The organism is Mycobacterium sp. NGS56, from assembly GCF_059812425.1.
Genome location: NZ_JCALCQ010000016.1, coordinates 55,152 through 96,197 on the forward strand (window position 1 = coordinate 55,152; position 41,046 = coordinate 96,197).

48 protein-coding genes and 2 pseudogenes (1 of these 50 cut by a window edge) are annotated in these 41,046 nt (G+C 65.1%); 35 read left to right on the top strand and 15 right to left on the bottom strand.

The window, feature by feature from the left end; translation table 11 throughout:
• The 7 genes from bioB to AC5Y4F_RS24740 all read left to right on the top strand — a co-directional run.
• On the top strand, positions 1 to 411 hold the final stretch of the coding sequence (gene bioB, locus AC5Y4F_RS24710) for a biotin synthase BioB (protein WP_244904178.1). 684 nt of this gene lie to the left of the window's left edge; only the last 411 of its 1,095 coding nucleotides appear in the window; its start codon lies off the left edge, out of view; the stop codon is at positions 409 to 411.
• Between the two features lie 37 nt (positions 412 to 448).
• Positions 449 to 2,110, top strand: coding sequence for an FAD-dependent monooxygenase (locus tag AC5Y4F_RS24715; RefSeq protein ID WP_158085874.1), 1,662 nt, complete (start codon positions 449 to 451; stop codon positions 2,108 to 2,110).
• A gap of 39 nt (positions 2,111 to 2,149) precedes the next feature.
• Entirely contained in the window at positions 2,150 to 3,613 is a 1,464-nt protein-coding gene (locus tag AC5Y4F_RS24720) for an FAD-dependent monooxygenase (protein ID WP_036473399.1), read from the top strand.
• 220 nt (positions 3,614 to 3,833) lie between these two features.
• The gene (locus AC5Y4F_RS24725; RefSeq protein WP_051641670.1) at positions 3,834 to 5,030 is read left to right on the top strand and encodes a C2 family cysteine protease; all 1,197 of its coding nucleotides are present in this window, start codon (positions 3,834 to 3,836) and stop codon (positions 5,028 to 5,030) included.
• Entirely contained in the window at positions 5,027 to 5,557 is a 531-nt protein-coding gene (locus AC5Y4F_RS24730) for a hypothetical protein (protein ID WP_084954312.1), read from the top strand. Before AC5Y4F_RS24725 ends, AC5Y4F_RS24730 begins: the two co-directional genes overlap by 4 nt.
• On the top strand, positions 5,554 to 7,083 hold the full coding sequence (locus tag AC5Y4F_RS24735; protein ID WP_036473396.1) for a hypothetical protein: 1,530 nt from the start codon (positions 5,554 to 5,556) through the stop codon (positions 7,081 to 7,083). The genes AC5Y4F_RS24730 and AC5Y4F_RS24735 overlap by 4 nt, the downstream gene beginning before the upstream one ends.
• Positions 7,083 to 8,039 carry a DUF1444 domain-containing protein gene (locus tag AC5Y4F_RS24740; RefSeq protein WP_036473395.1) on the top strand — a complete coding sequence of 319 codons (957 nt, stop codon included), beginning with the start codon at positions 7,083 to 7,085 and terminating at the stop codon, positions 8,037 to 8,039. Before AC5Y4F_RS24735 ends, AC5Y4F_RS24740 begins: the two co-directional genes overlap by 1 nt.
• 110 nt (positions 8,040 to 8,149) lie before the next feature.
• On the opposite strand, the gene AC5Y4F_RS24745 is transcribed toward AC5Y4F_RS24740, so the two are convergent.
• Positions 8,150 to 8,461, bottom strand: a complete 312-nt coding sequence (locus AC5Y4F_RS24745) for a hypothetical protein (protein WP_139813872.1) — start codon at positions 8,459 to 8,461, stop codon at positions 8,150 to 8,152.
• Between the two features lie 554 nt (positions 8,462 to 9,015).
• On the opposite strand from AC5Y4F_RS24745, the gene AC5Y4F_RS24750 reads away from it, so the two are divergent.
• The 3 genes from AC5Y4F_RS24750 to AC5Y4F_RS24760 are packed head-to-tail and all read left to right on the top strand — an operon-like array spanning position 9,016 to position 9,822.
• Positions 9,016 to 9,213: a hypothetical protein gene (locus AC5Y4F_RS24750; RefSeq protein ID WP_036473391.1), complete on the top strand. Its 198-nt coding sequence runs from the start codon at positions 9,016 to 9,018 to the stop codon at positions 9,211 to 9,213.
• Between the two features lie 46 nt (positions 9,214 to 9,259).
• On the top strand, positions 9,260 to 9,502 hold the full coding sequence (locus AC5Y4F_RS24755) for a hypothetical protein (RefSeq protein ID WP_036473390.1): 243 nt from the start codon (positions 9,260 to 9,262) through the stop codon (positions 9,500 to 9,502).
• Positions 9,499 to 9,822 (top strand): type II toxin-antitoxin system PemK/MazF family toxin, encoded by a 324-nt coding sequence (locus AC5Y4F_RS24760; RefSeq protein ID WP_036473389.1) that lies wholly within the window; start codon positions 9,499 to 9,501, stop codon positions 9,820 to 9,822. Before AC5Y4F_RS24755 ends, AC5Y4F_RS24760 begins: the two co-directional genes overlap by 4 nt.
• Position 9,823: 1 nt before the next feature.
• On the opposite strand, the gene AC5Y4F_RS24765 is transcribed toward AC5Y4F_RS24760, so the two are convergent.
• On the bottom strand, positions 9,824 to 10,138 hold the full coding sequence (locus AC5Y4F_RS24765; protein ID WP_036473388.1) for a hypothetical protein: 315 nt from the start codon (positions 10,136 to 10,138) through the stop codon (positions 9,824 to 9,826).
• On the opposite strand from AC5Y4F_RS24765, the pseudogene AC5Y4F_RS24770 reads away from it, so the two are divergent.
• Positions 10,137 to 10,453, top strand: a pseudogene (locus AC5Y4F_RS24770) (type II toxin-antitoxin system PemK/MazF family toxin). The gene AC5Y4F_RS24765 and the pseudogene AC5Y4F_RS24770 sit on opposite strands and share 2 nt — an antisense overlap.
• A 100-nt stretch (positions 10,454 to 10,553) precedes the next feature.
• A complete protein-coding gene (locus tag AC5Y4F_RS24775; protein ID WP_051641669.1) occupies positions 10,554 to 11,372 on the top strand; it encodes a type VII secretion target in 819 nt (272 codons plus the stop codon).
• Positions 11,373 to 11,414: 42 nt separating this feature from the next.
• Here the strand turns inward: AC5Y4F_RS24775 and AC5Y4F_RS24780 are convergent, their stop codons facing one another.
• Positions 11,415 to 11,882, bottom strand: coding sequence for a hypothetical protein (locus AC5Y4F_RS24780; protein WP_051641668.1), 468 nt, complete (start codon positions 11,880 to 11,882; stop codon positions 11,415 to 11,417).
• 297 nt (positions 11,883 to 12,179) lie between these two features.
• Between AC5Y4F_RS24780 and AC5Y4F_RS24785 the strand changes: the two genes are divergently transcribed.
• Positions 12,180 to 12,971, top strand: coding sequence for a hypothetical protein (locus tag AC5Y4F_RS24785; protein WP_139813871.1), 792 nt, complete (start codon positions 12,180 to 12,182; stop codon positions 12,969 to 12,971).
• Positions 12,968 to 13,525 (top strand): hypothetical protein, encoded by a 558-nt coding sequence (locus tag AC5Y4F_RS24790; RefSeq protein WP_036473380.1) that lies wholly within the window; start codon positions 12,968 to 12,970, stop codon positions 13,523 to 13,525. The genes AC5Y4F_RS24785 and AC5Y4F_RS24790 overlap by 4 nt, the downstream gene beginning before the upstream one ends.
• A gap of 146 nt (positions 13,526 to 13,671) precedes the next feature.
• Here AC5Y4F_RS24790 and AC5Y4F_RS24795 read toward each other — a convergent pair whose 3' ends face one another.
• From AC5Y4F_RS24795 to AC5Y4F_RS24815, 5 genes are all read right to left on the bottom strand, one after another.
• Entirely contained in the window at positions 13,672 to 14,439 is a 768-nt protein-coding gene (locus AC5Y4F_RS24795; protein WP_051641667.1) for an HIRAN domain-containing protein, read from the bottom strand.
• Entirely contained in the window at positions 14,429 to 15,379 is a 951-nt protein-coding gene (locus AC5Y4F_RS24800) for a HipA domain-containing protein (protein ID WP_036473378.1), read from the bottom strand. The genes AC5Y4F_RS24795 and AC5Y4F_RS24800 overlap by 11 nt, the downstream gene beginning before the upstream one ends.
• 107 nt (positions 15,380 to 15,486) lie before the next feature.
• Entirely contained in the window at positions 15,487 to 15,948 is a 462-nt protein-coding gene (locus AC5Y4F_RS24805; RefSeq protein WP_036473376.1) for a MerR family transcriptional regulator, read from the bottom strand.
• A gap of 3 nt (positions 15,949 to 15,951) precedes the next feature.
• Positions 15,952 to 17,007, bottom strand: a complete 1,056-nt coding sequence (locus AC5Y4F_RS24810) for a hypothetical protein (protein WP_036473372.1) — start codon at positions 17,005 to 17,007, stop codon at positions 15,952 to 15,954.
• 161 nt (positions 17,008 to 17,168) lie between these two features.
• Positions 17,169 to 17,858 (bottom strand): HNH endonuclease family protein, encoded by a 690-nt coding sequence (locus AC5Y4F_RS24815; RefSeq protein WP_051641665.1) that lies wholly within the window; start codon positions 17,856 to 17,858, stop codon positions 17,169 to 17,171.
• Positions 17,859 to 18,200: 342 nt separating this feature from the next.
• Here AC5Y4F_RS24815 and AC5Y4F_RS24820 point away from each other — a divergent pair, with 342 nt between their 5' ends.
• Together AC5Y4F_RS24820 and AC5Y4F_RS24825 are read left to right on the top strand one after the other, a co-directional pair.
• The gene (locus tag AC5Y4F_RS24820; RefSeq protein WP_084954308.1) at positions 18,201 to 18,722 is read left to right on the top strand and encodes a hypothetical protein; all 522 of its coding nucleotides are present in this window, start codon (positions 18,201 to 18,203) and stop codon (positions 18,720 to 18,722) included.
• A gap of 137 nt (positions 18,723 to 18,859) precedes the next feature.
• Positions 18,860 to 19,045: a hypothetical protein gene (locus AC5Y4F_RS24825; RefSeq protein WP_036473362.1), complete on the top strand. Its 186-nt coding sequence runs from the start codon at positions 18,860 to 18,862 to the stop codon at positions 19,043 to 19,045.
• 26 nt (positions 19,046 to 19,071) lie between these two features.
• Here AC5Y4F_RS24825 and AC5Y4F_RS24830 read toward each other — a convergent pair whose 3' ends face one another.
• Genes AC5Y4F_RS24830 through AC5Y4F_RS24840 form a run of 3 tightly spaced genes read right to left on the bottom strand, consistent with a single transcriptional unit; the run spans position 19,072 to position 22,375 of the window.
• The gene (locus tag AC5Y4F_RS24830) at positions 19,072 to 20,952 is read right to left on the bottom strand and encodes an ATP-binding protein (RefSeq protein WP_051641664.1); all 1,881 of its coding nucleotides are present in this window, start codon (positions 20,950 to 20,952) and stop codon (positions 19,072 to 19,074) included.
• 49 nt (positions 20,953 to 21,001) lie between these two features.
• Positions 21,002 to 21,652 (bottom strand): phosphoribosylanthranilate isomerase, encoded by a 651-nt coding sequence (locus tag AC5Y4F_RS24835; protein ID WP_051641663.1) that lies wholly within the window; start codon positions 21,650 to 21,652, stop codon positions 21,002 to 21,004.
• A gap of 24 nt (positions 21,653 to 21,676) precedes the next feature.
• Complete coding sequence (locus AC5Y4F_RS24840; protein ID WP_176234870.1) at positions 21,677 to 22,375, bottom strand: class I SAM-dependent methyltransferase; 699 nt, start codon at positions 22,373 to 22,375, stop codon at positions 21,677 to 21,679.
• A gap of 137 nt (positions 22,376 to 22,512) precedes the next feature.
• Here AC5Y4F_RS24840 and AC5Y4F_RS24845 point away from each other — a divergent pair, with 137 nt between their 5' ends.
• A complete protein-coding gene (locus tag AC5Y4F_RS24845; RefSeq protein ID WP_036473359.1) occupies positions 22,513 to 23,298 on the top strand; it encodes a hypothetical protein in 786 nt (261 codons plus the stop codon).
• 800 nt (positions 23,299 to 24,098) lie between these two features.
• Here AC5Y4F_RS24845 and AC5Y4F_RS24850 read toward each other — a convergent pair.
• A complete protein-coding gene (locus tag AC5Y4F_RS24850) occupies positions 24,099 to 24,545 on the bottom strand; it encodes a helix-turn-helix domain-containing protein (protein WP_064939214.1) in 447 nt (148 codons plus the stop codon).
• A 137-nt stretch (positions 24,546 to 24,682) separates the two neighbouring features.
• Between AC5Y4F_RS24850 and AC5Y4F_RS24855 the strand changes: the two genes are divergently transcribed.
• The 18 genes from AC5Y4F_RS24855 (at position 24,683) to AC5Y4F_RS24940 (ending at position 39,155) form a co-directional block, all read left to right on the top strand.
• Positions 24,683 to 25,414, top strand: coding sequence for a hypothetical protein (locus AC5Y4F_RS24855; RefSeq protein ID WP_036473353.1), 732 nt, complete (start codon positions 24,683 to 24,685; stop codon positions 25,412 to 25,414).
• Positions 25,415 to 25,621: 207 nt separating this feature from the next.
• Positions 25,622 to 25,972, top strand: a complete 351-nt coding sequence (locus tag AC5Y4F_RS24860) for a hypothetical protein (protein WP_036473351.1) — start codon at positions 25,622 to 25,624, stop codon at positions 25,970 to 25,972.
• Complete coding sequence (locus AC5Y4F_RS24865) at positions 25,969 to 26,529, top strand: hypothetical protein (protein ID WP_225337332.1); 561 nt, start codon at positions 25,969 to 25,971, stop codon at positions 26,527 to 26,529. Before AC5Y4F_RS24860 ends, AC5Y4F_RS24865 begins: the two co-directional genes overlap by 4 nt.
• Positions 26,526 to 26,855, top strand: coding sequence for a WhiB family transcriptional regulator (locus AC5Y4F_RS24870; RefSeq protein WP_051641662.1), 330 nt, complete (start codon positions 26,526 to 26,528; stop codon positions 26,853 to 26,855). The genes AC5Y4F_RS24865 and AC5Y4F_RS24870 overlap by 4 nt, the downstream gene beginning before the upstream one ends.
• 62 nt (positions 26,856 to 26,917) lie before the next feature.
• Positions 26,918 to 27,481 (top strand): hypothetical protein, encoded by a 564-nt coding sequence (locus AC5Y4F_RS24875; RefSeq protein ID WP_225337333.1) that lies wholly within the window; start codon positions 26,918 to 26,920, stop codon positions 27,479 to 27,481.
• Positions 27,478 to 27,936, top strand: coding sequence for a WhiB family transcriptional regulator (locus AC5Y4F_RS24880; RefSeq protein WP_225337334.1), 459 nt, complete (start codon positions 27,478 to 27,480; stop codon positions 27,934 to 27,936). Before AC5Y4F_RS24875 ends, AC5Y4F_RS24880 begins: the two co-directional genes overlap by 4 nt.
• A gap of 214 nt (positions 27,937 to 28,150) precedes the next feature.
• Positions 28,151 to 29,026: a DUF6551 family protein gene (locus AC5Y4F_RS24885; RefSeq protein ID WP_036473344.1), complete on the top strand. Its 876-nt coding sequence runs from the start codon at positions 28,151 to 28,153 to the stop codon at positions 29,024 to 29,026.
• Positions 29,027 to 29,068: 42 nt separating this feature from the next.
• Positions 29,069 to 29,701, top strand: coding sequence for a DUF1643 domain-containing protein (locus AC5Y4F_RS24890; protein WP_225337344.1), 633 nt, complete (start codon positions 29,069 to 29,071; stop codon positions 29,699 to 29,701).
• A complete protein-coding gene (locus AC5Y4F_RS24895; RefSeq protein ID WP_051641661.1) occupies positions 29,698 to 30,111 on the top strand; it encodes a hypothetical protein in 414 nt (137 codons plus the stop codon). Before AC5Y4F_RS24890 ends, AC5Y4F_RS24895 begins: the two co-directional genes overlap by 4 nt.
• Complete coding sequence (locus tag AC5Y4F_RS24900; protein WP_051641660.1) at positions 30,108 to 31,847, top strand: SNF2-related protein; 1,740 nt, start codon at positions 30,108 to 30,110, stop codon at positions 31,845 to 31,847. The genes AC5Y4F_RS24895 and AC5Y4F_RS24900 overlap by 4 nt, the downstream gene beginning before the upstream one ends.
• Complete coding sequence (locus AC5Y4F_RS24905; protein WP_176234869.1) at positions 31,844 to 32,020, top strand: hypothetical protein; 177 nt, start codon at positions 31,844 to 31,846, stop codon at positions 32,018 to 32,020. The genes AC5Y4F_RS24900 and AC5Y4F_RS24905 overlap by 4 nt, the downstream gene beginning before the upstream one ends.
• A complete protein-coding gene (locus AC5Y4F_RS24910) occupies positions 32,017 to 32,754 on the top strand; it encodes a hypothetical protein (RefSeq protein ID WP_051641659.1) in 738 nt (245 codons plus the stop codon). The genes AC5Y4F_RS24905 and AC5Y4F_RS24910 overlap by 4 nt, the downstream gene beginning before the upstream one ends.
• Positions 32,755 to 32,802: 48 nt before the next feature.
• On the top strand, positions 32,803 to 33,063 hold the full coding sequence (locus tag AC5Y4F_RS24915; protein WP_084954305.1) for a hypothetical protein: 261 nt from the start codon (positions 32,803 to 32,805) through the stop codon (positions 33,061 to 33,063).
• Positions 33,064 to 33,821: 758 nt separating this feature from the next.
• Complete coding sequence (locus AC5Y4F_RS24920; RefSeq protein ID WP_036473337.1) at positions 33,822 to 35,063, top strand: oxygenase MpaB family protein; 1,242 nt, start codon at positions 33,822 to 33,824, stop codon at positions 35,061 to 35,063.
• A gap of 11 nt (positions 35,064 to 35,074) precedes the next feature.
• Positions 35,075 to 36,454: a replicative DNA helicase gene (dnaB, locus tag AC5Y4F_RS24925; protein WP_051641719.1), complete on the top strand. Its 1,380-nt coding sequence runs from the start codon at positions 35,075 to 35,077 to the stop codon at positions 36,452 to 36,454.
• A 299-nt stretch (positions 36,455 to 36,753) separates the two neighbouring features.
• Positions 36,754 to 37,683: a DUF2637 domain-containing protein gene (locus tag AC5Y4F_RS24930; protein ID WP_036473331.1), complete on the top strand. Its 930-nt coding sequence runs from the start codon at positions 36,754 to 36,756 to the stop codon at positions 37,681 to 37,683.
• 178 nt (positions 37,684 to 37,861) lie between these two features.
• Positions 37,862 to 38,839 carry a type VII secretion target gene (locus AC5Y4F_RS24935; protein WP_081284056.1) on the top strand — a complete coding sequence of 326 codons (978 nt, stop codon included), beginning with the start codon at positions 37,862 to 37,864 and terminating at the stop codon, positions 38,837 to 38,839.
• A gap of 10 nt (positions 38,840 to 38,849) precedes the next feature.
• A complete protein-coding gene (locus tag AC5Y4F_RS24940) occupies positions 38,850 to 39,155 on the top strand; it encodes a hypothetical protein (protein WP_036474318.1) in 306 nt (101 codons plus the stop codon).
• Between the two features lie 457 nt (positions 39,156 to 39,612).
• On the opposite strand, the gene AC5Y4F_RS24945 is transcribed toward AC5Y4F_RS24940, so the two are convergent.
• The 3 genes and pseudogenes from AC5Y4F_RS24945 to AC5Y4F_RS24955 form a co-directional block, all read right to left on the bottom strand.
• A complete protein-coding gene (locus tag AC5Y4F_RS24945; RefSeq protein ID WP_499999225.1) occupies positions 39,613 to 40,023 on the bottom strand; it encodes a hypothetical protein in 411 nt (136 codons plus the stop codon).
• Positions 40,024 to 40,122: 99 nt separating this feature from the next.
• On the bottom strand, positions 40,123 to 40,722 hold the full coding sequence (locus tag AC5Y4F_RS24950) for a hypothetical protein (RefSeq protein ID WP_225337337.1): 600 nt from the start codon (positions 40,720 to 40,722) through the stop codon (positions 40,123 to 40,125).
• Positions 40,719 to 41,046: pseudogene (locus AC5Y4F_RS24955) on the bottom strand (hypothetical protein); the annotation flags it as partial. The pseudogene AC5Y4F_RS24955 and the gene AC5Y4F_RS24950, both read right to left, overlap by 4 nt.

The following is a 41,046-nucleotide window of genomic DNA, read 5'->3' on the forward strand; positions in this document are numbered from 1 at the left end:
GACGTCGCGCTGGCATTGCGCGAGCTCCAGCCGGATTCGGTGCCGGTGAACTTTCTGATCCCGTTTGAGGGCACCCCGCTGGGTGGGCATTGGGAATTGACCCCGCAACGCTGTCTGCGCATCCTGGCGATGTTCCGGTTCGCCTTCCCTGACGTCGAAGTGCGCATCGCCGGTGGACGCGAAATACATTTGCGCACACTGCAACCGCTGGCCTTGCACCTGGCCAATTCGATGTTCCTCGGCGATTACCTCACCAGCCAAGGACAGCCAGGCCAGGACGATCGGGCGATGATTGCCGAAGCCGGTTTCGTGATCGAAGGCCTCGAGGAACCCGCGCTGCCAGTCGAGCGCCACGACCTGGTCATCACCCGCCAGCGCGGTGCCGGCACCACCACTCCGGCCAACACCTAAGCCGTTGATGACTTCGCACAACGAGGTGAACTCAATCGTGTCGCACAAACCGGTGATCATCGTCGGTGGCGGCCCCGTCGGATTGGCCGCCGCCCTGGAACTCGCCAGGTTCTCGGTTCCCAGCGTTGTTGTCGAGCGCCATGATTCGACGTCGTGGCATCCCAAGGCGCGCAATCTGAATGCGCGGACGATGGAGATCGCCCGAGGGTGGGGAAGTGTGGTGTATCAACGGCTGCGCGGCATCGATACCCCGCCGGGCTGGAAGAGCCCGATGAGGTATATGGACACGATTGTCGGCCAGCAGGTGGGTCAGATCGAGACGGGAGGTTTCGAAGGGCCCGGGCCGGCGATCAGCCCGGTGCTGCCGATCATGTCGTCGCAGGATCTGACCGAAGCCATCCTGCGCGACGCGGCACGGGCCACGGGCATCGTCGACCTTCGGTTCGGTCACCAGGTCACCGACATTCTGTCCGGGTCACGCGAGCACGACGTCGAGGCGGCCGTGGCGGTGCGCGTCACCGCCACGGGAGACACCTACACCCTGGCCGGGGATGCGCTGGTGGCCGCCGACGGTGCCGACAGCACGGTACGTCGCCAGCTGGGCATCGCCTTGAACGGCGAGCAGGGCATCCATCATTTCGTCAACTGCTACTTCCGCGCCGATATCGAACACCACGTCGGAGACCGCCGGGGAGTCGTGTTTTTCGTCGCCAACCCCGACGCCGCCGGTCTGCTGCAACCACTGGACGCGCGCGGGCGCTGGCTGTGTCAGATCGGTGTGTCGCCTGACCAGTGGGTGCTCGAGCTCTGGGACGCCGAGCGGGTGAGGAGCTGGGTCCGCGGCGCGGTCGGGGTTCCAGATCTCGAGGTTGAGGTGAAAGGCGTTGGGCTGTGGCAGATGAACGCCGCGGTCGCCGATCGTTGGGTCCAAGGGCGCGTGGTGTTGTGTGGCGATGCCGCTCACCAGTTTCCGCCCACCGGGGGACTGGGCGTCAATACCGGCCTGCAGGGCATGCACAACGCCATGTGGAAGTTGGCCCTGTGCGTGCGTGGGCTGGCTGGGTGGTCGTTGCTCGAGACCTATGAGCACGAGCGGCGAGAACCCGCGATCACCACCATCGAACAGTGTTTGCAGAATCACGGCAATCTCGCGCGGCTTGCCGCGGCTTACTACTATCCGGCCAGCAGTGACCTAAGTGCCCAGGAGGCCGAGCGGGCCAGTCGACGCTTCGGTAATCATTTCGGCGTCGAGTTCGGCACCGCGTATCGCTCGACCGCCGTCATCTCCGATGGCACACCGGCTCCCGACGTCGACGACGACTACAGCGACTACGCGCCCTGCGCGACACCGGGCTGCCGGGCCCCACATGTCTGGCTCGGCGCCGAGTCTGAACCGGTCTCCACACTCGATCTCTTTGGCGCCGGGTTCACGGTGCTTACCGGTCCAGGCGGGACGATCTGGCGAAAAGCAGCCGCGGTTGCAGCTCGAGAGCTCGGCGTGCCTATCGCCAGCTACGCGATCGGCGATCCGGGATTGGCCGACCACACCAACACGTTCTTCGACCTTTATGGAATCGGCTGCGACGGGGCGGTCCTCGTGCGTCCCGACGGGTATGTCGCCTGGCGCAGCTCGGCCGGCTGCTGCGACGGCGCGCCGCTCATTCAAGCCGTCGAACAGATCCTGGATCGCCGCACGTAACTGGACTTTCCGGGGACCAGCGAACACGAAAGGTTGCATGTGGCAGACCATGCGGTAGTTGTTGCCGGCGCGGGCCCGACCGGGCTGATGCTGGCCGGTGAGTTGGCGCTGGCAGGAATCGACGTTGCGATCGTCGAGCGCCGCGGCAACAGCGATGAGTTGATCGGCTCGCGCGCGGGCGGGATGACGTCGCGCACGATTGAGGTTCTCGATCAGCGCGGGATTGCTGATCGATTCCTGTCGCAAGGATGGACGGGCCAGATCGGGCACTACTCAGGGATTTCGATCGACATCAGCGACTTGCCCACCCGGCATAACTATGGGTTGGGGCTGCCGCAGTACCGCATCGAGGGCATCCTGGCCGACTGGGTGAGCGAGTTGGGGGTGCCGATCTATCGCGGCCGCGAGGTGAAAAGTTTCACCCAAGACGACGCTCGTGTCGACGTCGAGATCTGCGACGGCCCGCCGCTACGGGCCGCATATCTTGTCGGGTGCGACGGAGGACGCAGCGTCATCCGCAAAGTCGCCGGCATCGAATTCCCGGGGTGGGATCCATCGATGAGTTGCCTGCTCGCTGATGTCGAGATGGACGATCACCCGCCGTGGGGCATGCACCGACACGGCGGATTTCATTCATTCTTCAAACTCGAGGATGGCGGGCCGGTTCGGGTCATGGTCGCCGAACCGCATCTCGAGCAAACCGGTGAGCCTACCTTGCGTGAACTCAGGGATGCGCTTATCGCCGTTCGCGGAACCGATTACGGAATACGCAGTGCCATCTGGGTTTCCCGGTTCACCGATGTGACGCGACAAGCGGCGTACTACCGGGACAGGCGCGTGCTTTTAGCCGGCGACGCCGCGCACGTGCACTTCCCGGTCGGCGGGCAAGGCCTCAACACCGGTATCCAGGACGCGGCGAACCTGGGCTGGAAGCTGGCCCAGGTCATCAACACGACCTCGCCGGAACGCCTGCTGGACACCTACCAAGACGAGCGGCACCCGGTCGCCGCTGGTGTGCTACGCAACACCATGGCCCAAACCGCGCTCATCGCCCCCGGCGAACGTCTCGACGCGTTGCGCGACACCGTATCTGAGCTGCTGAACATGGACGAGCCGCGCAAGCGAATCGCCGCGATGATGACTGGTCTCGACATTCAGTACGACCTCGGCAACGGACACCCACTACTCGGGCACCGGATGCCTGATCTCGACCTCCTCACCCCCACTGGTCCACTGCGACTATTCACACTTCTCCACGACGCCCGTGCGGTGCTGCTCAACCTCGGCACGCCTTGGGATTTCGACATCTCTTCGTGGGCACATCGGGTGAAAGCCATCGACGCCGAGTACGCCGGGCCGTGGGAAATTCCCGTTCTGGGCGAAGTAACAGCCCCCGAAGCCGTATTGGTTCGACCCGATGGATACATCGCCTGGGTGGGAGATGGCACCGATACGGGCCTGCACGCGGCCCTGACTACGCGGCTCGGGCTCAAGGAAAATTGAGAGTCAATCGATGGTGGGCGGCATAACTGCTTCGCCGGCCCCCGGGTCATAACCGGGGAAGACTTCATTTCTGCGAGAACTCGGGGGAGTCGCGCGGCGATCTGTAGTGGCGGGGTCTCCGCCAGCGCCGAGCCGGACCGGCGCAGCCGTTCAGCGCGCGATGTCGCTGTCGTCGGCGACAATCAACGGCAGTCGAAACAACAGGTAGGAGGACGGGGTCGTGGGTGCACTCGATGCCAACCCAGCTGACCTGTTGCGGTTCGCCGACGCCTATTCCGAGCTGGCCACGCGTGCGGCACAGATTTCCCCGCAGGCAGCCCAGGAGGTGCAGCGCATCGCCGACACCCACGGCCTGATGGGTTATCCCACCGCGGTCGGGATCGCTGCGGGACTCGCGAAGGCGGAAGGTCCGCTGCAGGCGAAGGTCGACGACTTCGACGCGTATGCGCAGCGGTTGACTGAACACGCCGCCACCTACACCACCGCCGACGGCAGCGGGACCGCGAAACTCGACGGTCTTGACTTCGATCCCAGCAACCCTCCACCCAACGGACACACCGGCGATGTCCATGAAGCGGGCTTCGGAGAGCGCGGGCCCGGCATCGACGGAGGACCGGTTCCCCTGGACACCGGTGGTGGCATCGAGTTTCACCGGCGCTGGACCGATAAAGATCTGTTCCCTCACCCGCCCTCGGCGGCCGACATCAAGCAGGACAGCGTTGGTGACTGCTACTTTGACGCCACGATCGGGGCGATCGCGGAGGCCAACCCTCAGTGGATCAAAGACCGGGTCCATTTCGACGAGGACAACAACTCCTTTGATGTGACGTTGTGGAACGGCCATGCGTGGCAACACATTACGGTCACCCAAGACGACATCCAGACCGATATCGACCATCACGGAGCCAGTTGGTTGGATAACGGGCAGCCCAATGCGCCGTTGTGGCCCAGCGTGATGGAGTCGGCGTACGCGAAAATGCAATGCCCTGGCGATGACCTCGGACATGCACTCGATTACGGGATCGGGCGCGGCGGCTCAGCCCCAGATGCGTTGCAGGCGTTGACCGGTAACCGCGGGGTGAGTATCGACCCGCGGGAGGTGTGGTGGACCAATCAGCACATCGATCAGTCGATTTCAGGGGCGCTGGCAAGTCATCAACCGGTGACGATCTCGACCACCCCCACCGGTGGCCCACTGCTGAACACTCACGTCTACATCGTCGAAGGCATCAGCGGCAGCGGCAGCGACGCCCAGCTGACGCTGCGTAACCCCTGGGGAAACAACCCCAACGATCCGGGGAACCCTCTGATTCAGGTTCGGCTTGGCGATGTCATCGGCTCCGGACCGACCGGCAAGTTCGGCGGGCTAGGAACCCATCCAACGTTCAATGTCAACATTGGAGAACTGGGGAAATGAACCGTTCAACAAAGCTATGGGCTTTGGCGGCAACCACATTGGTCATCATCGCGGCCGCAGCATATATCGGGGCGCAGTATGTGTTCGCGCACAAGCCGTCCTCGCTGGCCAGCCTGCCCGAGTATCCGTTCGTCGGCTCCGCCTACCCACTCGATGCCGTGCCCGGGCCCGAGCGTGCCCGTGCCGAAGCGGCGTTGCGTCAATTCGCCGCCGGTGTTGAGCCCGGCTACCGGCCGACCGCGGAACGGTTTCTGGCGAGCAAGGGCGACTTCATCTGGGACGCAGTGCGTAACAGCGTTGGCGGCTACCTGTCCGCAACGAGCTTGCGGGTTCACAACGCGGGGCAAACCAGGCCCAATGGTGAGGACCTTGCATTCGTGGTGTGGTCGCGCACCAACCGGTTACAGCGGTGGTTTAACCCCACCCAGATCCTGGCCGTCGGCTCTCAAGACGCCCTGCAGCCCGCAGCGCCCGGCGACCAAGTCCACGTCTACGCCTACTTCGACCTCACACCGGAGCGCGCATGAGCATCGACCAAGATCGGATTGACCAGGACGACGCCTACTGGCTTCGCATGATGGGCACCCGGTGGTCACAGCCGGAGCTGTCTGCCGGCGACGTCGCCGAGCTACTCGATATCGGTGACCCCGCAGACTTGCCGCGGCGCGCACCCCGGCTGCCCAGCCCGCAGCGTGAGCCTGGCGGTGCTCAACGGTGGTCGCACGCAACGATTTACAACTACATTCTGCTGCACCAACCAGAACTGCGGGACCGGGTCCCTCGGCTGTATCCGTTCACCGCGGCACTGGCCCCGGCCGCGTTCCTGTTCGGTCAGGTTGTCGACGGGATGGCCGTGCACGCGTGGCAGCCCGGCGATGGACGGGGCCCGATCGCGGTGGCCTATGCCGGACACGAGCAGCACGAAAACGAGCTCTATCCGCTCGCCGCACCGTTGTTGGCGCGCCTGCCGTGGGCCACGGCGGTCTACCTACCGGAAATGTCGACCCACAGGGCCAACGACGGCGGTTCAGCGCCCTACGTCGCCGTGGCAGACCGCCATCATCGCGTGGCCACCTGCGGCTGGTTCGAGGTGGCCGGGCTCCTACGGGTCGACCTCCCGTGGTGGCCGCCGGCGTTGCGGAACGTCGACGCGATCGCGGCCTGGCAGCCGGGTGCCCCGGTACAGCGCATCCGAGCCCGGGTGGGAGATGGCCCGGATCCGCGACGGCTGGCAGCTCTTGTCACCACCGACACGACGGAATACGTGAGCTCTCTGGTGGGCCGTGCGATCGAGTACCTCAACCGGGACGCGGCATCGGGATGCATCGGTGATCAGGATCGCCAGCAGATACCCGCCCGGCCCGGTCTGCTGCATGCCGCGGTAGCCGATGTCGACCTCAGCCGCCCGGCAGTGCAGATCACCAAGGCGGAGGTGGCGGTGCTGCTGCACCAAGTCTGCGACGATCCCGCGATCGCCGAGGACATGCTCAAGCTGCTTGTGGGTCATAGCCCGATCTCCGACGTTCTTGCGATCCCCATCGCTTCCAATCCGTTGGCACAGGAATGGATCACCCGCCTCGAGCCTGCTGATGGCCGCGAGCTCGGGTTCTGGCGGGCGCGGGCCAACCGCGCCGCCGCGGCGGACATGATGACCTACCGGGACCCGTTCAATCCCCACTGCTGGGTCATGGCGAGCCGGGACACCATCTACTCGACGGTGGGGCGATCGGTCCCGGCGACTGGCCAACTGACCGAATTGTTCTACGAGCGCGACGGCGGTATGTTCCGCGACTCACGGGGCGCGGTGTGGCCTTTGCCCGCAACAGGTTTCGGAGTGACAGACACCGGGCCTAGCGGCGGCAGAGCAGGCAAGCAGACGTTGGTGCAGATCCTGACGAACTTGATTCTGGACGCCAGCGGCGACATCACACGCTACGAGGTGCCCTACAGTCCCACCTCGCCGTTGGCGCAGCTGGTCGCTGGCACGAAGCCGCCGTTGGTGATCAGACCGGGCGACCCGGTCCTGGCGATCGAGAATTGGGGACGACACTGATGCTGCCTGAGCCACCGCAAACCTGGGAGGAAGCCAGGCCGTTGTTGCGGTCCATCTTGCGGCCGTCAACCTACGCCAGCTTGCGCCGACCTGGTGAGGCGGTCGCGTGGCGGCAGCCGGTGTCGGCGTTCGCACATGAGTTGGTGGCGCTGGACTTCCCGCAGGCGCGCCTCATCGTCACCGTCGCGAACACCAAGCAGTGGGGTGTGAGTTGGCGGGAGGCTTTCGCCGCCGGCCGAGACAATGTTGCAGCGCTTCACCCGGTGAGCACCGAGGTGTCGTGCACCGAGGCGCCGGCCTTCTACGACGTCGAGCAGGCGACCTACATCAGCTCGGCGATTCTGACGCCCGGGTGGCTGGCAGGGTTCGGCCGGCCTGAGGGTCCGCGCCCGGTGGCGTTTGTGCCCAGCGAAGACGTCTTGATCATCGGCAGCGACGACCCTGATGAGGGGGCGAAGTTCTTCGAGGTCGCCGAGAAGATGTATTGCGAGGCCGAAAGACCGGTCTCCCCAGAGGGATTCACCGTCCACGGCGGGCGGCTGGTCCCCTTCGACAAGGCCGGTCCGCATCCGTTAAGACGGTTGGCAGTGCGGGCGCGCACGTGCGCGGCGTTTCGCCAATACGAGGAACAGACCGAGTTCTTGAAGCAGGCCTACGAGGATGACCTGGTCGCGGTGTATGTGGCGGCCGCGCAAGTCATCGAAACCGGGCACGGCCTGGCCTCGGCCACCGTGTGGGGTGAAGGCGTGACCTACGACTTACCCGAGGTCGACTACATCGTGTTCATCGACAACAACCACGAGCAGTTCCTGGTGCCCTTCTCGGTGGTCGTCGACGTGGTCGGGATCGCGCCAACCTCGGCGGTGTTCCCGCGGCGCTATCGGGTCTCCGGGTGGCCCGAACCAGCACTGATGGAGTACCTGCGCCTGCACGCCGTGCCGCTGAATGCGCCCTGAGCGCCGCGTCGGCCGACGACGGTTCTACCGGCCACGGTCACCGATAGGTGATCCGGGAAGCCCGGGCGGCTGGTGGGTCAGCGCGCCGTGCGGTCGTCCGAGTAACGGCATCAGAAGTGGCGGCGAACCACTGCCCAAAATCCAGTTAAACCAAGCAAGCACACCGACACCGCGCTAAACAATGCGCCGAAAAAAATTCCGGCAACGATCTCACCGGCCGCGTAGCCGACCATACCTCCGGTCGCACAACGGATCACAGAAGCTACGACAGTGCTGACGCCAAGCAGTCCCGCAGTCAGCCATAGCCCATAGACGACACCACGCCGTCGCTGGCCCTCCGACGTCGCAGCCGCACGGTAAATAAACGAACCGAGCAACATACACACCGCCGAAGAAGCCATCAGAAGCTCAAAGACAGTCATGCCAAGCATCATCCTCTCGCGGTACGACATTCATCCTCGAAGGCGGCCGGCGACGCAGCACGCTGTGGTTGATGCCGCGCATCGGGCTAGGTGGGCGCCCGCGGGGCCGGTAGCATCGAATCCGCTGGTCGAGTCGTCAAGGAGGTGTGCCCCGTGGAACGTAGAACGCCGAAGAAGGTCGTGGTCTCGAAGGCTGCGGTGAAACGCTCTGCGATGCGCGCTGTGAAGGCGTCGGCCAAGTTGGAGGGACGGGTCGTTCCGGCCGGCCACCAACGATCGGCCGCAGCGCAGGCCTACCTCGCAAAGCAGCAGCCGCCGACGCGCTGATGCCCCTTCCGCTCATCGAGGGCCTGGGCGCGGCGCTGGAGGATCTGCGACGCCTATCCAGAAGACGCTGGCTCCGGTGTGGGTAGCCACACCTGGGGTCTGAGCGGGTGGATTCCGACTAAAATTCGTCCGGATCGTTCCGACGGAAACGGTCGCTCGGGTCGGTACTTCGTAGGTAGGTGCCTAAGAAGGGGCACCGTTGATCTCATGGAAGGACCACACAGCCGATGACCGAGCATCAGGACACCACCCCCGAACCGACATCCGAACGGCGTGGCCGGGTGGGCGCGATCACCCGCGCGGCTATGGCCGTGGCCGTCGGCATCGGCTACGGGTATTGCACCCACGATGTCGGCCAGGCCCTCACCGCTACCGGTGTGGCGCTGAGCTTGCTGCGCGAGACCTTCGGGCGGCCGTCGCGGTGAGCGCGGACTCCTGCCTGGTGTCCCGCGTGCGTGCCACACTTATGCCATGCCCGGCAATCGCACCAGGGTGAGCACAACGGTGGACGCCGATCTGCTCGCCAGCGCGCGCACACTGCGGGCCGGCGCCAAGGACCACGCCTTGTTCGATGAGGCCCTGGGGGCGCTCCTGGCCGCCAACCGGGCCGCCGAGGTCGACGCGAGCTACGCCGCCTACGACGAGCACCCGGCCGACGAGCCCGACCAGTGGGGCGAGGTCGCCGACTGGCGCCGGTCTGCGGGTCGAATATGACCCTGCCGGCGCGCGGTGAGCTGTGGTGGTGCGAGATCCCCGGCTCGGGCGCGCGGCCTGTCGTGGTGCTGTCCCGTGATGCGGCGATTCCGAAGTTGCGGCGTGTGCTCGTGGCGCCATGCACGACGACGGTGCGGGGACTGGCCAGCGAGGTGGTGCTCGACCCGAGTGGCGATCCGGTGCCCCAGCGTGCGGCGGTGAATCTGGATCTGGTGGAAAGTGTGCCGGTGGCGGCGCTGGGGACGCGGCTGGGTCGGCTAGCGGATTCGAGGATGGCGGCGGTGTGCGCCGCGTTGATCGTGGCGGTGGGCGGCCGTTGATTCAGCGGCGCCGGCGGCGTTCGGTGTCGAGGTCGACGACGTGCTGATGCTCGATGCCCCCGGCTGCGGTGGCGGTCTGGTGTTCGGCGACGGCGGCGGCGATGCGGTCAGCCATCTTGCTGATCATGTCGTCGGTGATGTAGACCTTGGCAGCCTGGCGGCCGATGCGCACGAGGCGGGCGACGTGGTCGAGGTCGTCAGAGATGTCCTGGCGGGCGGTGTCCTCGCTGACGGTGAGTCCGTGCCGGTCGGCGAGCAGGGAGACCAGCAGCGCGGCGCGGTCGTCGAGCCAGGGGGAGCGGCGTGCTTTCGTCATCGTGGCTGAACCGTACCGGCCGAGGGCGGCGCCGCGCGCCGTTCGGGTACTAGCAGTGCTCGCGCGTGATGGAGGCCATCGCACGGTTGCAGCGGGTCCTGGTGGCGCCGTGCACGACGACGGTGCGCGGGCTGTGCCAGCGAAGTGGTGTTGCAGCCCGAGGATGAGCCCGTGTCCCGTCCCGGGGCGGTGAACCTGGATCTGGTCGACTGCGTTCCCGTCGTCGCGCTGCATGCCCGCCTGGGGCGACTGGCTGAGGAGCCGATGCGGACGGTGTGCGCGGCGCTGGCTGTCGCTGTGGACTGGCGGGCTTGAGAAAAGGACGCTGCAATCGGCGCGCAAGTGTCGCCTGGTGTCACAGTTATCGGGGAGAATCGGGGCTAGTTGTTGGATTGATCCAGGTAGGAGACGTGGTGTGGCTGAGTTAGACGCCAATCCGGCTGATTTGGTGCGCTTCGCTGACGCCTATTCGCAGTTGGCGCACCGTGCGGCGCAGATTTCGCCGCAGGCCGCCGACGAGGTGCAGAAGGTGATCGACACCCACGGACCGATGGGCTATCCCACCGCGGTCGGGATCGCGGCCGGTCTGGCCAAGGCTGAAGGGCCGGTGCAGGCCAAGGTTGCTGATTTCAACACCTACGCCCAGCGGCTCACTGAGCACGCCGACACCTACACCCGGGTCGACGGCCAGGACGCACAGCGGTACAAGGCAGCGGACTTCTCCACCGATCTGCCCGGTACTGGGCAAGGCAAAGACTCCCCGGCCACGCCGTTGGACTCCAAGACGTGGAAGCCCGGCGACAAACGCCACATGCCTTACATCGCAGGCAAAGGCGGAAAGGGGCCGCCGAACACTGCCGATGCGCCGCCGTGGGTTGATATCTACGACAGGACCAAAGATCCTGATCAAGTTCCGCACAGTTTCGTGCGCTCCGATGAGATCCCCGGGGTGAAAGTCCTGCCGCCCAATCAATTAGGCCCGGCGCCGTTCTATGACGAACATGGCAACGAGATCCAATACGTTGAGCTGACCCCGAAGTCGGGGGTGTGGGTGCCGCAATCGGATTTCCCTGGCGCCAAGATGTATTCGCCGGGTGTTACGCCAAACCCTTTGCCGCCCTACGGGTATGACGAATGGCTGCCGGGCTCAGGGATCTATCTGTGGCATGGAGATATGGTTCCCGAGCCGTATAACCCGCATAGCATGCTGCCCGGGCAGACCACACCGCAATAACGCGCGCCCCTTCCAACCCTCCTGGGGGCGGGGAGGTTTTTGTCAGCTACGGCCCTGGGTGTGCGTTCGCCCAAAAGCACGCCCCAGTAGCGATTTTCGGGCGGCGGCCTCGGCGGCGGCACGAGTACGGCGTTGCGCGCGAAGGTCTCGGTCGAAGCGGCGGCGCAGGATGCGTTCTTCGCGCCAGCTGTGTTCGCTGTTGATCAGCCGGCTCATCTGAGTGTCGGTGAGGCTGGCAAGATCGCCGGCGCTATCGTGGGCGGCGATGACGATGTCGCCGCGCAGCAGGGGCACCTCGTGGGCGGTGAAGCGGGTGGTGGCCAGCAGCAACCCCGTCGCCTGACGGTTGACCCGCAGCCACGGGCTGTGACTGAACCAGAAATCGAGCACGCCGTCGCTACTGGTGAGCACTTGCAGTCGATCGCCGCGGACCAGGTCGGCGATGTCGGCCACACACCAAGGCTCGATCTTGTACAGCTCTTCGTTATGGCTGGCCAGAAGCGTAATCATGATCTTGGATCCTTCGCTACTTTCCTTCAGGTCGAACCTCGGACGGGGAGCGGTAGACAACAGATCGGCCGGAAAGAATTGCGGCGCAGACTAATCGCATTCGTCTAAATTCGGATGGTAACAACCCGAGCGGACACCGTCGGTCGATCAATGACCGATGGCTGCAGAGGCCCTATAAGGTACTCGTTTGCCCGGTGAGTTTTGGTGACGCGAGTGCGGGCCGGGCCGCCGCCAATGCCATGGCTCGATAGCCGGATACGACTGCGCGGTCTCCCGCTTTCCGCTTAGATCGGGTCCATGGATCTTGATCGGCTCCGTGACGGAGATGTCACAAGTCATCGCCGTATTGACGCTGATCTTGGGGTACTCGGGCGCCACCTCGTCGTCATCTCAGGGATAGCTTGTCCGAACTGGAAGATCAACGACGATAACCGCCATGCGGACAAGTGCGTTCTTCATCTGCGCGAGCGGGTCGACGACATAGAAGGCACGCCCGCGGTGTTCGTCGGATTGGCGAGCGTCGCCAATGGGGAATCGGAATACACCTTCGCCACCGACGCCGCGACCGTCGACGTGGACGACGCCGGCGAGCTTGTGCTCCATACTGACCTCGTCCTCATCGGTGAGTGGTCGGCGCTTTCCCGTTTCAGCTACCAGATCGTGCTGACCACACGCAAAGTGGTCGCGGAGATCTCAGGCACCATCTCGTGGCCGACACAGTGGTTCCGGCCGCCTACACCGGATCCCGCTGGCGTTTCGGGAATCTTCACCGTGGTGGCCAATAGGCGGGAGATTACCGAAAAAAATAGTGGCCCCGGGCAATTCGGTGAATTCACTGAGGTGCTCACACCGATTACGCCTGGGGAGATTGTTTCTGTGAGCATCGATGAAGAAACCACCCGGGCTGTATATCGAATCGTCGAACCTCCCAAGGGGCTCGAACTGAAAGTCACCGTGGCACAAGATGGCAGCCTCGGCGACGGTGTCCTATTCGATGCACCACATGGCGACCTCGTGACCCTCACCGTCGCCCAGCCGACGCGCTCCGACATCGACTTCACCGCTTCTTTGAAGAAGAAGCTGGGATGACTGCACCGCTTATCCCGCCAGAATCGCAGGTCCTGCGCATACCAGTCGCCGGCCCCTACCCGTATAACACTCTCGCGTACGTCCAGTATCTCGTGACGAGGGAAGATCTTGAGAGCCTTACGATTTCCATCGCGGCCGGCCAGATTGTGCGCGAGACTTTTCGTTCTCCCAGCCCACTCATACTGCACGGATTTGACTCGACAGACCAGCGCCAAAAGCGCGTAGAGCACTCCTCGACGGCAGTCTTGACGTCCCTGGCGGCCAGCGACGCCGAACCCTTCACCGCCGCAGTCGACAGCATTGGGATTGACGCGCAAGTTGATGACGAGAGCGGCCAGGTGTTCTTCACGTTCTCGCAGGCGAAGCGGTATGTCTACAGCAGCCCTTTTTTCGACAAGCAACTTAACTTCGCGATCCGGTTCAGCAGCTGGGTGCTGCTCTACGAGCCGCGCCCCGAGGGGCCCGACGAACGGGACAAAGCGCGCAACCTACACGCCCGTGTGCCCGTTGGGCCGCCCCCTGTGAAGCACTTTGGCGACGTCGGCGGGCAATGACATCGCCGTTATCGAATCAGCTGGCCGGCCGTAGGCTCGACCCTGCACAACTGTCCGTTGTGCCTAGCCAGAAGCGTGATCATGCTTCTCTTCTGCGTTGGTAGGTGTGACCCGAGCGCGCCGCGTCTACCCGAACGTATCGCCTGTTAGGCCGCTGTGCGCCATTGTGGGCCATCGAACGGCGAAGGCCCGCGGAGTACTCCATCCAGGCGCAGCAGGAGCCGCAAATGCGGGTTGGTCTCCGGAGGGTTTGCCTGCACGACGCTTAGACGCGCTTGGCCGCCGGAGATCACTGCGCTGACGTAGTCGATCAGGGGGTCGGGCACGTACCCCAAGTGCAGGTCGCGGTGAGTGATCCTGATGGCCGATGGGTTCACCGGGTTGTCGGGTACACGCTGTAGTCCCAGCACGGTGTCGCGTGTCAGCGCCGAAATTGCGCGGCTGGCCTCATCAGTGCAGTAACGGATGCCGTGCGCCAAGAACCGCGCCTCGGTGCGCCCCCTGGCCTGGTCAATCTGTGGTAGCGCAATGAGTTCGATCGTGTCGCCCTCTCGATATCCGCCCGAGGCGGTGAGAATCTCCCACGAATCAGCGTCTTCAGCCAGGTTCAGGCTCGCCAAGTACTGTGGCCTGTCGGCTCGCTTGGCGCCGATGACGCGCTCGGCGAACGCGGAAAACAGGTGGGCGCGACGATAGCGGCGGCCGACGTCGCTGAAGCCGATCAGCGGCACAAACGACGGATGCCGCACTGCCGCCTGCAAATACGCGAACTCGAAGGTTCCGTCGACGAGTTTGTCGAGGAAGCCTATTGCCCGATACGTGCCGTCAGGGTCGCGTCGGGTCACGATGAGCCGCGCCACCGTTGCGGGAGTCCGGATCCCGTTGGTGCGAATCAGAAGACCGCTATGCGCCATCGATCAGCCGCCTCCGATTCACTGCGAGAACTTCGGTAACAAACCTACGGGTTACCTCTGACATGTCGGGTATTGATTGCACGATATCTTCGCATGCATGGTCGCTGACCTGCGATATTTGCCGCATCCAGTGGGCGCGCGCCGGTGGGCTTGCCGCCTGAAGCGCATGCAACCCCAGCTCGACCAGTGTCAGCGGGCCTGAGTCAGGAAACCGAGAGGCTTTCCCGCGTCGGGACCATGTTTCGATGCCCTCCTCGAGCGCCCGCGCGTGCAGGGCTTCGCCGTACCCGCTGCCCAGGGCACTGCCGTGATCGAAGCTGTGGGCCAGGCGCATGACGCCGCTCGGCGCCTGGACCAGCGCCCAGTTGTAGGCGTGACGGTCGGTATTGACGATCCAGGCGTCCAACACGAGGTAGCCGACGAATACGTCGAACGCCGGCCACGCCTCGTACGGGGTTTCCGGTGGCCCGCTCAGCCCGGCGAGCGCCTGCGCGATCGCGTCCATGGTGTGTCCGTGGCCAGTGTCGGCGTCGAAGGCGTCGTCGAATTCCTCAAGCCGACTCGCTCCTGCGCTGAGCACCCACCCACTCGGCCGCACATCGCGGCTGATCGAGCCCCGGACCGGTCGGTGATCGCTGAGCTGCACCGACAGGGCCAATTCCGTTGTCGCGGCCGGCACCGTCATGAGGTGGGCCAGTTCGAATGAGATCTTCTCCGCCCAGTCGTCCCCTCGGACCAGCACGTCGGGCGTGTCTCCACGCTGTTGGCGCTGTGTGGAGAGCAACAACTCCTTGGTTCGGCGCGGCTTGAACAACCACTCTCGGCCCGCGTACGGGCTGCGTTCGGGGGGAATGAACCACCGCTTGCTTTCATCACCACCAGGTTCGCGTTCACCACGCACCCATCCCGCCCCGGCGAGGTCGACGACGGTAAATGCCACAACCCAGCGTAAACACCCATACGAGCGGGCAGGGTCAACAACGCCGGCGACAAGCACGGGGGTCTCCAACCGTGGGCCGCGGCTCAAATGAACCCCCGCGAGCGCTTTTAGCCGCGGTCCTTGTCGGTAATCGCCTGCAACGCAGAGTGATAACGGACGATCTGCATGCGCACCAGGTCGAGTTGCTGCAGTGTGGCCGCCAGCGTAGTGGTGGTGTTCCCGTAGGTCGCATAGCTCGTGGCGCCGAGGAGATCGACGCCAAGGGGCTCAGCCGGGTGGTCGCGGGCCTCGGTGATGTCGTTGCGGATCGCCTCGAGCTCGACCTCGACGCGCGCGATCAAATCCGCCGCGCGTTGCAGGTGTCGGTCGCGCTGCCGCAGCACGAGCTGTCGGCAGTGCTGCCAGGTGGGCACATTGGCCGCGGGCAGGTAGGCGTGTCCGCGGGCAGATCTCAGCGCTTGCGGCAGCAGCTCATCAGCGATCAGCAACTGCAGCGTGTCAGCGCTGATACCGCAGAGTTTCGCGGCCTCGGAGAGCTTGAGGCCTTGCGGCTCTTGAGGATTGGTCACTGGTCAGCGGCCTTTGCGTAGTACGTGCACCCGGGTTTTCGGGGCGATCAGCGGAGCACCTTTGGGGCCCTTGATGTAGTCGCCGATGTACTTGGGTTTGCGCCAGCTGTGGTTGGGGCCCCAGGCCTGCTGGCGCCAGTGGCCCGCGACGGGGAAGCGGTGGTTGTAGGTGCGGCCGGGCTCGGCGCCGGGTTCATAGGTGGCTGCTCGGGCACGCAGGTCGACGATCGTCACGGTTGAGGGTTCTCGCGGCGGTCGCTCTGGGGGCTGGTGATCATCTTCGATGTCAGCCGGTTGGGGCTCCGGGGGTCGAGGAGATCCGATGGTGCGGGTTTCGGCGACGTTGGCTTGGGCCATGAGTAACCAGGCCGCTCCTACGACGCTGACGAAGGGGTGCGCGCTTTCGGTGTTGTTGGCTTCCTCAGTACGCGGGACGTCGGGTTTGGCCATGATGGTTTGCGCTGCCCAGACCGGGGAGGTGGTGTCGGCGAGCCGTAACACCTCAGGGTTTTGGTCCTCGCGTGAGAACGGCACCAATTGGAGCAGGCCATCTGGTCTGCTCCACCACCACACGCCGTCCCAGGAGATGTCGATGATGGTGGCGACGTCTGGGGTGAGGCCTTGGGCGATGTAGGCCGGGTTGTTCAGCCCGGCCTCCACCGCGTCGGGTTTGAGTGTTCCCGAAGGGACGGTGCCCGCGGATTTCGCCCAGCACAGCATGCCGGTGGGAGCCGGTAACGCGGCTGCCGGTGTCCATTCCGGTAGGGATTGGGCAGCATCCAAAACGACGTCGACCATGTCGCGGGCGACCCAGTAGAGCTCCGCGGTGCGCAGGGCCTGGGCTTCGGCTCTGATGATGGGGGCGGTGTCGGCGAATCTCGCGATCAGACGTTGGATCCTTTTCGCCGTGGCGATGTCGTGCGCTGAGGCATCCGGCGGTGGTGGGACCTTGTACTGGTCGAATGAGATCTCCGCTGTGGCCTCGAGCGCGCTGCACCACTGCCGGCGGATGATCGGAACGCTCGTCGCCGCCCAGGGCGCGCCGCGCCGCCGGCTCATGGCAGCTCGGGGACTGAGTCGATGCGCCTGCTTTCCGCGGCGCTGACGATCAGGCACTTGATGTGGGCGAGCCGCATGCCAAATATTCTGCGACACCATCCGCCCCGGCCGGGCGGCACCTATCGACATTGTGTGGCACGGACGGCGAAGAGATCGCGCGCTCAGTCGCTCTGGCAGGCCGCAGCCGCGGCCGCGCGGTCTTTGACGGTGATCGGCAGCTGGTACTTGACGGTGACGGTGAGATAGCGGATGACGTAGGGGCATTTGTCGATCGCGGGTAGCCATTCGGACAGGGTGGAGTCGCCTTTGCTGCTGTTGGCTGAGCTGGATACCGCGACGAGTTCGGTCATGTCGTTGGCGAAGATCCGGCGCTGCTGCAAATCCCATTGGGCCGCACCTGCATTCCAGGAAGCCCGCAGCGGCACGATGTGATCGACCGCCACGTGTTTGAGGTCGACGATTTGCCCGGTGTAGGGATCGGGCTCTAGCCGGCCCGCGATGACCTTGCAGTTCCGCGTTCCCGGCTTGTATTCGATGTCGTGTAACGCGGTGTGCAGCAGGCGGTTGCGGGTGTCGCAGCCGGTGTGATCGAGGGGATCGTTCCAGGCGGGGCCGAACACGCAGCCGTGTCCTTTTCCGCATCCGCGGTCATACCCGGGTGCGGGGTTTATCTGGTCGACGATGCGTACCTGTGCGAGTAGGCCGGCCACGGAGCCAGTCGCCCGCGGCGGCGCCGCTGGGCCGGCTTGGCTGACACCGAGGTGGGCGCAGCCGACAGTGATCGCCGCGGCCGCAGCCACGGCCCACCGGCTGGCGCGGTGCCTTCGGGTTGTGGTCTCGGTGGCGTGCACGTTGCCGACCGTAACGCCGTCTCATGACAGGGCGATCAATTCGTCCGTCGGCACAGCGCGGTTGCCCCTTGGGGCGTCGAGCTGTTGCGTCGGTGATGTCGGTTCGGTCGTCGATAATGGGCTGGTGTCTGAGCCTTTGCACAGTAGTCGGCAGGCGCCGAAACTGCCTCCCGCGCGAATCCAAGATCTGACGATGTTGGTTCGAGTTCCTGGCCGGCCCGAGGCGATCCGCGCGTTCACTGATGCCGAGCACGCTCTCGCCGAGCACTATGCCTCCCAAGAAGGGGGCGTGATTACCACGCTCGGGAGTGACTGACACTGCTATACGCGGCGGACGCCACGATGGGTGAGCATGAAAGAGGTGGGCGGTGGATCGATTTCAGCCGCGCGGTGTTCGAGTTCGCGTGCGTTCTGGCTGCCACGAAGTCCGACGGCTGGCCGGATGATCCGTGGGAATTCTGGGAGAAGCCGTGGCATTGGGACAACGCGCATGCGCTGTGGGAAAGGCTCGGCAAGCCGCGGCGGCCCCACCCGAGGTGGGCCCGTTTCGTTCACGCGGTGGACACCCATGGCGAGGTTGCGGCACTTGCTGAGCTGGAGGAGTCCGGCGCGCTCACTCCGCTGTGGTGGGAGAACGACAGTGAGTGGTCGGCCTTCGCGGCTGCTTTTGCAGCGGCGGGTCACCGCTACGTCGCCGCGGCGCCGTTCCTGGGCGAGGGCGACACCGGCCTGGTGTTTCGCTGGGTCTTCGACGAACCACATAGAGCCTGGGTGGAGCTCGGCCGGCCCCGGCCACATGCGCGTGGCTGGGCCGAATTCGTGATCGGGTGGAGGTTCGTTGAGCCGACATCTCGAAATGACTGACGGGAGGTGGCGCCGGTACGATCGACGCGAGCGGTTCTTCCGAGGCGGCGATGACGCCCCGCGGAGCGCTCGGCGATGGCTATCTTGTAATGGCGCTCGAAAGCTCCCCTTCAGCATCAACTTTCGTGAGGATTGCTGTGCGCGACGAATTGTTTTCCGGCTTCAGCGAAACCGGGTGGGATGAGGCACCCTGGGATGCCGAACCCAGGTTCACTGCCGACGAGCTGCAGATTCTGCTCAATCCGACGCTATCGGCCGCGGAGGCCGCCGAGCGCGTCGGCTGCGTGGTGCGCGACGTTCTTCGGCTGCGCCGAACAGCCTAAAAGCAACAGGCTGACACCCGTGACTTTCAGCGCTGTTCTGAATCCCTGTGTGGCAGTGAGTCGCTTGCGCCTGATGCTGCGCGCATGAGGACGTCGGTGGCAACGACGAGGTCACCGCGTTGTTCGACGAGGCCGTTGCGGCGCAGCTGGCCGAGGTAGGTCGAAAAGGTGCCGCCACTGACGCTCACATCGGCTGCCTGGGCGATCTGATCTCTGGTCAACCCGTTCGGGTAGGCGTCGATGGCTGCTTGGAGCATTCGCGCCGCTCCGGCGCGCAGGATGCCGAGGTAGTGCTGCTGGAGCTCTTGGGCGGTCATGGGTTTGGGCCGGTGGCCGACGTATTGCCAGCCGGCCTCGGTCAAGGTGAACCCGGTGGCGTTTTCATCGATGAGTCCTGCGCGGCGCAGTTGTCCGAGGTAGGTCGACCAGGTGCCGCCGGTGTGCTTCATTCGCGCGACCGTGGCCCACTGGGATTTGGTGAGTCGCAGCGGGGCCATTCGAGCCAGCGCGGTGATCATGCGGTGCGCTCCGGAGCGAAACCGCAACGGCGCGTCACTGTTTGGTTCGGCCGGTTGGCCGAGGGTGGTGGGGGAGCATGGGTCGCCGTTGTGCTGTGCGGTGGCAGCGTTGGTGGGGCGTGGTTGGCTCGGGTGCTTGGGCTCGGCAGGCCGTGTCGAGGATGTGGTCTCGTGCGCTGGTGCGGTAGGCGGTGCCGGCGCGGTGGTGAGGGTGTGCAGTGCCGAGTTGATCAGTTCGGCCGCTGATCGCAGTGACTTGACGACGTGGGGGTCTTCGTGACGTCGTGTCTGAAGGTCGGTCAGTTGTGCGCGCAGTGTGGCGATTTCACTCTCGCGCTGCTCGAGGAGCTGCGCGGCGGCGGACGCCTGCTGGGTCGCCTGGTCTGCGCGTGCGCTGGCGGCGGCGAGTTGGCTGCGCAGGGACTGTATTTCGGCGTGAAGAGTGTGTGGGTCGTTGTGGTGGGCGCGTTCTCGTGTTGCGGCGATCTCTGCGCCGAGTTTGTCGAGGTCGATGTCGGCGCGTTTCTTCGGGACCACCCGTGTTTGTCCTGGCTTGGGTGTGGCGTGCGAATCGAAGGTGCTGAACATCGGAAACGTTGTGCGCTTGAGGATTCGGAGGAACCCGGGGCTCCACACCCATCCTTCGCCTACGGCCAGTGATGGCAGGGATGCTATGACTTGGCGGGCGGTGGTGTCGTCGTGGTCGGCGTTGACGTTGATCCAGTCTTGGACGGCTTTGATCGAGCGGGGTCCGGTCATGCGGAGCAGGATCACCGTCTCCATCAGTTCCAGTACGGATTTTGCGGTTTCTTGTGCGCGCTGACTGACCACTGTGAGGCCCAGGCCGCGGTGGCGGCCGCGTTTGGCGAGGTCTTCCATTGCACCCAAAAGTCGCGCGGTGTCGGCTGATACGCGCTGGGGGATGAGGACGTCGGCTTCTTCGATCACCACGTGGAGGGGGTCGCGGTTGCGGTGGTAGAGCCGTTCGGCGAATGCGGTGGCAAATGTGCGTGCTTGTGCCTTGCTCATGTGTGATAGGTCCAGCACGGCGGGGATCCGGTCGTCGACGATGAGGTCTGCGAGTAACTGGCCGGCGGTTGGTTCCAGGGGTACGTCGTGGTGGTCTCCGCCGAAGATGACGAAGGGCAGGCCTGGGCCCTTGCCGTCGGCGCTGGAGCGGATGCCCCACCAGTCGCCTTTGACGTCGAGTACGACCACTGGCAGGCCGGCGGTGTGCATGAGTTCGACGAGTCGGTGTGTGACGGCGGATTTTCCGCCGCCGCGGTTGGCTAGTACCGCGACACCGGCGGTCACGATTTCAGGTGGCAGCTGGACGCCAGGCGCGAGGTCGATTGCGCCTGGTCTTGTGGTGTCGGCCTGGGTGCTCATGCTGGCCTCATGGGGCGACGATAGCGCCGTAGAGCGACGTTGCGGCTTTTTACCTGACGCGGGTGGTGGCGGCTGCGACGAAGGCTGTGCAGGCGGCGGGGTCTTTGCGGCCGGTCGCGGATTTGAGGCGGCTGTTGGCGTCGACGCCGAATGGGTGGACGGTGTCGATGGCTTGGCCGACGTTGTCTGCGGCCAGGCCGCCGGCGAGGATGACCGGCAGCGGGTGGAGGCGTTCGACGATGCGACGGCTGGTGGTCCAGTCGTGCGTGAGGCCGGTGCCGCCCAAACGGGTTTCGGTGCGGCTATCGAGCAGGAGCGCGTGGGCGGCGGTGGCTGCTTCGTCGGCTTCGTCGATGCTCTGCGAGCCGGTGATGTGCACGGTGCGAATAATGCGGCGGTGTGCGCGGTGGCGCCAGAGTTCGCGCGCGGCAGTGGCGGTCAGCTCGCCGTGGACTTGGATGGTGTCGACGCCGAGGAGGTCTGCCACTTCGCAGATGCGGGAGGCCTCCGTGAGGTGGGTGACCAGCACCGTGGAAACGAACACCGGGGTGGCCGCGGCGAGGTGTTGGGCTTGTTCGATGTCGAGTTCATCTTCGCTGAGGTGTGTGGTGCCAACGATCAGTCCTATTGCGTCGGCGCCGGCGGTGACCGCGGCCGCCAGGTCGTCAGTGGTGCCGATGCCGCAAATCTTCACGCGCACAGCAGGATTCATGGCGGCGGGTAGTTAGTCGCGTTGGGCGCGTATGTAGAGGAAGAACGGTTGGGTGTTCAGTGCGTGGAGCAGCTCGGCGTCGATGTCAGCGGTGGGCTGGATCTGTGGTTCTTCGACGGTGTCGATGCTGAAGCCTGCGCGTCGGAGTTCACCGAAGATGCTCGATAGGGGCCGGCGGTATGACTGGGCTGTCACCTCGAGGCCACCCCAGTTCCACACCTCGCTGACCAGCTGCGTGCGGTGGTAATCCGCGCGATCTGACAACAGCCATCCGGTGATGGGGTGGTGCATGGAGAAGACCAGCGTTCCGCCGGGCTTGAGGCAGCGGTGAAGCTCTCGCATCAGCGGAGCCCAGTCTTGGATGTAGTGCAGGACTAGCGAGGCCACGACGACGTCCACGCTGGCGGGTGGGGCGATGTCGGTGGGCTGGTCGAGGTCGACGAGTTCGAACTGGGCCGCAGTGCCGAGCCGTTGACGGGCGAGCTCGATCATTTGCGGCTCGGCGTCAACGGCGAGGACCTCGGCGGCTCGTTGGACCAGATGGGTGGTCAGGCCGCCGGCGGCGCATCCCAGTTCGAGAACGTGTTTTCCGCTCAAATCGCCGGCCAGTTCAAGGATGGTGGGCCGGTCGTATTGGTTGTTGACCGGATTCTTCACCGACCAGGCGGCGTAGGCGCTGGCGTGGTCTTTGAACAGCGAGGTGGCGGTCATTGGCTTCATCGTAAGCACCGCGGGCACCCAGTTTGCGCCAAGCGATGTCGCTTCCGGGCCTCTTCTCGTCTTTCGGAGTCGCGTCGAGTCGCGTGGTGAAGTCGCATAGAGTCGCTTTTGGCTTCTAGGCTGGCTTTGTGGCGAATTTGTTGAAGGCGCTTCTCGACGAACGTCACATGCACGCTTACTCCGAATTCATCGCTGAATATAAGCGCGTGGCCCGGGAATTAGACCTGCCCCGCAATGCCGTTCCGCCCACGAAATCGCAGTATTACCGCTGGGTCGGAGGTCAGGTGCGGACCCTTCCCCAAGGGCATCACTGTGTGGTGCTCGAGCAGATGTTCTCGGGCTGGACGGCCAAAGAGCTGTTCGGCCACGGACAGCCTCGCGGCCCATCAGTTGCAGTGGATGACGATGTGCTCGCCGGGATCGGGCCAGGCCTAGATCCTGCGCTGTTGGGAGGGCTCTGGGCGACGGGCTACCTGATCAGTGGCGGCTACCGGCACGTCGATCTGTCGACGGTCACCGTGCGGGGAGCGGGGATCGTGTCCCGCAACTATCCGCCGGCGCCGCGCTTTGAAGGTCATTCGGCCGGGCACGAAACCGATGTGACCGCACGGCTGTTCGGTCGACACCTGATGGGTCATTTCCGTAATCACAACGACCGCTACTTCTTTGGCTCGCTGCATCTTGTGATGCTGCCCGGTGAAACGATTCTCGACGGCTACTACACCGGTTTTCTCAATGACGCTGCGGTAGTGGCCCATCCGTGGCGGTGGGTGCGGGTCGATCCACACTCAGTCGAGGGCGTCGACCTCGATGCGGTCACCTTGGACGATCCCGGCGCTGTCTATGACACCCTCGCCGGGCGTAACCAGTTCGACGGGCCGCTCGCGCTCTCAGACATCGTCGACTCTGCCTGAACGCAGGCCGCAAGACGCGTTAGCCGAGTCGCGTCGAGTCGCGCGATGTGGCGGGACGAAATACGACTTGGTACGCGACCAAACGGGTCTGCAAGACGTCGCGGAACGACCGCCCGATCGCGCATTGTGTCGCTATGTCACCGATATCGAGTAGTGGTGCGGTAGGGGCCGGGACCTGTCCAAGCCAAGGGGTGAAGCCCTCGGGCGCTGCCGTGCTGCCCTGCATGCTTTGGACTACACCCCAGCAAAAAACCTAGCGCAATGTTTCAAACCATTGCACCGCTGTGTTTTTGTTGGTAGCGTCTGCACCCATACCCACCAGGCCCAGGCAAGGAGACCGCGCCCCGTGAGCGCCTCAGAACCACCCCCAAGGACGCCGGAAAACAGCGCGCCAAAGCACAGCGCCCGTGCATCACGGCCCACTGCCGCAGTCCGCTGGGCACCCCTCGGCGCCACCGCCCTGTGCCTGCTGCTCACCGGCTGGCCCCATTCGCCGACCCGACTCCGCCCCCAGCGATTGTTATCGAATCGTTATTGGCGAGTTGTCGTTTTTTCCTTTGCTCACTTTCGTGACTTTCCGCGTTTGACCTGTTGGAATTTTTCTGTACCCAGCCTCGGTGCCGGGGCAAAGGCATAGGGCGTTCGGAGGACCGATGGGAATGGAAAGGCTCGCCAGCAGGCCCGTTGTGGCTGTGGCTGCTGGTTGCGCGCCGGCCCTGCCCCACACGCAGCTCAGCTGCGCGGCGCGTACCGATCGAGGCTATGTCGACCGCAGGGATTTGCTGGGAGTTGCGACGCCGTTACACCGGGGCGCCGGGAGGCCGTTGGCGGGCGCGCTGGTAGGCCGCTTGGTATTCCTCGACGCTGATTCCGAGCCGTTGTGCGAGCTTGGCCGCGTTGGTGTCAGTGAGTGCCGCGTCGGCGCGTTCGATGCCGCGCAGCGTGGTGGTGGCGATCTTGGCGGCCGCGGCCAGCTCGGGCTGGGTCAGCCCTTTGAGGACACGCCAGTCACCGGGGTAGCGCTCGTCGGCGGGGATGGTCACAACCTGCTCGATCGGAGTGTCGAGGATGCGCATAACGCGGGCAAGCAGATCCACCTGAGGGGTTCCCTTGCCGCCTTCCCAGTTGAAGATGGTCGCCGGCGAGACGTCGGCGACCCGGGCGAGGTCGCTGACGCTGATGCCGTTGTGACGGCGGATCTCGGCGAAGGTCTGTGCGTTGAAGCCACGCAGCACACGGCGCGTCATACGAGGTCTACGGCCTGGCGCGTCATAGCTAGACAGGTTCACCGAGGGCTCCCGAAAATTGTTAATCCTAGTGTCTTACTTTATCGTCTTAGTTTAGAGTATGGTGTGCGTAAGACCGGCTTAATGAGGAGGATTTGGTGAAACTGCCTCACGCACTTGGGCATCGCCCAACGCCTCAGATGCCCTCCCTTGCCGGGTTCGAGCCATGCTTCGCCCCCATTCCCACCTCGCGGATCAAGCAGCCCGCCCAGGCCGTGCGTCCCGTGTACTGGTGGACCACTGAACTGCGCCGGCGCGGCGATCTGCTGCTTGGCGTGCACTTCGATGCCAATCAGCTGGCGGCGCGCGTGAGTGTGCGACTGGCCTCGTATCGCCTCGTCGAGGTGGTGCGCAGCAACGACCACAACCCTGCGCTTCCCCATGACGTGCCCACCCTGCTCGCCGAAGCGGTGTGGCGCCTGGGTGCCCTCGGGTGGACTGAGCAGCTCGACGAGCTCCTGGACCTGCTGCGCGGGCTCGGCTTGATGAACGCGCCGGCGCCGATCCGTAAGTGCGTGGCGCCGATTCCGGGGCGGGTGTGCCAACCCGACCGCGGGGTGCGTATCGCGTACTGGTGGGCGCTGGCGTTGCTGCGCCAGGGGTGGCAGCTGCACGCCTGCGGCGAAGATGTTGCTCGGTTTGGGTTCGTTGCCGAGATTCCGGCCCCGGACGGCGAGCCGAGGCTGGTCGTCTACCCCGGGGATATGGCGCCGGACGGCACCGAGGCCGCGGCGCTGGCCAACCACCTTGTCCGGCTTAGCACCCGCCAACGCCAGCTGGTGCGGCAAGCCATCGCCGACCCTGCGGCAGGGGAAGGACGGATCTTGTGATGTTTCTTGGCGCGCAGGGCTTTTCGAAGGTGGTGGTACGGCTGCTGAGCTAGCTGCGCCCGCCGCGGACGCGGCGCTTTTCGCACATGTCAATAGCGATGACCCTGTCCCAGAAAACAGAGAACCCCCCGAAGGGGGCTAACTCTGGGATTTGGACGACGAAGGTACCAGCTTCGCGCCCAAGGGTCTTCCCCCCTGAAGGAGGAGATGACTTTGCTGAGTCAATCTCAGGGTAGAGGCTACCCATCAGCGGAATCAAGCCTTTCTGCCCTCAATGTCCGTTCCACGGTGCTGACGTGCACCAACACCGGCCTAGACGCGGCCGCAGGGGCCGTCGCCGCCTCCTTGGGCCTCAGTCGGCCCGCATCCGCGGCCTTCGCTGACTGCCCGCTGTGCGGCAAGGAGCCGATCGAGCCAGTCCGGGTGGACGGCCAATGGGCCTGCCGTAGTTGCACCAGCTCCTGCCTGCTGTGCAGCTGGCCGTGCGTGCCTGGCGACGAGGCGTGCGCCGAGTGCATCCGGCACCTGGGCCTGGACCGGCAGGCGGTGCTGGTATGAGCACACCAGCGCTGTTCGTCGAGGCGAGCACCATCGAAGACCTCTCAACACCCGCCGAGCTGATGGCGGCCCCCGCGGGCCCTTACCAGTGCGCCGAGCTGGCTATCTGGGAGGAGTTGACCCGAAGCCTGACCGCCTATCCGCGCATCTGGGGATCGGTCGAAGAGGGCGCGATGCTGCTGGGCGAGGAGGTCGACGAGCTCTGGGAGGACGTACGCGCCAACCGCATCGACCACGCCCGCATTGAGGCTACGCAGGCCGGCGCGATGGCCGTCCGGTTCATCGCCGACCTCTACAACCCCATTGGGCCCGCCGGCGACCGGTGTCGTGCCGCACTGGCCGAGCAGCGCGCCGTGCGCGCGGCCGTGGGCCCCAGGCGCGCCTTGTCGTCGAGCCACGAGGGATTCGGCTTCCTGCGACGCGAATACGACGCGCTGTGGTCAGCGATTCGTTTCGACGATCCCGCCCGGCCCGCTGCCGCGCGAGTAGCCGGCATGGCGGTGCGGTTTATCGCTGAAATTACGAGCACACCAATGGTATTGGGGCGTGCGCGATGATGATGGTGATCCGTGAGCAGCAGTGGCGCAAGCAGGCCGTGTGCTACCTGGAGACCTCGGATGCCCCGGAGTTGTGGACCCCTGAGCATCGGCCCAAGCAGGATGTGCGGGTCCACCTCGAGCAGATGTGCCGGCGCTGCCCCGTGGGGCGGCAATGCGCGGGTGACGCAGTCGCCTCTGGGGCCGAGAGCGGGCTGTATGCCGGCGTGTGGGTGCCCGAGCGCCGCAAGAAAACTCAGTGGGCTCTAGCGATGGCCAGGTTGGGTGAGATCGCTGGCCTGCAGGCGGGTTCAGGTGAGCTCACCGGGCTGGGGGTCTCGGCATGAACGCGACCAAATGTGCACCCCCGCGGCGGCCGCGGCCGCAGTCGCAGGATTTCGCTTCGTTCGTGTCTGCGGTCCGGTTGCATCTGTGCGCTGTGGGTGAGGATCCCGAGACGCGTACGCGTCACGTCGCGGCGGTGTTGGCGTTCACACCCATCGAGCGTGTCGGTCAACGGATGCGGATTCACTTCGAGGACGGGCCCACCGCCTTATGGATGGCGCAGGCTCTGGCGCACAAGGATGTCGAGTTGATCGACGTCGGCGCCGACGGCGGCACGATCGTCATCGCCAATCCGCAAACCGTGTTGGGCCGCTATGGCTTTCGTGATGGTCGGTGGCTGTTCGGGCAGGGCATGCCCGCAGCGGTGGGAGTCAGCCGCGGGGCGGTGCATGCCGCGGCGCATTTCAATCGACAAGGGATGAAGGTGGCGTGCCCGAGCGCGTCGATGATGCTGACGCTCACCGCGGTGATGTCGCGGTTAGGAATCCACGCGAAGCCCACTGACGGGCGCCCGCGCGCCGCGGTCGGCCCGGGCCGTGTTCCTGAGGCGTTGGCGCGGCTGGGTATCGCCGACGTCGGCGCGCAGTATCGGCGGCTGCGTGAGAACACGTTGGGGGACCGATCATGAATGAGGTTGCGACAACACCGAATACGCGATCGATCAACCACCGAATCACCGCGCACCGGATGCGCAATCGTGGCCAGTCACCTGATGCGATCGCCGACTACTTGCGGGTCACTCCCCGCTCGGTGCACCGGTATTTGTCGTTGCCTTGTCCAGAACCGCCGCCGGCCAGCGAGGAAGTGGACTTGGTCAGCTTCGTCTCAAAGGGGGCGTGCGCTGCGTTTCCCGAGGTCGACTGGCTAAGCCGTAGTCCGTTGGTGCAGGCCGAAGCCAAGGCGATCTGCCAGTACTGCCCGGTGTTGGACGAGTGCCGCAGCTATGGGCTGAACAAGGGCCGTGATCAGCGCGGTGTCCTGGGCGGGATGACCATGGCCGAACGTGTCCGTGAGTTGCGTCGCCAACGGCGGCGCAGCGCGCAGCGGCCAGGAGTCGTCGCCGAAGACCAGGGGGCGGCATGAGGGCGGCCGGCGGCACGGCGAGACGAGCGCCGGCGGCGGCGGGCAGCGGGGCACCTGCCGATGGGCATGACGCGTACCGGCGTGGGTTGTGCGTGGACTGCAAAGCCACCTGGCACTCACCGGGCCGGACCCGATGCGATGCCTGCCACGACATCTATGCCGGCGGCGGCGTGGAGCGCACACCGGGTGCGCGGCGAGGAAGGACCACAGCAGCATGACGATGAGTGTGAGTGTCACCGCGGCGGCGGCCAACGCGGGCGGCTACATCGACGCGGTGCGCGTCGAGGAGTTGTTCGTCGATCCGTCCTATCAGCGCGCGGTCGATATGGGCCGGGCCCGCAAGCTGGCCGCCGGCTGGGATCGCCGGCTGGCCGGGGTGATCGAGGTCAGCGATCGCGGTCACGACCACAACCCGCGCTACGCGCTGGTTGATGGCCAACACCGTTGGGAGGCTGCGCGATTGCGTGACCCCCAGGCCACGATGGTGGCCCGCATCCATGAGGGTCTGACGGTAGCTGACGAAGCCCGGTTGTTTGATCGGCTCAACCGGGAACGGCGGCGCCCGTCCACCTGGGATCACTGGCAGGCCCGCAAGGCCAGCGGTGATCCTGACGTGCTGGCGATTGAACGCGTCGTGACCAGTTTGGAGCTGCAGATTCATCACGCACCCAAGGCCGGAAACGTGCGCTGCACCGCGACATTGGAGAAGCTTTTTGCCCTCGGCGGCGCCGATCTCATTCGCGACACCCTGGAATTGATTTTTCAGGTGTGGGACCTGCGCATGGATGCCTACGATGCGCCGCTTGTCCATGGCATCGGCTTGATCCAACACCATCTGGGCGACCGTATCGATCCGGAGCGGCTGGCCGACACCCTGCTGGGTGTGCTTCCGCCGGCCCTGCGCACCCACGCTGCCGCGTTGGGGGAGACCCTGACCGGCACCGCAGGTGTGCGGATGGCGATCACGATCATGGTGCTCTACAACAGGAACCGCCGCGTACCAGGACAGCGTGTCTTGGTCTGCGCGCGCACCTTCGGCGGCGGGGCGCGCAACGCGCGCTCACGTCCCCTGCCAGCCAAAAGCGCCTGAGTCGCAGGGCTTTTCACTCATAAGAGGTGTGTTGTGACATTGATGTTGGATCTTCACCTGCCGCACTGGCATCGCCCCGAGCGCCGAGCGCACTTCTCGTCGGATCGGCGCTACCGGTACTGGCTGAGCTGCCGGCGTGGGCCCGGGCCGGCACTGATGTTCATCTCCTTGAACCCGTCGGCCGCCGACGAGCACCGCGACGACCCCACATCGCGGCGTGACATCGGGTTTGCCGACGGTTTCGGCTACAGCGCGGTCACCTTGACCAACCTGTACGCCGCGCGGGCCACCAACCCCAAAGACCTTGGCGGCATGGATGATCCGATCGGGACCAGCGACGATCCGCAGTACGACAATGACGCTCAGCTCGACGCCCAGGCCGCCGCGCACGACGTGATCGTCTTGGCCTGGGGTGCTGACGCCGACCCGGCGCGGGCCCGGGCCGTGGCCAGCCGGATGTGGCGGATCTGTCAGGCCACCGGCGGCAGCCTCGCCGTACTGGGCTGGACCTGCAGCGGACAGCCGCGCCACCCGCTATATCTGCGCAAAGACACGCCGCTGCAATGCCTGACTGCACGAGCGCACCGCGACATGATCGACGTCGACCCGCGGTGGTCTGCACTGCTGACAGACAGCGATGCGCTCGCTGGGTTCGACAGCGTGGTGGCACAGTGAGCGCGCCGCACTACGCCACGCAAGACACCGCGGCGGATGCGGTGGCAATCGCTGACCATATTGTGGCGGTCCTGGGGCGGCGGATCTACCGTGCAGCGCGCGAGATCGCCCTGCAAGACGGTATCGAACAGGTCTTGCAGGAGCACGACTTTCGGGTTGAGCGGGAATTTCGGCTCACCCAGCGCGACCGGCCCGACTTCCTCGTTGATGGTTGCGTGGCTCTCGAGGTCAAGATGCGGGCCAGCGGTTCGTCGGTGCTGGCGCAGTTGGCCCGGTATGCCGCGCATGAGCGGGTGGGGGCGCTGGTGGTCGCGACGCCGCGGCTGTCCTCGCTGTCGGGGATGCCCGCCGAAATTTTCGGGGTGCCGGTGCGGATGGTCGCGCTGCCGGGGCCGGGGTTGGTGCTGTGACGGCGCGCGTCGTCGGTCAGTACCGGTGGGCCCCGGAAGGGGTGTGGGAGATCGAGGCAGAGCCCGACGTCATGATCCGCATCAAGCGGATCTTTCCGCGGGTTGCCGCCACCACCCGTGGCACGGTCACGCTGACGGGCACTCTCGAGGTCGCGCGGGATTTGGAATGGCTGACCGACCGGTGGCCCATGAAGGCCTCGTTGCAGGATCGCCAGCGGCTGCGGGCGATGGCCGGCGAGCATCGGCGCGCCGAAAGCGCTGTGCAGCATGTTCTTTCCGGCGGCGCGCTGTCGGTCGATGCGGGCCCTGGATGGGTGTCGCCGGCGGTGCCGCTGCGGGGCTATCAGCGCACCGCGCGGGATCTGGTGTGGGCGACCGGCGGGGTGCTGGTTGCCGACGAGCTCGGGATGGGCAAGACGTTCACCAGCCTGGCGCTGTTGGAGCGGCCGCAGGCGCGCCCGGCTCTCGCGGTCACGTTGACCGGCACGATGCCCAAGCAGTGGCGGCGCCAGCTGGCCACCTTCTACCCTCAGCTCACCTCGGTCGAGGTCAAGACCGGGCCGATTCATTCGCTGCGGCGCCGCGGGCGCACCGCGGATCTGATTGTGATGAGTTACTCGAAGCTGGCCAAGTGGCAGCACCACCTCAAAGGTGTTGTGAACACGGTGATTTTCGATGAGGTGCAGGAACTGCGCCGGGACCAATCCGACCGGTATAAGGCCGCGATGACCGTGGCCCGCGAGGCCACCTACCGTGTTGGTCTGTCGGGGACCCCGATCTACAACTACGGCGGGGAGATCTACAACGTCATCGACGTCCTGCGCCCGGGCGCGTTGGGCGACCGCTATGAGTTCGCGCGGGAGTGGTGCCACACCTCGGGGCTGGACACCAAAACCCAGGTGTATGACCCGACGGCGTTGAGATCATATTTGACCTCGCAGGGTCTGTTGCTGCGGCGCACGCTTGAAGAGGTCGGTATCGAGGTTCCGCCGATCATTCCGATCGAGCAGTCGGTGCCGTCGGATCCCAAGGTGCTCAGCGAGATAGAGGGTAATGCGGTTGCGCTGGCCCGGCTGATCTTGGACCAGTCTGCTAACCCTCGCGAACGCTGGACGGCGGCAGGTCAATTCGACTGGATGATGCGTCAGCACACCGGAATTGCCAAGGCGCCGTTTGTTGCCGACTTCGTGGAGCTGCTGTTGCAAAGCGAACAGCGGGTGATCCTGCTGGGGTGGCATCACGCCGTGCATGACATCTGGGCCGAACGGCTGCGCTCCTACCGGCCGGCGATGTACACCGGGCGCGAGACGGACAGGGAAAAAGAGCGGTCCTTAGACGATTTCATGGCCGGTCGGGCCCGAGTGCTGATCATGTCGCTGCGTTCGGGGGCTGGTATCGACGGGCTGCAAGAGGTGGTCAACACGCTGGTATTCGGGGAGCTGGATTGGTCCCCGGGCGTGCACAAGCAGGCCATGGGGCGGCCTGGGCGGCCCGGACAGACCAGGCCAGTGCGTGCCTATTTCGCGACCACCGATTTCGGGTCTGATCCGGTGATGCTCGAGACGCTCGACATCAAGACTTTGCAGGCCGATGCGCTCATCACCGGTTCTGGTGATGGCGTGCGCAAGCCGGCCCCGGATCGGATGACCCCGGAGCGCTACGCGCAGATCAGGCGATTGGCCGCCCATGTGGTGGAGCAGGCCGATCGGTTACCGGCAATGGAGAAAACAGCGTGAGACAGCACGATGGGGCTTCGGTGAATACGGTTGCCGCGCAGCGTCGTCGGCAATTGGTCACTGCGCGAGCTCAGCAGGGCGGGGTTGAGGTCGATCCGCGTTGGCTGTCGCCGCCGTCCGGTGCCGGCGCAGTTGCCGCCGATGCCGCCGACACTGCGACGGTGACCCGATGAGTGGCTATGGCGAATCGCGGTTTGCCATCGCGGCGGCCAGCGATGGATTTCAGTCGCGTTGGCACGCGGTGGATGTCGCCGTTTTCGGGCCTCGCGTCGCGGCAGGTGTCGAAGAATGCTACCGGCCCGAAATCTATGCAGTGTGTGGACAACGCTGCAACCACATCGCCACGCGGTTAGGCCCCTTCACCTACGGCAGCCGTTGGCTGGCCTCGCGGCGCTGCGAGCGGTGCGGCTGGGTGGTGGCGTTGAGCCGAGGCACAGTGGAACAAGAAATCGCGCACTACCTCCCTGATGGCGCGCATCGCGATGTCATCGCCGCCACCGCGGGTGGCTACCCCGATCTGCTGCGGCGCATCTTCGTGGCGATTCTGGCTGATGCCCCGCCCGGGCGAGCTGGTGAGCCTGGGCATCGTTCGGATCTGCTCGCACACGCGGCCCGGCACCGCCCCGTGGTCATGGTCTGCCAGGCCTGCAACGAGAGCTCGAGCGCTGCAACGGCCCATGGCGAGGAGACCCTGTGCTGTCCCGACTCTGCCGTGGTCTGCGCCGAGTGCACGTTCAGTGCTGGGCCGTGGGCGGGGGAGCGCGAGGGCGTGCCGACCGGTGAGTGTGTCGTCGGCGCCCCGTGTTCGGTGCTGATCACCCTGGCCCACCACTACGGCGTGGATGTTGCCGACGGCAGCGATGCCGAGCCGCCGGGGCGCGCATTGTCGATGCCCCCTCGGCTCTGAGGTTCCCGCACCCGGCAGGGGTGCAGCTGAAATCGGAAAGGAGTTCTCATGTCATCCGCCAAGAGCGCTGACGGTGCGGCCACCAAAGGACGACCGTCCGGCCATCGTGGCTGGGTCGTCTGTGATCCCGCTGGCTACCCGTACGCCTGGTATCGCAGTGATCAGGCTACAGAGCCCGCGACGGCCATGGCCCTGCTCGAACCCGACCCCCTTCTGCGACAGCAGATGACCGACGCCGGGTGGTCGGTACGCGTCGGCAGCGGCGTCGACCTAGCGCTCGGCGCCGAGCTGACCAAGGCCACCGCGTGATCTGCGCCCGACCCAACAGCGGGTGCTTGCAACAGTTAGCACCAGGCGGTTGGGGTCCCGGTTGTCCGGCCCGACAACCGGGGCCGACCTGGGCTTTTCCCCACGCCCATGGAGGGGCTAGCGCGCCAGCAAACACGGTTTCGAGGGCGTGGAGCCCTTCGGTGCCGCCGGTCGGCCGCCAGCAAACAATGCGTAGAAATGGTGCTCTACCAGCGGTTTTAATTGGCAAATCGTCGGTGGGGGCAGCTCAGCAAACACGATTTCAGCGACTCCGAGCCCCCGTATGACGCCGAGCTAGAGCCAGCAAACAGGAAAGTTCGTGTCGGTCCGCCTTCATCGGTCAAAGGCATGGTCGGATGAAGCCGACGACTCGGATCAGGAAGCCACGTCGGAAAGGAGGCAATAGCCGCCCAACATCCCCGAACACCAGGGGAGAGACGCCACAAAAAAATAGCGGGACCAGAAAACAGAAACCCCCCGGAAGGGGGATCTGGGAATCGATCAGAAGGTCGAATTCGGAGCGCCAACTCCGAGTTTCGTGAGGTCCGAAGCGCCAACTTCGAATCTCGGTCCCCGTGCTGAACAGGGAGAACTGCGTGACAAGTAGTTCCCAGGGTAGCTCTTACCCAGGACACAATTCAACGTATTCAGGCGAAGTGTCGCAGAAACACCGTCTGAACTGCTCAAAGACGCCACATGTCGGCGCGCGCCGGCGCGGCGGAGGCCGGCCGCAGGAAGTTTGCCGGCATCGACAGCGGGTGACGTTTTCCGACGCCGAAATGGTGCGCGGCCGCGTCGAAACACACGCTGCCCAGCTTGGCCTGCGAGGCGCCCGACGCCACGTCCTGACCGCGGTACTCAAGCTGCTGTGCGGCTGGAGCCGAATCACCGACGACCGGGTAGCACTCGGACAACTCGTCGAGCTCATCGCCGCCGGCGGCGGCCGACGCTACGACCTCAAAACCGTCGGGCGCGCGCTAGCGGCGTTGGCGGCCGACGGGCTGATCGTCTATCGGGCAGCCCAAGGCCGCAACACCCGCGCAATGGTGGCGATCAACGACCAATTCACCGGTGATATCGCCGTGCTCGCCCGGGATCGCGACGGCCGGGTCATCACCTCGGGCAGCCACTGCGAGCCCGATTCGGTCACCTTTTCGCGGCGCCTTCCTTATAAGAACCAATCTCTCTACCCCCCTACCCCCCGCAACGACGAGCAGCCCGACAGCTCCCGACCGGTTGAGGTCGAGGTATCCACCGACGAACTGCGCCAGGTGCTGGCCGGCTTGCCCGAGGTGCTGGCACGGCTGCCCAAGCACCTGAGGTTCATGCTGGGTGCGCAGATCCAAAACCGGCTGGCCGCAGGGTGGTTGCCCGATCAGATCCTCGACAAGCTGCACCGGCCGATGCCGGCGGACCTGCAGCGGCCCTGGCGCCTCGCGCTGTGGCGGCTGCACCACAACGTGCCCGGTGCCGGACCCCGGCTGCGCCCCTTGCAACGCGCCTGGGAGCAGCGGGCCCAACGCCAGGCCCGCCAGGAACAGGAACGCACCACTGCGCACTGGTATGCCCAAGTGGCCGCGGTCACCAGCCCCGCCGGCCGCGCCGAGCTCCTCAAGGCACACGAGGTGAAATTCGGCCGTCCCGTGGACCCGATCGCCGCGCTGGCCGCGGCGGGACGGCGGGCCCATCGGTTGTTCCCGCAGATGCCTTTGGCGGCGGCCTTGACCCGCTGGGCGCACGAAACCCTAGCCCAGTTGACAGCGGAACCCGTTGCGGTCGAAGACATTGCGGCTCCATCCGCTATCGACACCGACCTGCTGATGGACCTGGCGATCAGCGGAGGCTGCCAGTGCATGCTGTGCGGTTCACACCGCGCCACCATGCGCCCCGAACTGCCGCTGAAATCGATGGTGTGTGATCAGTGCTGGCCCGTGATCGCGGCCGAACTCGCCGGGGACCGCGACGAGGATCACGACGGCGCCCAGTGGGTGGCCGCATGACCGATCTCGAGATGCCCACACCGACCCGCGCCCGCCAGCGGCTGCAGGCTTACACCGAGCTCGACGATCGGCGCCAGCCCCCGCAGGACCTCGACGCCGAGCAGTCGGTGCTGGGCGGGATGCTGTTGAGCAAGGATGCGATCGCCGACGTGCTGGAAAGGCTGCGCCCGGTTGACTTCTACCGGCCAGCCCACCAGAGCATCTACGACGTGATCCTGGACCTGTACGGCCGCGGCGAGCCCGCCGACGCGGTAATGGTGGCCGCCGAGCTCGACCGGCGCAGCCTGCTAGCCCGGGTCGGCGGTGCGCCGTACCTGCACACGCTGATCTCCGCGGTGCCCACCGCGGCCAACGCCGGCTACTACGCCGGCATCGTCGCCGAAAAGGCCGTGCTGCGCCGCCTGGTGCAAGCCGGCACCCGGGTGGTGCAGTACGGCTACGCCGGCGCGGACGGCGCTGACATCGCCGAGGTAGTCGATCGGGCCCAAGCCGAGGTCTATGACGTCACCGAAGACCGCGCCTCCCAGGACTATGCGCCGCTGGGCGATCTCATCCAAGACACCATGGACGAGATCGACGCCATCCAGTCCCGCGGCGGACTGACCCGCGGTGTTCCCACTGGATTCGCCGAGCTCGACGACCTCACCACCGGTCTACACGGTGGACAGATGGTCATCGTGGCGGGCAGGCCCGGCCAAGGCAAATCCACTCTGGCAATGGATTTCATGCGATCCTGCTCCATCCACCACAACAGGGCCAGCGTCATCTTCAGCCTTGAGATGAGCAAGTCAGAGATCGTGATGCGGCTGCTGTCGGCCGAAGCGCGGATCAAGTTGGCCGACATGCGCTCTGGACGTCTCAGTGATGACGATTGGACCAAAATGGCGCGCCGCATGGGCGAAATCACCGACGCTCCACTGTATATCGATGATTCACCCAACCTGACCATGATGGAGATCCGCGCCAAAGCCCGCCGGCTCAAACAAAAGACCGAGCTACAGCTGATCGTGGTGGACTATCTGCAGCTGATGACCTCAGGCAAGCGTGTCGAATCCCGCCAGACCGAAGTGGCCGAATTTTCCCGCAGCCTCAAGCTGATGGCCAAAGAACTCGATGTGCCGGTCGTCGCCGTCAGCCAGCTCAACCGCGGGCCCGAACAACGCACCGACAAAATCCCCCAACTCTCTGACCTACGCGAGACCGGTCAATTGGAGCAGGACGCCGACATGGTCATCCTCATTCACAGGCCCGACGCCTACGATCGGGACAGCCCCCGAGGAGGCGAGGCGGACCTGATCGTCGCCAAACAACGAAATGGGCCCGCCCCAAGAACTTTGACAGTCGCGAGCACCCTGCACATGTCAAGTTTTCGCGACCTGGCCCGCAGCTGAGTTCGTGGTGGTGGTCTTCGACGACCACGACGGGCGAAAGGCTCATTGAAGGTGGTCACATCGAACTCCATCGCGGCCAGTGCAGGGCCGAAGCGGCACAGGACTGAGCCGCGTTATCCCCACCAGGTGCGCTATCCATCGACGGTGTCCGTTCGGGCTGTTACCATCCGGCCAGGCAAGGCTGCGGTCAACTAATCAGATTGTGCTACAGCTGATTCCGAGCGCGGACAATGTCGTCCGCGGCGTTGTACCCCTCAGGTGTCACCCCAGAGACGGAATAACGAGAACTGAGAAACCCCATGACAGTGCTTGATAACGATGCTCCGGCCCGTAACGGGGCAGACACCGCCGAGCACCTGCGGTCCGCTTCGTCGTGGCCAGGACCGGCGCCCGCGGAGCTTGCGCTCGAGGCGAAGCCGTCGCGGACCCTCGCCCAAAGCGATGTCGTCAAACCCGACGCCACCCGGCGCCACGCAGTGTGGTTTTTCTGGATGTGGTTGCTGTTCGCCACCGTGGTTTCCATCGGCGGCAACGTGATTCATGCGTGGATGACTGCGCCGGCTCCCCACTTGAAGCTGCTGGCCTCGATCGCGGCCGCCGTTCCGCCCGCGATCCTGCTCGGGTCGACGCATTCGGTGGCTCTACTGATCAAGAACCGTCGACACGGCTACCGCCGCGTCGACGCCGCCGTGCTGGGCGCTGCGCTGCTGCTGATGGCGGGTGTCGCCGGCTGTGCGTTCGCGATGTCGTTCGTGTCTCTGCGGAACCTCATGATCTTGGTCGGTATGAGCGCAGGTACGGCGTGGCTGTGGCCGATCGGGGTCGACATGTCGCTGATCTGCTCGACGTTGGCGTTGCTGACCCTGGCCTCCCCACGTAACGGCGGTGAGGGTATCGAGACGCCGGCTGGTGCGACAGTGCCGCTCTCGCCGGCCGCCGGCACTGTCAGCAGCGGCCCGCGATCCGAGGCCGAGCGGCGGCTCTGGTGGGAATCCATCGCCGCAGTCATACGCGAGCAGAACAGCGACGTGCGCAAGATCGGCGAGCTGCCCACCACGCAGCTCGCCGAGATCTTGCACCGTCTCTACGACAAGAGAGATTCCAAACGGGCGGTATGCGCCGACCACGACCTGCACCACCGCGACGTTCGCACCATCACACACACCGCAGACGACGTGCTGGCCCGGCTCGCTGCCATTCCGTCGACGGACGGGACCAACCAACTCTGACTCGGCGCGCTGCTGCAGGCAAAGGCAGTGCAGCACCGCATCTGCTGTGGGACGTGGCCCGCGACGTGCGCCTCAACCGCCGATGGTCAGCGGTTTACCCTGTCCAAAGCGCGCAGTAGGCTGAAGCCGGCCCGAGCGCAGACACGGCCGCGGGCAAAGACACCATGGGGGGGTGGACATGGCGGAGCTAAACGCCAACCCGGCTGACTTGTTGCGGTTCGCTGACGCCTACTCTGAGCTGGCCCAGCGTGCAGCGCAGATTTCACCGCAGGCCGTCACCGAACTACAGCGGGTCATGCAGACTCACGGGCCGATGGGCTACCCCACGGCGGTGGGCATCGCCGCCGGCCTGGCCAAGGCCGAGGGCCCGCTCCAGGCCAAGGTCGCCGACTTCAACACCTACTCGCAGCGCTTCACTGAGCACAGCGCCACCTACACCAAGGCCGACCAGACCGGCGCGCAGGCACTGGACAACGAGTTCCGCCCCGTCGACAACAAGGACGCTGCGAACGACCCCGACCAACCCCAGCCCGCGATCGACCCCAGGAATCCCTTTGTGGGAGACGAACGATTCGGTCACTGGCAAGACATCGTCCCGCCGCCCTACGTGGGGAAAACTCCGCCGCCGCCCTGGACTGGACACCGCCCCTGGAAAGGCCCTTCGCTTGAGGGCGGCCCCACAGGCTTCTATCCGCCCGGCGGCAAAACATGGGCCGATGACAACGCTCCGCCGTTCGCCTACCTGCAAGAACAATATCGCTTCCGCATCTCAGGTGAGGACTACACGCACTACACCCGCACTGACCCCGTTGACGGCCACCAGCAGCAATGGGTGCAGTACACCTACGAGGCTCAAAAATGGACGCAGGGCACAATCGCCGGGCCGGCATGGGCCCCTAAAGCCCCCAACGAGATCACCGGCGAGCTGGGCGGTACCAACACCGGCGGCCTCTCAGGCATCAGCCCGCCGGCATACCGAGGTCCATGGGAGCCGATAACTCTTCCGCAAATCGCGACACTGTCGGCAGCGAACCCCAGCATTCACTACTACATGCCCGACGACTGTGGTTTCCAGTTCTCCTTCCTCAACGGCACTGCTACAGGCGGAAATTCAGGACTTGGACCCATCATGCCCAGCATGATCGCCGGGCCCTAAGGACGTCTCGATGAAGAACGTGGGTGAGTATTGGTGGATTTTGCCAGTGCTGTTGTACTTCATTCTGCTTGCGGTCGTCATGCGTCGCGGAATGTGGGCAACAGTGGGACAGAACATCTACTGGGTCGCCACTTGTGTACTGGTTCTTCTGATTCCGACAAAGCCCTCGCCCTCGAGCTACGTTCTGGCGGTACTCGTCGTGCTCAACCTGTGGATCTACAGGTGGTCGCTACGCAAAGGAACTTTCGTACTCGAAAGAGCGTCGAACAACGTGGGACCAATGACTCATCAGACCTCCGAGTCGGATGAAGTGTGAGCGACGCGGCCGTGGCGAAATCTCCACTCGCACTGAGGAACTCAGGCAGTAGAATGACAGCATTGAACCGCATCCAATGGGTGGCCTTCCTGGGGACGGGCCTCGCCGCCGGAGTCGGATTCTGGTTCGTGGTGACTTTCACCCTCGCCGCCGCCGGATTGTATTTCTACGCCCTGCATATCGCCTCGTACGTCGCAGTAATCCTGTGGCTGAAGCCATCCGCACGCAGCCACCTACAGAATCGCGCCACTGCTGATCGGCGTCGGATTGATGGTGAGCTACTTCGCCGTCGCTTGGACTGCTGCTCACGCCTGAGCATCCACACCACCGGTTTGCCGCCCAGTAACCTCATCCGTGAGGCGAATGATGGTTGCGCGGCGGCAGCGGAAAGAACGCTGCCCGAACGGCATTCGACCCCCAGGCCGAGAGGAGCCAATGCAGGCCGCAGGAGCGTGCCCTAGGCGTGGGTACCTTGACTTTGTGCCGGCGGGTCGATCCAGGGATAGGTCACTGCGAGGTATTCGTCGCGCGACACAACGAGGGTGGGTGCAGGTGTCGACATATCGACGTAGTTATGGCCGGCGCGGCCCTTCTGGCTCAAAACCGTTAGGTCAAGGGAGATCTCGTCCGCTTTGGCCGGGTCAAGTTGCCAATTGACGTGCGTTGGGTCAAGGGTGATATCGGCTGCGCCGGCGCTGATGACGAATTCGTGGGTCACGCTGTCGTGCTCCAAACGCGACGACCCTCGCTGGATGGCGTCGTTGAGTGCGGCGCGGAAAGTGTCGAGCCCAGGGCCGTCCAGAGTCAGCAACACCGCATCGTGCCCGTAATCAAAGCGGGGCAGATAGTTCACGCGAATTATGTTCATGGGATTATCCAGGCACCTAGTTGAGTGTCGTTGTTGAATGATACCGAGGCGCAAAGACAAGACGGACGATGTGTGATTTCTTCATCGCGCAGCGCGGGCTCATAATCTCGGATCGTGCGGACGGTCGATGCTGGCAAGTAGCGAGCGGTACAGGTTTTCAGTCAATGCGGCGCACTCCGCGGCTAAGGCCGACTGGGCGTCGGCGCCAACGACAACGGCTTGCTCGATGAGTGCCCCGCCGCCAGCGCTGTTGACGACGTAGTTGTTGAAGTGACTGAGAACCTGGCGGTTACCGGTGGTTAGGCGGCCCGAGGCCCGGGTGGCGACGATTGCGTATTGCGGCGGTACGTCGACCGGGTGAGCGCTGATCTCGGTTGCCTGACTGTCGCGCAAGATGCGGTCGGCGTTACGTAGAACAAGTGCTTCTGGCACCGTGCCCGGTACCCGGTACAGGTTGAGGACCTCGCAGCCATCCCAGTGGTTGGTGCTGTTCACGCGGCGAAGCAGCAGACGCGTCACCGCGGGGGCGTCAGCGTCGGCGATAGCCCACGCGGAGGGGACGGCGAGTGCCGGCAACCAGAGGTGCAGGTGTGTGGAGGCCACATGTTGCAAGGGGCCGACGTGCTGGGCGATTTCTTGTGCCAGCGACGACACCGCGGTGGGATCAAACGCGGTCGGCATGGGGGAAACGTCGTTCATGCGATGGCCACCGCGCCCAGGAGGAGCAACAGAAGTAGCCCGCCGCCGGCCACCTCGGTTTCGGCGGGGCTCGGCGGTGGCACGTCGATGTGCGGCGGGCTGATGTGGGGGATCAAGCTCGGCGCCGGCGGCGGGGAGGATGCCGGGGGTGGCGCCGGCATGGTGGCGCCGGGGAACGGCGCCAACAACGGATTCTGTGGTGGCCCGATCACGCCCGGCGGTGCGGGCGCATTCGGATTGAGCAACCACGGCGGCAGACCGGAGATGATCGAGGGGCCGCTGACTGGAGGTAGCCCGCCAATGGGAACGTTTTCCCAGTCAGAG

What these genes read in the sequence shown, in the direction of transcription:
- AC5Y4F_RS24730 (WP_084954312.1), top strand. Translation starts at nt 5,027, where the DNA reads ATGAACCGTTCAACAAAGCTATGGGCTTTGGCGGCAACCACATTGGTC.
- AC5Y4F_RS24735 (WP_036473396.1), top strand. Translation starts at nt 5,554, where the DNA reads ATGAGCATCGACCAAGATCGGATTGACCAGGACGACGCCTACTGGCTT.
- AC5Y4F_RS24740 (WP_036473395.1), top strand. Translation starts at nt 7,083, where the DNA reads ATGCTGCCTGAGCCACCGCAAACCTGGGAGGAAGCCAGGCCGTTGTTG.
- AC5Y4F_RS24745 (WP_139813872.1), bottom strand. Translation starts at nt 8,461, where the DNA reads ATGACTGTCTTTGAGCTTCTGATGGCTTCTTCGGCGGTGTGTATGTTG.
- AC5Y4F_RS24750 (WP_036473391.1), top strand. Translation starts at nt 9,016, where the DNA reads ATGACCGAGCATCAGGACACCACCCCCGAACCGACATCCGAACGGCGT.
- AC5Y4F_RS24755 (WP_036473390.1), top strand. Translation starts at nt 9,260, where the DNA reads ATGCCCGGCAATCGCACCAGGGTGAGCACAACGGTGGACGCCGATCTG.
- AC5Y4F_RS24760 (WP_036473389.1), top strand. Translation starts at nt 9,499, where the DNA reads ATGACCCTGCCGGCGCGCGGTGAGCTGTGGTGGTGCGAGATCCCCGGC.
- AC5Y4F_RS24765 (WP_036473388.1), bottom strand. Translation starts at nt 10,138, where the DNA reads ATGACGAAAGCACGCCGCTCCCCCTGGCTCGACGACCGCGCCGCGCTG.
- AC5Y4F_RS24780 (WP_051641668.1), bottom strand. Translation starts at nt 11,882, where the DNA reads ATGATTACGCTTCTGGCCAGCCATAACGAAGAGCTGTACAAGATCGAG.
- AC5Y4F_RS24785 (WP_139813871.1), top strand. Translation starts at nt 12,180, where the DNA reads ATGGATCTTGATCGGCTCCGTGACGGAGATGTCACAAGTCATCGCCGT.
- AC5Y4F_RS24790 (WP_036473380.1), top strand. Translation starts at nt 12,968, where the DNA reads ATGACTGCACCGCTTATCCCGCCAGAATCGCAGGTCCTGCGCATACCA.
- AC5Y4F_RS24795 (WP_051641667.1), bottom strand. Translation starts at nt 14,439, where the DNA reads ATGGCGCATAGCGGTCTTCTGATTCGCACCAACGGGATCCGGACTCCC.
- AC5Y4F_RS24810 (WP_036473372.1), bottom strand. Translation starts at nt 17,007, where the DNA reads ATGAGCCGGCGGCGCGGCGCGCCCTGGGCGGCGACGAGCGTTCCGATC.
- AC5Y4F_RS24820 (WP_084954308.1), top strand. Translation starts at nt 18,201, where the DNA reads ATGGGTGAGCATGAAAGAGGTGGGCGGTGGATCGATTTCAGCCGCGCG.
- AC5Y4F_RS24830 (WP_051641664.1), bottom strand. Translation starts at nt 20,952, where the DNA reads ATGAGCACCCAGGCCGACACCACAAGACCAGGCGCAATCGACCTCGCG.
- AC5Y4F_RS24840 (WP_176234870.1), bottom strand. Translation starts at nt 22,375, where the DNA reads ATGACCGCCACCTCGCTGTTCAAAGACCACGCCAGCGCCTACGCCGCC.
- AC5Y4F_RS24850 (WP_064939214.1), bottom strand. Translation starts at nt 24,545, where the DNA reads ATGACGCGCCGTGTGCTGCGTGGCTTCAACGCACAGACCTTCGCCGAG.
- AC5Y4F_RS24860 (WP_036473351.1), top strand. Translation starts at nt 25,622, where the DNA reads ATGACTTTGCTGAGTCAATCTCAGGGTAGAGGCTACCCATCAGCGGAA.
- AC5Y4F_RS24865 (WP_225337332.1), top strand. Translation starts at nt 25,969, where the DNA reads ATGAGCACACCAGCGCTGTTCGTCGAGGCGAGCACCATCGAAGACCTC.
- AC5Y4F_RS24870 (WP_051641662.1), top strand. Translation starts at nt 26,526, where the DNA reads ATGATGATGGTGATCCGTGAGCAGCAGTGGCGCAAGCAGGCCGTGTGC.
- AC5Y4F_RS24880 (WP_225337334.1), top strand. Translation starts at nt 27,478, where the DNA reads ATGAATGAGGTTGCGACAACACCGAATACGCGATCGATCAACCACCGA.
- AC5Y4F_RS24885 (WP_036473344.1), top strand. Translation starts at nt 28,151, where the DNA reads ATGACGATGAGTGTGAGTGTCACCGCGGCGGCGGCCAACGCGGGCGGC.
- AC5Y4F_RS24890 (WP_225337344.1), top strand. Translation starts at nt 29,069, where the DNA reads ATGTTGGATCTTCACCTGCCGCACTGGCATCGCCCCGAGCGCCGAGCG.
- AC5Y4F_RS24910 (WP_051641659.1), top strand. Translation starts at nt 32,017, where the DNA reads ATGAGTGGCTATGGCGAATCGCGGTTTGCCATCGCGGCGGCCAGCGAT.
- AC5Y4F_RS24915 (WP_084954305.1), top strand. Translation starts at nt 32,803, where the DNA reads ATGTCATCCGCCAAGAGCGCTGACGGTGCGGCCACCAAAGGACGACCG.
- dnaB (WP_051641719.1), top strand. Translation starts at nt 35,075, where the DNA reads ATGCCCACACCGACCCGCGCCCGCCAGCGGCTGCAGGCTTACACCGAG.
- AC5Y4F_RS24930 (WP_036473331.1), top strand. Translation starts at nt 36,754, where the DNA reads ATGACAGTGCTTGATAACGATGCTCCGGCCCGTAACGGGGCAGACACC.
- AC5Y4F_RS24935 (WP_081284056.1), top strand. Translation starts at nt 37,862, where the DNA reads ATGGCGGAGCTAAACGCCAACCCGGCTGACTTGTTGCGGTTCGCTGAC.
- AC5Y4F_RS24940 (WP_036474318.1), top strand. Translation starts at nt 38,850, where the DNA reads ATGAAGAACGTGGGTGAGTATTGGTGGATTTTGCCAGTGCTGTTGTAC.
- AC5Y4F_RS24945 (WP_499999225.1), bottom strand. Translation starts at nt 40,023, where the DNA reads ATGAACATAATTCGCGTGAACTATCTGCCCCGCTTTGATTACGGGCAC.
- AC5Y4F_RS24950 (WP_225337337.1), bottom strand. Translation starts at nt 40,722, where the DNA reads ATGAACGACGTTTCCCCCATGCCGACCGCGTTTGATCCCACCGCGGTG.